Source organism: Chryseobacterium defluvii, assembly GCF_014204415.1.
GTDB classification, from domain to species: domain Bacteria; phylum Bacteroidota; class Bacteroidia; order Flavobacteriales; family Weeksellaceae; genus Chryseobacterium; species Chryseobacterium defluvii_A.
Genome location: NZ_JACHLE010000001.1, coordinates 1,038,086 through 1,095,756 on the forward strand (window position 1 = coordinate 1,038,086; position 57,671 = coordinate 1,095,756).

At 37.4% G+C, this 57,671-nt stretch carries 52 protein-coding genes, 3 tRNA genes and 1 riboswitch (2 of these 56 running past the window's edge); of the genes, 25 read left to right on the top strand and 30 right to left on the bottom strand.

The genetic code is table 11. From position 1 onward, the window contains the following. Nucleotides 1-96, top strand: the 3' end of a protein-coding gene (locus HNP38_RS04685) for a YtxH domain-containing protein (RefSeq protein WP_184185197.1). Its footprint begins 141 nt before the window's first position; only the last 96 of its 237 coding nucleotides appear in the window; its start codon lies beyond the left edge, outside the window; it ends in the stop codon at nucleotides 94-96. Nucleotides 97-143: 47 nt separating this feature from the next. On the opposite strand, the gene HNP38_RS04690 is transcribed toward HNP38_RS04685, so the two are convergent. From HNP38_RS04690 to HNP38_RS04715, 6 genes are all read right to left on the bottom strand, one after another. Next, nucleotides 144-941, bottom strand: a complete 798-nt coding sequence (locus HNP38_RS04690; RefSeq protein ID WP_184185200.1) for a class I SAM-dependent methyltransferase — start codon at nucleotides 939-941, stop codon at nucleotides 144-146. Nucleotides 942-981: 40 nt separating this feature from the next. After that, nucleotides 982-1,560, bottom strand: coding sequence for a hypothetical protein (locus tag HNP38_RS04695; RefSeq protein ID WP_184185203.1), 579 nt, complete (start codon nucleotides 1,558-1,560; stop codon nucleotides 982-984). Between the two features lie 147 nt (nucleotides 1,561-1,707). After that, nucleotides 1,708-2,244 (bottom strand): PH domain-containing protein, encoded by a 537-nt coding sequence (locus HNP38_RS04700; protein ID WP_184185206.1) that lies wholly within the window; start codon nucleotides 2,242-2,244, stop codon nucleotides 1,708-1,710. A gap of 18 nt (nucleotides 2,245-2,262) precedes the next feature. After that, a complete protein-coding gene (gene hisS, locus HNP38_RS04705) occupies nucleotides 2,263-3,612 on the bottom strand; it encodes a histidine--tRNA ligase (protein WP_184185209.1) in 1,350 nt (449 codons plus the stop codon). Between the two features lie 144 nt (nucleotides 3,613-3,756). Further along, nucleotides 3,757-4,206 (bottom strand): HRDC domain-containing protein, encoded by a 450-nt coding sequence (locus tag HNP38_RS04710; RefSeq protein ID WP_184187580.1) that lies wholly within the window; start codon nucleotides 4,204-4,206, stop codon nucleotides 3,757-3,759. A 25-nt stretch (nucleotides 4,207-4,231) separates the two neighbouring features. Then, entirely contained in the window at nucleotides 4,232-4,564 is a 333-nt protein-coding gene (locus HNP38_RS04715; protein WP_184185212.1) for a single-stranded DNA-binding protein, read from the bottom strand. 259 nt (nucleotides 4,565-4,823) lie between these two features. Here HNP38_RS04715 and HNP38_RS04720 point away from each other — a divergent pair, with 259 nt between their 5' ends. From HNP38_RS04720 to HNP38_RS04760, 9 genes are all read left to right on the top strand, one after another. Beyond that, nucleotides 4,824-5,420, top strand: coding sequence for an HPP family protein (locus HNP38_RS04720; RefSeq protein WP_184185215.1), 597 nt, complete (start codon nucleotides 4,824-4,826; stop codon nucleotides 5,418-5,420). A 5-nt stretch (nucleotides 5,421-5,425) separates the two neighbouring features. Then, nucleotides 5,426-5,770: a hypothetical protein gene (locus HNP38_RS04725; RefSeq protein WP_184185218.1), complete on the top strand. Its 345-nt coding sequence runs from the start codon at nucleotides 5,426-5,428 to the stop codon at nucleotides 5,768-5,770. A 20-nt stretch (nucleotides 5,771-5,790) separates the two neighbouring features. After that, nucleotides 5,791-6,705: a TIGR01777 family oxidoreductase gene (locus tag HNP38_RS04730; RefSeq protein WP_184185221.1), complete on the top strand. Its 915-nt coding sequence runs from the start codon at nucleotides 5,791-5,793 to the stop codon at nucleotides 6,703-6,705. A 12-nt stretch (nucleotides 6,706-6,717) separates the two neighbouring features. Then, nucleotides 6,718-7,296, top strand: a complete 579-nt coding sequence (locus HNP38_RS04735; protein WP_184185224.1) for a hypothetical protein — start codon at nucleotides 6,718-6,720, stop codon at nucleotides 7,294-7,296. A 141-nt stretch (nucleotides 7,297-7,437) separates the two neighbouring features. Continuing rightward, a riboswitch (cobalamin riboswitch) is annotated at nucleotides 7,438-7,624 on the top strand. A 483-nt stretch (nucleotides 7,625-8,107) separates the two neighbouring features. Continuing rightward, entirely contained in the window at nucleotides 8,108-10,447 is a 2,340-nt protein-coding gene (gene metE, locus HNP38_RS04740) for a 5-methyltetrahydropteroyltriglutamate--homocysteine S-methyltransferase (RefSeq protein ID WP_184185226.1), read from the top strand. A 100-nt stretch (nucleotides 10,448-10,547) separates the two neighbouring features. Further along, nucleotides 10,548-11,039 carry a hypothetical protein gene (locus tag HNP38_RS04745; protein WP_184185229.1) on the top strand — a complete coding sequence of 164 codons (492 nt, stop codon included), beginning with the start codon at nucleotides 10,548-10,550 and terminating at the stop codon, nucleotides 11,037-11,039. Nucleotides 11,040-11,111: 72 nt separating this feature from the next. After that, the gene (locus HNP38_RS04750; protein WP_184185232.1) at nucleotides 11,112-11,666 is read left to right on the top strand and encodes a hypothetical protein; all 555 of its coding nucleotides are present in this window, start codon (nucleotides 11,112-11,114) and stop codon (nucleotides 11,664-11,666) included. A 142-nt stretch (nucleotides 11,667-11,808) separates the two neighbouring features. Continuing rightward, entirely contained in the window at nucleotides 11,809-12,579 is a 771-nt protein-coding gene (locus HNP38_RS04755; RefSeq protein WP_184185235.1) for an HNH endonuclease, read from the top strand. 9 nt (nucleotides 12,580-12,588) lie between these two features. After that, nucleotides 12,589-12,825, top strand: a complete 237-nt coding sequence (locus tag HNP38_RS04760; protein ID WP_184185238.1) for a hypothetical protein — start codon at nucleotides 12,589-12,591, stop codon at nucleotides 12,823-12,825. 143 nt (nucleotides 12,826-12,968) lie between these two features. Here HNP38_RS04760 and HNP38_RS04765 read toward each other — a convergent pair whose 3' ends face one another. From HNP38_RS04765 to HNP38_RS04805, 9 genes are all read right to left on the bottom strand, one after another. After that, nucleotides 12,969-16,535 (bottom strand): efflux RND transporter permease subunit, encoded by a 3,567-nt coding sequence (locus HNP38_RS04765; protein ID WP_184185241.1) that lies wholly within the window; start codon nucleotides 16,533-16,535, stop codon nucleotides 12,969-12,971. Between the two features lie 19 nt (nucleotides 16,536-16,554). Further along, nucleotides 16,555-17,811 carry an efflux RND transporter periplasmic adaptor subunit gene (locus HNP38_RS04770; RefSeq protein WP_184185244.1) on the bottom strand — a complete coding sequence of 419 codons (1,257 nt, stop codon included), beginning with the start codon at nucleotides 17,809-17,811 and terminating at the stop codon, nucleotides 16,555-16,557. Nucleotides 17,812-17,886: 75 nt separating this feature from the next. Beyond that, nucleotides 17,887-19,239: a TolC family protein gene (locus HNP38_RS04775; protein ID WP_184185247.1), complete on the bottom strand. Its 1,353-nt coding sequence runs from the start codon at nucleotides 19,237-19,239 to the stop codon at nucleotides 17,887-17,889. 95 nt (nucleotides 19,240-19,334) lie between these two features. Then, on the bottom strand, nucleotides 19,335-19,928 hold the full coding sequence (locus HNP38_RS04780) for a TetR/AcrR family transcriptional regulator (RefSeq protein WP_184185250.1): 594 nt from the start codon (nucleotides 19,926-19,928) through the stop codon (nucleotides 19,335-19,337). Nucleotides 19,929-20,292: 364 nt separating this feature from the next. Beyond that, nucleotides 20,293-21,117 (bottom strand): S1 RNA-binding domain-containing protein, encoded by an 825-nt coding sequence (locus HNP38_RS04785; RefSeq protein ID WP_184185253.1) that lies wholly within the window; start codon nucleotides 21,115-21,117, stop codon nucleotides 20,293-20,295. A 333-nt stretch (nucleotides 21,118-21,450) separates the two neighbouring features. Beyond that, the gene (locus HNP38_RS04790; protein WP_184185256.1) at nucleotides 21,451-22,578 is read right to left on the bottom strand and encodes a cytochrome-c peroxidase; all 1,128 of its coding nucleotides are present in this window, start codon (nucleotides 22,576-22,578) and stop codon (nucleotides 21,451-21,453) included. Between the two features lie 6 nt (nucleotides 22,579-22,584). Then, nucleotides 22,585-24,138 carry a DUF6850 family outer membrane beta-barrel protein gene (locus tag HNP38_RS04795; RefSeq protein WP_184185259.1) on the bottom strand — a complete coding sequence of 518 codons (1,554 nt, stop codon included), beginning with the start codon at nucleotides 24,136-24,138 and terminating at the stop codon, nucleotides 22,585-22,587. 6 nt (nucleotides 24,139-24,144) lie between these two features. Further along, complete coding sequence (locus HNP38_RS04800; protein WP_184185262.1) at nucleotides 24,145-25,509, bottom strand: DUF4876 domain-containing protein; 1,365 nt, start codon at nucleotides 25,507-25,509, stop codon at nucleotides 24,145-24,147. A gap of 26 nt (nucleotides 25,510-25,535) precedes the next feature. Then, a complete protein-coding gene (locus HNP38_RS04805) occupies nucleotides 25,536-28,265 on the bottom strand; it encodes a TonB-dependent receptor plug domain-containing protein (RefSeq protein ID WP_184185265.1) in 2,730 nt (909 codons plus the stop codon). A 161-nt stretch (nucleotides 28,266-28,426) separates the two neighbouring features. Here HNP38_RS04805 and HNP38_RS04810 point away from each other — a divergent pair, with 161 nt between their 5' ends. After that, a complete protein-coding gene (locus tag HNP38_RS04810) occupies nucleotides 28,427-29,068 on the top strand; it encodes a hypothetical protein (protein ID WP_184185268.1) in 642 nt (213 codons plus the stop codon). A gap of 47 nt (nucleotides 29,069-29,115) precedes the next feature. Here the strand turns inward: HNP38_RS04810 and HNP38_RS04815 are convergent, their stop codons facing one another. The 4 genes from HNP38_RS04815 to recQ all read right to left on the bottom strand — a co-directional run bounded on the left by HNP38_RS04815 (nucleotide 29,116) and on the right by recQ (nucleotide 35,481). After that, nucleotides 29,116-30,012: a DUF4476 domain-containing protein gene (locus tag HNP38_RS04815; RefSeq protein WP_184185271.1), complete on the bottom strand. Its 897-nt coding sequence runs from the start codon at nucleotides 30,010-30,012 to the stop codon at nucleotides 29,116-29,118. Nucleotides 30,013-30,215: 203 nt separating this feature from the next. Then, nucleotides 30,216-31,619, bottom strand: a complete 1,404-nt coding sequence (lpdA, locus tag HNP38_RS04820; protein WP_184185274.1) for a dihydrolipoyl dehydrogenase — start codon at nucleotides 31,617-31,619, stop codon at nucleotides 30,216-30,218. A 407-nt stretch (nucleotides 31,620-32,026) separates the two neighbouring features. Continuing rightward, complete coding sequence (locus tag HNP38_RS04825) at nucleotides 32,027-33,124, bottom strand: glycosyltransferase (RefSeq protein ID WP_184185277.1); 1,098 nt, start codon at nucleotides 33,122-33,124, stop codon at nucleotides 32,027-32,029. A 152-nt stretch (nucleotides 33,125-33,276) separates the two neighbouring features. Then, nucleotides 33,277-35,481 (bottom strand): DNA helicase RecQ, encoded by a 2,205-nt coding sequence (gene recQ / locus HNP38_RS04830; protein WP_184185281.1) that lies wholly within the window; start codon nucleotides 35,479-35,481, stop codon nucleotides 33,277-33,279. 157 nt (nucleotides 35,482-35,638) lie between these two features. On the opposite strand from recQ, the gene HNP38_RS04835 reads away from it, so the two are divergent. From HNP38_RS04835 to HNP38_RS04870, 8 genes are all read left to right on the top strand, one after another. Further along, nucleotides 35,639-36,598 carry an SIS domain-containing protein gene (locus tag HNP38_RS04835; protein ID WP_184185284.1) on the top strand — a complete coding sequence of 320 codons (960 nt, stop codon included), beginning with the start codon at nucleotides 35,639-35,641 and terminating at the stop codon, nucleotides 36,596-36,598. Between the two features lie 166 nt (nucleotides 36,599-36,764). Further along, nucleotides 36,765-37,589 (top strand): twin-arginine translocase subunit TatC, encoded by an 825-nt coding sequence (tatC, locus tag HNP38_RS04840; RefSeq protein ID WP_184185287.1) that lies wholly within the window; start codon nucleotides 36,765-36,767, stop codon nucleotides 37,587-37,589. A gap of 241 nt (nucleotides 37,590-37,830) precedes the next feature. Continuing rightward, complete coding sequence (locus tag HNP38_RS04845; protein WP_184185290.1) at nucleotides 37,831-38,217, top strand: DoxX-like family protein; 387 nt, start codon at nucleotides 37,831-37,833, stop codon at nucleotides 38,215-38,217. Then, nucleotides 38,210-38,947: a DUF2071 domain-containing protein gene (locus HNP38_RS04850; RefSeq protein WP_184185293.1), complete on the top strand. Its 738-nt coding sequence runs from the start codon at nucleotides 38,210-38,212 to the stop codon at nucleotides 38,945-38,947. Before HNP38_RS04845 ends, HNP38_RS04850 begins: the two co-directional genes overlap by 8 nt. Next, a complete protein-coding gene (locus tag HNP38_RS04855) occupies nucleotides 38,938-39,690 on the top strand; it encodes a class I SAM-dependent methyltransferase (protein WP_184185296.1) in 753 nt (250 codons plus the stop codon). Before HNP38_RS04850 ends, HNP38_RS04855 begins: the two co-directional genes overlap by 10 nt. A gap of 11 nt (nucleotides 39,691-39,701) precedes the next feature. Beyond that, nucleotides 39,702-40,097, top strand: coding sequence for a hypothetical protein (locus HNP38_RS04860; protein ID WP_184185299.1), 396 nt, complete (start codon nucleotides 39,702-39,704; stop codon nucleotides 40,095-40,097). 378 nt (nucleotides 40,098-40,475) lie between these two features. After that, a complete protein-coding gene (locus HNP38_RS04865; RefSeq protein ID WP_184185302.1) occupies nucleotides 40,476-42,104 on the top strand; it encodes a M1 family metallopeptidase in 1,629 nt (542 codons plus the stop codon). A 413-nt stretch (nucleotides 42,105-42,517) separates the two neighbouring features. Continuing rightward, nucleotides 42,518-44,374 carry a peptidase M61 gene (locus tag HNP38_RS04870; protein WP_184185305.1) on the top strand — a complete coding sequence of 619 codons (1,857 nt, stop codon included), beginning with the start codon at nucleotides 42,518-42,520 and terminating at the stop codon, nucleotides 44,372-44,374. Between the two features lie 33 nt (nucleotides 44,375-44,407). Here the strand turns inward: HNP38_RS04870 and HNP38_RS04875 are convergent, their stop codons facing one another. The 5 genes from HNP38_RS04875 to HNP38_RS04895 all read right to left on the bottom strand — a co-directional run bounded on the left by HNP38_RS04875 (nucleotide 44,408) and on the right by HNP38_RS04895 (nucleotide 49,306). Next, entirely contained in the window at nucleotides 44,408-45,295 is an 888-nt protein-coding gene (locus HNP38_RS04875) for a hypothetical protein (protein ID WP_228460935.1), read from the bottom strand. 43 nt (nucleotides 45,296-45,338) lie between these two features. Beyond that, nucleotides 45,339-46,490: a sensor histidine kinase gene (locus HNP38_RS04880; protein ID WP_228460937.1), complete on the bottom strand. Its 1,152-nt coding sequence runs from the start codon at nucleotides 46,488-46,490 to the stop codon at nucleotides 45,339-45,341. Nucleotides 46,491-46,496: 6 nt separating this feature from the next. Next, nucleotides 46,497-47,870: a D-alanyl-D-alanine carboxypeptidase/D-alanyl-D-alanine-endopeptidase gene (gene dacB, locus HNP38_RS04885; protein ID WP_184185311.1), complete on the bottom strand. Its 1,374-nt coding sequence runs from the start codon at nucleotides 47,868-47,870 to the stop codon at nucleotides 46,497-46,499. Between the two features lie 50 nt (nucleotides 47,871-47,920). Beyond that, complete coding sequence (gene pepE / locus HNP38_RS04890; RefSeq protein ID WP_184185314.1) at nucleotides 47,921-48,613, bottom strand: dipeptidase PepE; 693 nt, start codon at nucleotides 48,611-48,613, stop codon at nucleotides 47,921-47,923. 204 nt (nucleotides 48,614-48,817) lie between these two features. After that, entirely contained in the window at nucleotides 48,818-49,306 is a 489-nt protein-coding gene (locus HNP38_RS04895) for a YdeI/OmpD-associated family protein (RefSeq protein WP_184185317.1), read from the bottom strand. A 392-nt stretch (nucleotides 49,307-49,698) separates the two neighbouring features. Here HNP38_RS04895 and fsa point away from each other — a divergent pair, with 392 nt between their 5' ends. Then, nucleotides 49,699-50,352: a fructose-6-phosphate aldolase gene (gene fsa, locus HNP38_RS04900; RefSeq protein WP_184185320.1), complete on the top strand. Its 654-nt coding sequence runs from the start codon at nucleotides 49,699-49,701 to the stop codon at nucleotides 50,350-50,352. A gap of 131 nt (nucleotides 50,353-50,483) precedes the next feature. Here fsa and HNP38_RS04905 read toward each other — a convergent pair whose 3' ends face one another. From HNP38_RS04905 to HNP38_RS04915, 3 genes are all read right to left on the bottom strand, one after another. Beyond that, nucleotides 50,484-51,392, bottom strand: a complete 909-nt coding sequence (locus tag HNP38_RS04905; RefSeq protein WP_184185323.1) for a GLPGLI family protein — start codon at nucleotides 51,390-51,392, stop codon at nucleotides 50,484-50,486. Between the two features lie 61 nt (nucleotides 51,393-51,453). Then, nucleotides 51,454-53,352 carry a M56 family metallopeptidase gene (locus HNP38_RS04910; RefSeq protein ID WP_184185326.1) on the bottom strand — a complete coding sequence of 633 codons (1,899 nt, stop codon included), beginning with the start codon at nucleotides 53,350-53,352 and terminating at the stop codon, nucleotides 51,454-51,456. 2 nt (nucleotides 53,353-53,354) lie between these two features. Next, the gene (locus HNP38_RS04915) at nucleotides 53,355-53,720 is read right to left on the bottom strand and encodes a BlaI/MecI/CopY family transcriptional regulator (protein ID WP_184185329.1); all 366 of its coding nucleotides are present in this window, start codon (nucleotides 53,718-53,720) and stop codon (nucleotides 53,355-53,357) included. Between the two features lie 335 nt (nucleotides 53,721-54,055). Here HNP38_RS04915 and HNP38_RS04920 point away from each other — a divergent pair, with 335 nt between their 5' ends. Then, nucleotides 54,056-54,637, top strand: coding sequence for a hypothetical protein (locus tag HNP38_RS04920; RefSeq protein ID WP_184185332.1), 582 nt, complete (start codon nucleotides 54,056-54,058; stop codon nucleotides 54,635-54,637). 143 nt (nucleotides 54,638-54,780) lie between these two features. After that, nucleotides 54,781-55,410 (top strand): intradiol ring-cleavage dioxygenase, encoded by a 630-nt coding sequence (locus tag HNP38_RS04925; protein ID WP_184185335.1) that lies wholly within the window; start codon nucleotides 54,781-54,783, stop codon nucleotides 55,408-55,410. Nucleotides 55,411-55,527: 117 nt separating this feature from the next. Here the strand turns inward: HNP38_RS04925 and HNP38_RS04930 are convergent. The 3 genes from HNP38_RS04930 to HNP38_RS04940 form a co-directional block, all read right to left on the bottom strand. Then, nucleotides 55,528-55,600: transfer RNA gene (locus HNP38_RS04930), tRNA-Met, on the bottom strand. A gap of 38 nt (nucleotides 55,601-55,638) precedes the next feature. Continuing rightward, nucleotides 55,639-55,711 (bottom strand) — tRNA-Met (locus HNP38_RS04935). A 38-nt stretch (nucleotides 55,712-55,749) separates the two neighbouring features. Continuing rightward, nucleotides 55,750-55,822: transfer RNA gene (locus HNP38_RS04940), tRNA-Met, on the bottom strand. 100 nt (nucleotides 55,823-55,922) lie between these two features. Between HNP38_RS04940 and HNP38_RS04945 the strand changes: the two genes are divergently transcribed. The 3 genes in view from HNP38_RS04945 to prmC are tightly spaced (at most 35 nt apart) and all read left to right on the top strand, a layout consistent with a single transcriptional unit that may run on beyond the window. Beyond that, nucleotides 55,923-56,534 carry an L-threonylcarbamoyladenylate synthase gene (locus HNP38_RS04945; RefSeq protein ID WP_184185338.1) on the top strand — a complete coding sequence of 204 codons (612 nt, stop codon included), beginning with the start codon at nucleotides 55,923-55,925 and terminating at the stop codon, nucleotides 56,532-56,534. A gap of 35 nt (nucleotides 56,535-56,569) precedes the next feature. Further along, nucleotides 56,570-57,328: a peroxide stress protein YaaA gene (yaaA, locus tag HNP38_RS04950; RefSeq protein ID WP_184185341.1), complete on the top strand. Its 759-nt coding sequence runs from the start codon at nucleotides 56,570-56,572 to the stop codon at nucleotides 57,326-57,328. Further along, nucleotides 57,328-57,671: the 5' portion of a peptide chain release factor N(5)-glutamine methyltransferase gene (prmC, locus tag HNP38_RS04955; protein ID WP_184185344.1), read on the top strand. The gene runs 523 nt beyond the window's last position; only the first 344 of its 867 coding nucleotides appear in the window; it begins with the start codon at nucleotides 57,328-57,330; the stop codon falls past the right edge of the window. Before yaaA ends, prmC begins: the two co-directional genes overlap by 1 nt.

The following is a 57,671-nucleotide window of genomic DNA, read 5'->3' on the forward strand; positions in this document are numbered from 1 at the left end:
GGAAATGATCTTAAAAACAAGGCTAATGAAGTAGCTTCTCAGGTTCAGAATAAAGTAGACGAAGCTAAAACAAAAGCTGAAGATTCTTTGAATTAAGACTTAGTTTTTTAACATTCATATATAAAAGTCATCATAACTGCACACTATGATGACTTTTTTTGTGCTTTCAATGCATATACCATAGGTATTTTATTGCCAAACTGAGGGATCCTCCATTTTCCTTTTTCAAACTCATCTACATATTTAAAACACGGATATGGCGACCAGTCGAATTCCTGAAAATTCTCAAGTTCCATCTCTTTATCAATCAAGTTTTGCAGGACTTCTGACAAAGAATGGTTCCACATGACGTATTCCTGAACAATATCTGCCGAAAAGTCAGCATATGTTCCTTCATATGTTTCCATGATCGGCTTTTCATTGAAATAATTATAATGAATTCCTTTAAAATCATCATCGAACATCCAGATTACCGGATGAAATTCTGCCATAACAAATCTTCCTCCGGGTTTTAAGAAATGATCAATCACTCCGGCCCATTTTTCCAGATCAGGAAGCCAGCCAACGGTTCCGTAACTGGTAAAAACAATATCAAACTTCTGATCTAAAACAGTAGGAAGATCATATATATCTGAGCAGATAAATTCAGTATCTGTACCGCATTGTTGAGCCAGATATTTTGCCGCATCAACAGCCTTATCAGACAAATCTATTCCAGTAGCTTTTGCTCCAAGCCTTGACAATGAGATCGTATCCTGTCCAAAATGGCATTGTAGATGCAGAATACTTTTTCCTTTTACATCTCCTAAAAGTTCCAGTTCAATTGAATTTAAAGATGTTCTTCCTTTCAGGAATTCATCCACAAAATAGAAATCCGATTTCAAATGCGGTTCTACTTTGGCATTCCATGAGTTTTTGTTGATCTCTAAATAGTTTTTCATAGTTAAATAAATTAAATCTGGTGATTATATAATTTAAACTTTATCTCATCCAGCCCTGGACAATATAGTTTTTAGTAAATAATTTCCTTTCCGGTTTATTCAATTGATCCGGTTTAAACCAAACCTCAATCCTGCTTCCATAAAAATCACCCCAATCTCCTTCATATATGGTGAAATCATTTTTAAGCTCAAACCTTTTCAATGTATCTGCGGGATTAAAAACGAACATTTCAGTACGGTTTTTTACACTTTTTTCAGAAAGAAGCTTATTTTTAGTTACTTCAAATACTTTTAAATAAATCTTGCCTTTTTCAATGTTATTTAAATATACGTCATACTTATATATCCCAGGTTGAGAATAATCATATAGAACCAAATCCTGTTTATCCACTTTAGGTGTTGGCTTATTTTCTTCATATGGGATTTCCAAAGGCTTTTCAAATTTTATATTTTCCGGGATGTCCAGGTTATTGGCAAAAAAATCATACGGATAAAAAATTAAAGCAAAAGAGTACCAACAATAAACTACTGCTCCCAAAACTATAGTAAAGAAGGTTTGCAATATTCCGTTCAGATATTCTTTTCTAAGAATACGAATAATTCCTCCAATACCTACCATCAGAAAAAAAATAAACGGCAGAAAAAAAGAGAGATAAAGTATGTATTGGCTGGGAATTGAAAGCCCATAAAAACAAAGAATACTTATAAGTACACCTATAACAATTAAGTGATACCATTTTTTATTAAGTATTTTCCACATTTTATGCTACAATTTTTCAAGCAGCTTTTTCTTCTGCTCAATAAATTCTTCTTCTGTTATCACTCCATTTTCTTTAAGTCTGCCTAATTGTTCCAGTTGATCTAAAACAGTTGGCTCGGATTTAGCCTGAAAATATTCTTTGGGGCGGGACATGAAATCCCTCACTTTTTCACAGAATAATTCCGCTTCGTATTTTCCTACCCCGTCGATCTCAACAATATTTCCGGAAATGTAAACATCTATGGAAGCGAGCATAAATTCCGTTTCGTATTGTATGGAGGTTACTTTATCATAAGAAAAGTCTTCTACTTTTAATCCGTACAGGAATTCCTTATCGATGAAGATCAATCGTCGGTCTGTAGCCACCAAAAGGATATGATGATTGGATGGCTTATTTCTTCCTTCCACCAGATAGACGATCTTTTCATCTGCTGAAAGAACATTCGGCAGTTCACGGATCTCTTTTCTGGCAAAGAAGGTAGGATTTATATCTAATTTTTCAAGTTCTTCTCTTATTTCGTCAAGTCTTGATTTTTCACTCATTATTTAGTTTTTAGCGTTTTATTTTAAAAATTCCTCCAAAGAAATCGTTTTCTGTGCTCCGGCCTCAAGGTCTTTATAGGTAACCGTTCTGTTTCTGATCTCTTCTTCGCCTAAGAAAACAAGATTCTTTATACCTTTCTTTTCCGCATAGCTGAATTGTTTCCCCAGTTTGGCATTTTCAGGATACAGTTCTGCTGAAATCCCTTTTTCTCTTAATTGAAGGATCAGTTTTAAAGCTTCCAAAGTTTCTTCCCCACCGAAATTGGCAAATAAATACTCTACTTTTGACGCAGCTTCTTCAGGGAAAAGACCTAATTCTTCTACCACCAGGTAGATCCTGTCTAATCCAAACGAAATCCCGATCCCCGGAATATTTTTCACTCCAAAAACCTCTGTAAGGTTATCATACCTTCCACCACCTCCAATGGAACCCATCTGAACTTCATCTGCTTTCACCTCAAAGATCGCTCCCGTATAATAATCCAGACCTCTTGCCAGGGTAATATCAAAAACAAGATTCTGAATATCCACACCAAGGCTCAAAGATTGGGTAAGCACAAATTCCAGTTCCTCCACTCCTTTTAAACCGATCTCATTTCCTCCAAATTTTTCCTTGAGTTGGAGAAGGTTTTCCAATGCATCATCAGATTGGCTGAACAAGAACTCAAGTTTGTCAATGGATTCCTGAGCAATCCCCCTTTCCAGCAATTCTTTTACAACTCCATCTTTTCCTATTTTATCAAGTTTATCAAGAGCTACCGTAAAATCAATCAGCTTATTAGTAATTCCTGCATATTCAGCTAGACCTGAAAGGATCTTTCTATTGTTTAAATGAATGGTAACCGGGACTTTAAGATCCGAAAATGATTTAAGGTATAACTGTATGAGATCTACTTCCTGCAGCAGGCTTTCGCTTCCTACCACATCGGCATCACACTGATAAAACTCCCTAAATCGGCCTTTCTGGGGACGATCTGCCCTCCAAACCGGTTGAATCTGATATCTTTTGTAAGGAAATGTTAACTGCCCGTGGTTCATGGCCACAAACCTTGCAAAAGGTACGGTAAGATCATATCTAAGAGCCTTGTCTGAAATTTGAGAAGTAAGTTTTTGATGGTTTTTATTTTCCCAGTCTTCCTGATTCACTTTAGAAGTATAATCCCCTGAATTTAAAATTTTAAAGATCAGGCGGTCTCCTTCTTCTCCATATTTCCCCGTCAGTGTCGAAAGATTTTCAAAGCTTGGGGTTTCCAACGGCTGGAATCCGAATAACTCGAAGTTTTTCTGCAAAGTATTGATAATATATCTTCTCCTTGAAACTTCTAGTGCTGTAAAATCTCTTGTCCCTTTTGCTAAGCTTGGCTTCATTTATAATTGATAAATAATATGATTAATATTTGATAAGTATTGCAAAAATAAGGAATTGAAAAGACTTTTGGTACATTAAAAAAGCCAAAGAAGTAATCTTCTCCGGCTTCCTTTTTTAATCATTTGTGTTATGAATAGGTCTTTTCAGACATTTTCCAGAATTTCAAGGATCTCTTCTCCATAATTTTCTATCTTATGCTTGCCAAAACCTTTAATATCCAACAATTCTTCTTTTCTGGCTGGTTTATACTTAGCTACAGATATCAATTCTTTATTACTGGCTATAAAATATGAAGGAAGATTTTGTTCTTTGGCTTTTTCTGATCTCCAGTATTTCAAGGCATCCAGTATTTTCTCTTCATCACTATTCAACGGGTCATTATCGGCTGAATACTTTACACTTTTGGTCTCTCTGACACTGGCTACCGGCTTAATTTCTTCAAAATAAAGCATAACCGACCAATAATTTTCACTGCCTACAAAAGCCGTTTCCACTTTTATGATCTCATGGCTTTCCAGAAAATCATCCAAAGATCTCTGATCCATACGCAGGAAGTCCTCAGATAATCTTATTTTAAAAACTTTTGTTTTCATCATCTGTGTTTTTAATTGTTAAAATTTATTTACCGCCCAAAAGCAGGATCTCATCTACTCTTATCTCTGTAATATACCTTTTTACTCCGTCCTTATCATCATAAGAACGATAGGTAAGTTTTCCTTCTATGGCAATTTCTTTTCCTTTAGGAACATATTTCTGGAAGATCTCTGCTGCCTTTCCGAAAGCTACCAGATTATGCCATTGTGTTTCTTCCACTTTTTCACCTTTTGCGTTAGTGTAGTGATCGCTGGTTGCCAGAGATACGCTTGCTTTTATATTTCCGTTATCGAAGTTTACTATTTCAACTTCTTTACCTGTGTGCCCTATAAGGGTTACTTTGTTTCTTAGTGACATAGCATTTAAATTTTTAAGATTAATATTCAGATAAGAGACGTTCACTGATTTCTCAAATCTCTGCAACAAAGATGCGGGAACAGGAAAATCAGAGTCGGTATAAAACTATTTAAATTCATTTGTAGTCGTTTGCAAACGGATATTTTCTTATCTTTGAGATCATGTGTTTCGGAATAGATCAACAGATTATGATGAAAATGGCATTTACACCCACCCTTTTTTAGAAAATTTAATTCAAATAATAGTTAAAAAAGACTAAATGAAGAAGACCATAAAAAGAACATTCAGGGTTTCAAAGTATGTGATTTACAAAGAAACTCTTGTTGATTACAAAGAACATTTCTGGTCATTTCTGGGAGCGTTTTTCGGAATAGGGATCATTGCTTTTATTCAATCTCATTCCTTATCTGCAACAGAAAATATATTTCTGATCGGTTCTTTCGGAGCCTCCAGTGTTTTGATCTATGGTGCGATCCAGAGTCCGTTGGCACAGCCTAGAAACCTGATAGGCGGACATGTGATCTCGGCACTCGTAGGGGTAACTGTTTTTAAGATAATCCCTGACGTTCTCTGGCTTTCCGCATCTTTGGCCGTAGCCCTTTCCATTGTTTTGATGCAATATACAAAGACTTTACATCCGCCGGGTGGGGCAACAGCTCTGATCGCAGTGAGTTCAACAGGAAAAATTCCTGAGTTGGGTTATTGGTATGTTATCTCTCCTGTTCTTTCAGGATGCATCATTCTCCTGGTCGTAGCCTTGATCTTTAATAACATGACCTCCAACCGAGACTACCCTACCCACAGCAGATTAAAAAGATTACTGAAGAAAAAACATACACACAAAATGAAAAAATAGAAATTATGAATTGTCTCGAATGTGGCGAAAAAATAATTGGCCGGTCAGATAAAAAGTTCTGTAATGATGCCTGCCGTAATGCCTATAACAATAAACAGAATAAGGATTCCAGTAATCTGATGCGGAATATCAATAATAAGCTCCGCAGGAATTACCGCATCCTAAGGGAAACCAATACAGAAGGCAAAACTAAAATTTTGAAATCCAAACTGGATGGCTTAGGTTTTGATTTTGATTATTTTACCAATCTGAAAGTATATAAAAACGGATCCGAATATAGATTCATCTATGATTATGGCTATAAACTGTTGGATGATGATTTTATATTGATTGTGAAAAATCAGGGATAATAACACACAAACTAAACATTATGAAAGAAGTGGTTTTGATTACCGGAGCCGGCGGCATGATCGCAAAGGAACTGGCAAAAAAAATTGATAAAGAATATACTGTCAGATTCTTAACGCGAAGAAAAAAACAGGATAATGAATATGAATGGGACATCAGCCAAGGAACTATTGATGAATCTGCCTTTGAAGGTGTAGCACATATCATTCATTTAGCCGGAGCCAATATTTCTGAAAAACGCTGGACGAATGAACGGAAAAAAGAATTGATCTCCAGCAGAACAGATTCCGCCAGACTGCTTTTAAATACTGTGAAAAAGAAAGGCATTAAGCTAAAATCATTTATTTCAGCTTCGGGAGTGAACGCTTACGGAACTCTGACCACTGAAAAAATTTATATTGAAGAAGACCCGTTCGGTAATGATTTTCTAAGTGAAGTGGTGGCTGTTTGGGAGCAATCCGCCGATCAGTTTTTGGAAGAAAACGGAGCCGAAAGAATTGTAAAAATACGAACAGCCGTTGTTCTCTCCGAAAAAGATGGTGCTTTGAAGAAAATGGTACCGACTATAAATAGTTACATTGGTTCCCCATTAGGAAGCGGAAAGCAGTATATGCCCTGGATCCATGTGAAAGACATCTGCTCGATCTATGAATTTGCTTTGAAAGATTCTCATATAAAAGGAGCTTATAATGCGGTTTCACCTCAGCATATCACCAATAAAGAGCTTACAAAAAGTATAGCAGAAGTCTTAAAGAAACCTTTATGGATGCCTAATGTTCCTGCTTTTGTTTTGAAACTGATCTTCGGAGAATTGGCAACAGCGTTGCTGGAAGGTTCACGGATATCTTCCCGGAAAATTCAGGATGCCGGATTCAGGTTTGAATTTCCGGATCTGAAAGGAGCTTTGGAAGATTTATTGAGAAAGAAGAAGAATTAAAAAAATAAATATATGAGACCCCGATTTTCAATCATTTTTTGTTTATTACTGTTTATCACGGCTTTTGGCCAGAAGAAAGAAACACTCAATGCAAAGGATAAAGCTATTGCCGAGCACTTTAAGAACGATTACAAAAAGAAGAATTATAAAAAATTTGCCGGAAAGATTACCGTAAAAGACAACAAGGTACAGTTTGATGACAAAGTGATGCTTTATGATCAATCTGATAAGTTAACGGCTTTACTCTTACGGGAAGGTCTAATTTACCCACAGCTTTTAACGGATTATCAGATGGACAAGTTTCTGGATGAAACGGAGGATAAAACACAGAAAAGATTCTTAAAGCTTCAGAAAGATCCCAGAACTTCCTTTGACGTTAATAATGTAAAATTAACAGAAGCCTCTGAATTAACTTTCCTGAGCTCAAACCCTCATGTTAAAAGGTTTAAAGTGCTATGTAGAGACAACAGGATTTCCAGTACTCTTACCTATTTCATCGAGCTTACCAACAAAAATGCTACGGACAAAACTTCAACGGAGGATTTTATTAAAAACTCGAAACTAACTTATATTTATCAGAGAACGGAATAAGTTTTATTAATGATTAATTTCGCAAAAGATCATGAAATAGTAAGCCTTATAATTGATTTTCTAGTTTTATAAATTTTGTCCTTAACTTCCCAACAACAAGAAATATTCCCTACATTTGTTCTGAAAACAGTTCTTTAACATCCTTCATCAAACAGAAGAGGTTTTACTTAACGTAGATTAATAGGGAATCGTGTGAAAATCACGAGCTGTCGCGCAACTGTAAGTAACGTACCAAAGGTTTTTGTCCCAGTATATCCACTGCCATAAGCGGGAAGGATGACAAACACCGTTATAAGCCAGGAGACCTGCCTGTTCTGAATTGACAATGCTTTCGCGGTCTGAAGCTTAAGGTCATACAGATGATACTTTTGAACGTATTTGGTTTAAAATTTTAGCTTGATTTAATTTTAAACGTAAAGATTTTTATAATGACTTCTTAATTTTTTAAGGAGCAAAGAAATATGATCGATCACTATGAAGCTTATCCATAAGCATTCACTCCATAAAATCAATGAAATTGATACTTCTTTGCCTTACTGAATAAAAAAGAATTTTAATTAAAACTTTGCGTCAAAAAATAAAATTAATTTTTAACTGTTAGAAATTGAGATTTTTAAGCTTTCCTTAATTAATCTCAACAACTTAAATTTTCTTTATGGTTAAATTTTAAAACTATTTTGAGCCATCTTAATATTAATTAGAAAACTACGTTACAGTATCGCCTTGTTCCTCAAAATTCTTTCCCGGCTGCATTGCGAAGCATTCTAAAGAGCTTTTAAAAATCATTGTTTAATTTAAAAGTTTAAAGAACATGCGAACGCACATTCTTGGCTATCCGCGTATTGGTAGCAACAGAGAACTCAAAAAAGCCTGCGAGCAGTATTGGTCAGGCAAAACATCATTACAGGAACTTCTAAAGGTGGGAGAAACCATCTGCCGGCAAAATTGGAAACTTCAGCAGGAAGCCGGAATCGACCTGATCCCCTGCAACGATTTTTCTTATTATGACCAGGTTCTGGATATGACACTCACAGTGGGAGCCATTCCGGAACGTTATCAGGAAATTGCCTCAAAACAGTCAGGTCCGGAGCTTGACCTGTATTTTGCTATGGCAAGAGGATATCAGAAAGAAGGTTTAGACATCACCGCAATGGAAATGACCAAATGGTTTGACACCAATTATCACTACATCGTCCCTGAATTCCGAAAAGATCAGCCATTCAGATTATTTTCGCACAAAATCATGAATGAATTCGTAAGCGCAAAGCAAACCGGCGTCAATGCAAAACCCGTAATTATAGGGCCTTTGACCTATCTTTTATTAGGAAAAGAGAAGGAAAACGGTTTTGATAAGCTGGACCTGATCCAAAATTTATTACCTGTTTATGCTGAAATTTTAAAAGAACTACAAAATTATGGAGCTCAATGGATCCAATTCGAGGAATCGTTTCTGGCGTTGGATCTCAATGAAAAAGCCAAAGAAACCTATGAATGGGCCTATAGTGAGATCAGGAAACAGTTCCCGGACCTGAAATTCATCGTTACCACCTATTTCGATGGTCTGAAAGATAATCTTTCATTAGCCGCCTCACTTCCCGTTGATGTCCTGCATATCGATCTGGTACGCTGTCCTGAACAATTGGATGAGGTTTTAAGTATCATTCCTGAGACATTAAGCCTCTCCTTAGGTATTGTAGACGGGAGGAATATCTGGAAAAATGATTTTGAAAGGTCTTTACATTTTATCGAAAAAGCAATCAGTAAAATTGGTTCCGAAAGAGTATTCATTGCCCCTTCCTGTTCATTGCTACACTCTCCTTTCGACCTTGATCTGGAGCAGAACGAAAAAATATTATCCCCGGAAGTTAAACAATGGATGGCCTTTGCCAAACAAAAAGTTTATGAGATCGTTTCCCTAAAAAAGTTAGCTTCAGGAAATGCAGATTATCCGGCATTACACCAATATGCTGAAAATAAAAAAGCGTCCTCCCTACGCAAGACCTCTGCATTGATCCATAATCAGGAGGTAAAAAATCGTGTAGATATTATAACTGAAGAAGATTCCCAAAGAAAGAGCCCGTTCAATGTAAGGAAAGAAGCACAGCAAAAAGTATTGCAGCTCCCTTTGTTTCCAACTACGACTATCGGCTCCTTTCCACAGACAAAAGAAGTGAGGAGCTGGAGATCAAAATTCAAAAAAGGGGAACTGGCCTCCGAACAGTATGACCACCTGCTTAAAAAGGAAACTGAAAGGACTATCCGCTGGCAGGAAGAAATCGGGATCGATGTGCTGGTACATGGCGAATTTGAACGTAATGATATGGTGGAATACTTCGGGGAGCAGCTTGAAGGATTCTCATTCACTCAAAACGGGTGGGTACAGAGCTACGGAAGCCGTTGCGTAAAGCCACCGGTAATCTTTGGAGATGTTCACAGGCCGTACCCGATGACTGTTTACTGGTCTCAATACGCCCAGTCCTTAACAAAAAAATGGGTAAAAGGCATGCTAACCGGACCTGTTACGATCCTTCAATGGTCTTTTGTCCGTAACGATCAGCCCCGTTCAGTAACCTGTAAGCAGATCGCACTGGCCATTCGCGATGAGGTGAATGACCTGGAAAAAGCAGGCATCAGGATTATCCAGATAGATGAACCGGCAATACGGGAAGGCCTTCCGTTAAGAAAAGCGGACTGGCAGAATTACCTGAAATGGGCGGTTGAAGCCTTCAGGATCTCAGCGGGAGGTGTTGAGGATGCTACGCAGATCCATACTCATATGTGTTATTCTGAATTCAATGATATTATTCAGAATATTGCAGAAATGGATGCTGATGTCATCACAATAGAATGCTCGAGAAGCCAGATGGAACTATTGAACGCTTTTGCAGACTTCAAATACCCGAATGAAATTGGCCCCGGAGTTTATGATATACATTCACCAAGGGTTCCTTCAAAAGAAGAAATGCTGGAACTGCTGAAGAAAGCCCAAACCGTAATTCCTGCTCAACAGCTTTGGGTAAACCCCGACTGTGGATTAAAAACACGGCATTGGGACGAAACCGAAAAAGCTTTGACTGCAATGGTAGAAGCTTCAAAGGAAGCTGGTGCAGCTTATGTCACACGGGAGAAATTAAAAGATCACTGGTCTTAATTCTTAATAGGGAAGCAGGAGTATTTTCTCCTGCTTTTTGTTTTTAAGCTTCAAAAACATTAGTTTTACGTTATTAATAACACAAATACAGGTGACCACAATGTTTAAGAAAACCGAAGTACTCATTATCCTTTTTCTTTGGTTGAACATTATTTTTTCCTTTATTACCGTTCCTTATTCAAATCTGTTTTTAAACATAGGAATAGCCGGATTAGCAATTGTTTCTGTTTTATATAAATTCCGTCCCAGACTGAGTACAATCATTTTAATTTTTTTGTTAGGTATAGGAGTTTTTAACATAGCCAGTTTCAACAATGCATTTCAGATTAATTTTGCTCATATAAATATTATTAACCTGCTATTATTATCAATCTTAGCTTATAAAAAACGCGACATCATTTCCGGTCTGAAAGAGAAGTGGTTCGGAACAACAAAAGAGGAAATCTCAGAAAGAAGAAACAGCCAGATCGACTTTTTCAGAACCCGTTTCAAAGATCTTAATGATGATGAGCTAAAAAGAAAGCTGCAGGAAAATATATCCGATAAAGCCAAAAATGCCATCCGAAAAATATTGATTGAACGGAAGTTGTAAAACTCTTGTTTTAATAATGAATTTCAACTGAACACTTACTCAAATGTACATCTTTATTAAGTTTAAATTTTTATGCTAAAAATCTTCAAACTATCAAAACTCCAGATAATTATTATATCCTTTTTAATATTTATTTTTTGTATAAACGACTTCTTTCTGAAACCTATCATTAAGGAAAAATATCTGGATACTGATCTCAAAAGTTTTGAACACATTTCCTGGCGATATTTACTTATCATTTCTGTATTTATTGCAGTAATTACAATAGCTGTAATCCAGCTCAGATTAAAAAAAGTACATATCCTCCAAGTATTTATGGTCATTGTTTTTTCGGGATTACTTACATTTTTTGGATTTTACAGATTTATCAGCAATGCTTTACTTTATATAAATTTTAAAACTGAAAAAGAAGAAATTATACGAGAATATCAAGTGATTAACCATAAGGAACAGAAGGTTTTTTGGTTGGACGCAGGTGAAAACAGCCTACATGATAAAGATGAAATGCTTAAATTAAGTAAAAACATTACTCAAAAAAATTCCAGATTTATTTTTGAATATAAGAATAATGACACTGTAAAAGTTAGTTTTAAAAAAGGAATACTCAATGTAAATTATCTAGACTGATCATTATGAATTTATAACTCGTCTAATCATCTGAAATTAAAGATACTAATTAAATTATATATTTTTCTAACCCATATTATAAAGAAGCAAAATAGGAGTATATTTAATAACTTTCTTTCAAAGTTTAATTCAAACAACATTCATGAAACAAGGACAGCGTTTATGGACAAGAGAAGAACTAATTTTAGCAATTAATCTTTATTGCAAACTGCCTTTTGGTCGTTTGCATCGTTTAAACCCTGAAATTATAAGCTTTTCCAATCTAATTAATAGAACTCCAAGTTCAGTTGCATATAAATTAGTAAATTTTGCAAGTCTTGACCCTAGTTTAAAAGCAAGAGGAATAAAAGGTGCTACCAATACTAGCAAATTGGATAAAGAAATCTGGAATGAATTTTATAATCATTGGGATATACTTCCATATGAAAGCGAAAAACTATTAGCACAATTCAAGCATATAACCATTGAACAGCTAAATCATATACAGGAAAGTGAATTACCAAAAGAAGGCAAAGTAAAAGAACAAATTGTAAAAATTAGAGTTAATCAATCTTTTTTTAGAAGTTCAGTTTTAGCAGCCTATAATAACACTTGCTGTATAACTGGAATTAGCCAATCTGAATTTTTAATAGCAGGACATATTCGACCTTGGGGAATTGATGAAAAGAATAGATTAAATCCGAGGAATGGAATTGCCATAAATGCCTTGCATGATAAAGCTTTTGAAATAGGATATATAACTATAACACCTGAATACAACATTAGAATCTCTCCTTTGATTTTAAAACAAACTAATCAACAATCATTCGATTTTTTTGGCAGGTTTGAAAATCAAAAAATTATTTTGCCCTCAAGATTTTTACCTGATATAGAATTTTTGAAATACCATAACGAAGAACGTTTTAAACATTAAGATTATAATATGGATTATAAACTTTTAGAAACAATAGCAGACATTGCTTATCACGCAGGTCAAAAAGGATTTTATTCAGGAAATTCACGAGCAGATATTATAAACTTTATATGGTGGGCAAAAGAATTTGAAAAGCTTCATAAATATACTGACTGGTATTCTATAGATTATATTTTAACTATTGAGCAATATACGGAAGATAAACTACTATATTATCAAAAAATAAACCAGAACCCTACTTACTAAACTTCTCACTTGAATTTAAAGATTGAATATCAATACTTAAAAGTAAGATTGACCCCAGATTAATTAAACAAAATTCTCATCAAAAGTGTGAGATGGATTTTTTGATTCATAAAAAAGCGCTCCCAAATGGGAGCGCTTTTCTATTATTCAGATTCCGAACCAGAATCCTTTTTCTTATGATATTCCTCATACTCTTCAGGATACAATTGCTTCAATCTTTCCTGTTCCTCAGCATCTTTCTCCGCATCATGAGCATGTTTTTCCACATACTTTCTTCTCGCTTTGATCTTTCTCTTGGAGATAATGTAGAACATTACCGGAACAATGATCAACGTTAAGAATGTTGCAAATGATAATCCGAAGATGATCGTCCATGCCAATGGTCCCCAGAACATTACATTGTCCCCTCCTACCGAGAAATGCGGATTAAGGGTCGTAAGGAAGGAGAAGACGTCGAAGTTCAGACCTACCGCTAACGGGATCAATCCCAGGATCGCTGTAGTTGCCGTTAATAATACCGGTCTCAGACGTTCTTTTCCGGATTCTATGATGATCTCTTTTACTTCTTCCAGCTCAAGGTCATCATGAGTTTCCACACCTTTTTGCGATACTTTTTCATCCAGCTTGAGGACGAAGAAGTCCATCAGTACGATACCGTTCTTCACTACAACCCCTGCGAGGGAAATGATGCCCATCATCGTCATCAGGATCACAAAGTCCATTCCGAAGATCGATAATCCTAAGAAAACCCCTGCAAAACTCAGGAAGATGGTAGTCATGATGATCAATGTCTTAGAGATAGAGTTGAACTGGAATACAATGATCGAGGTTACCAGCGCCATCGCAAGGAATAGAGCAAATAATAGGAAATTCATGTTTTTCCCCTGCTCTTCCTGCTCTCCACCAAAGCTATAGGTGATTCCTTCAGGAGTTTTATAGCCTTTCAGGGAAGCCTGTATTTCCTGAACAATTTCATTGGCATTGGCATCTTTTAATACGTTGGAATACACCATGATCGTCCTCGTATTGTCTTTTCTCTTGATCTTATTGAACGTATTTTCCTCCTTCATCGTAGAGAATGTGGACATAGGAACCAAAACCGGTCCGTTAGGCCCTTGAAGCGTAATCGGCTGGTTAAAGAGTACACTTGTATTTCTTCTCTGATCCTGCTGTAACCTTACAGAGATATCATAATCTTCCTTCACATCCTTAAAGGTAGAAATATCCTGCCCGAATAAAGCCCTACGAAGGGTAATTCCGGTGTAGGCAGTAGAAACACCCATATTTCCGGCAGTTTCCCTGTTAATATCTATAATAAGCTCCGGGCTTTCCTTGTTGATATCAGACTGCAGTTTTTCGATACCACTGATGCCCTGTTTGTTAATGAAAGAGATCATATTATGAGCTTCTGCCAACAGTTCGTCATAGTTATCTCCTTTCAGCTCTATGGAAATAGGATAACCAACCGGCGGCCCCGCTGCATCTTTTTCCACTGTAAAGGTAAACCCTGGAATATTAGGAATAGCTTTCCTGATGTCTTCCATCACATCACCCGTATCTATACCGTGACGTTTTGCAAACTCCACGAAAGTGATCGTAATTTTTGACTTGAACGGTGTATCAGCCTCAGAACCGGCATCTACCTGCGGGTTAATTGCTCCTTTTCCTATCTGCGTCACCATAGACTCTACCAGGAAGTTTTTACCGCTCTTATCATTGTATTTTCTAAGGACATTCAAAACTTTAGCCTCCACCTGCTTGGTAGCAGTATTGGTTTTGGCAATATCTGTCCCTTGAGGATATTCCATGTAAATGATCACCTGCTTAGGGATGTTTTCCGGGAAGAACAATACTTTGGAACGTCCCATTCCCATCATTGCTCCGTAAAGGATGAATGAAAATATAAGTACCCCTACAACACCTAAGAACGCATTTCTTGGTTTTTTCCCCTGTAAAAGGTTTCTTAAGAATTTCTGATACTTCTTCGCCAGATTAGGGAAAAAAGTATACTGGAAATGTTCAATCCTGTCATGGAAGAAATTTTTATATAACCATATGGCCGCAATAGCCAATATAGACAGCGTCACTACCGCAAGGAAATACTCTACTCCTGTAAATAATCTTAAAGCTCCGAAAACAACAGCCAGAATAGCAAAAATCATGGTATATCTTATAGCCTGTCGTTTTGTAATATTCTTGTTGTCCAAGGTCATTCCACCACCTGTCATCGAAGCATTGATGATTAATGCAACAAATAAGGAAGCCAAAAGGGTAACGGTAATCGTGATCGGGAAATACCTCATGAATTTACCCATAATTCCCGGCCACATCAGCATGGGTAAGAATGCGCAAACTGTGGTTAATGTAGAAGTAATTACCGGGAAAGCAATCTCCCCGATCCCAAACTTGGAAGCTTCCCTGCGTTTATAACCCTTTTCCATATTGGCATATACGTTGTCCACGACCACAATTCCGTCGTCCACCAGCATCCCCAGTCCCATTACCATCGCAAAAAGTACCATCGTATTTAAGGTAACCCCGAAAGCACTTAAGACCGCAAAGGCTATTAACATGGAGAGCGGGATCGCCGTACCCACAAATAGTGCATTCTTAAGCCCCATTGAGAAACTCAGCACACACATTACCAAAAGGATACCGATCAAAATGTGGTTGGCCAGTTCGTTTACCTGGTGCTCAACGTCCGTAGACTGGTCAGAGGTAAGGGAAATATCAAGATCTTTCGGCAAATAGGTTTCTTTTGCTTTTTCGATCTTCTCTTTGGCCTGTTCTATGGCAGCGATCATGTTGGTCCCCGATCTTTTTCTCAGGTTGATCATGACCACATCCTTTCCGGACTCCCTTGCATAAGTAGTTTTTTCTTTTTCTTTGAAGGCTACCGTTGCAATATCCATAATTTTTACTCCCGGCTTGACAATGAAGTTATTGAGATCCGACGGATTGGAAATCTGCCCTTTGATCCTTACATTTTCACGGTTACCTTCGGAGATAAGGTTACCTCCGGAGATGGTAATATTTTCATTCCGTATAGCATTGATCACCTGGTCAAAGCTTACTCCCGAAGCATTCATTTTATAAATATCAAGCGCTACTTCCACCTCATTATCATCAACTCCTAAAACCACCGCATCTTTTACTTCCGGAATGTCTTCAAGATCATCTTTGATATCATCAGCATATTGTCTTAACGTAAATTTCGGATAATTTCCTTTCAGATTGATATTTAAAATAGGGATTTCTTCTGAAATATTAAGATCGAAAACACTTGGCTCTACCTTAGACCCTGAGTCTACCGTAGGCCAGTCCTGATCTCCCTTTGCTTCGTCTACCTTATCTTTTATTCTCTGCTTTGCTTCAGGTAATTCTACATTTTCATCAAATTCTACCGTGATCAGACAGTAGTCCTGAAAGGAATTTGAGGTCACCTTATTTACTCCTGAAACATTCTTGAACTTATCTTCAAGCTCTTTGGTTATCAGTTTTTCAACATCTTCTGCGGAGTTCCCCGGATATACAGAAGATATATATATCTTGTTTTCTACCACTTCCGGAAAGCTTTCCCTTGGCATGGACATGTAAGCAAAGATCCCCATAATGACTATAATGAAAGTAAGTACATATACTGTGGTTCTGTTGTCTACCGCCCAGCTGGAAAAGAACGATTCTTTTTCGTGGTGTTTATTTTCGCCCATAATTTTAATTTATTTCAAATTATTTTGAGATTTTTACCTTCTGTCCTTCCGTAAGGTTTTTGGAACCGTCTGTAATGATCACATCGTCTGCTTTCAGCCCTCTTGTAATCTCCACACTGTTCTCAGATTTTTGTCCTGTTTCCACAAACACTTTTTTAGCCACTCCGTTCTCTCCGTTGATGTTGGTAGCTATAAATACATAGCTTTTGTGGGCAGCATCTTCATAGATGTACTGTGCAGGGATCTGTATTGCAGACGGATTCAGGTAATCCTGGATCTTGATCTGTGCCAGTAGGTTCGGTTTTATATACCCGCCTTCATTAGAAACAGGAACCTGAATGGTAAATGTTCTTGTAGCCGGATCTATATAGTTCCCTACCAACCTCACACTGGATTTTATTGTTTTGTTCAAGGCCGGGAAGAAAACTTCTACGCTGGTTCCCGGTTTTATATTTGCCAAATAGGTTTCCGGAACGTTTGCTTCTACACGCATGATTCCAAGACTGATCAGCTTAACGATGTCTGAAGCCGGAGCAGCAGATACCGCCTGCCCGTTTTGGGTGATCACCTTATCAATCACACCACTAAATGGTGCAACCACTGTTGTTTTCACCAGATTAGCCCTCACTGCATCAGCCGCTTTTTGGGTGGCAGCCACCTGGCTTTGGGCTGCAGCAATTTGTTTTTGGGCAGATTCGTAATTGGTTTTCGCCTGAAGGTACTGGTATTCTGAACCGATCTTTTGTTTCCAAAGCGCCGATTGCTTTTCATAGGTTATCCTTGCCAGATTAGCCTGTGATTTTACCTGCTGAAGCTGTGCATTCATTGCAGAAACCTGTATCAATGCCTGTTTATGCTGGTCATTCAGCCCGCCGTCTGCAATTCTTCCGATTACCTGTCCTCTGTTAACTCTCTGGCCTTCTCTTACATAAAGGGTTAAAGTTCCGTTGAACTGGGATTGTACATTAACATCCTGATCGGTCGTTACATTTCCCTGGATCTCTACATTATGGGCAAATGAGGTCTGCTGCAGTTTTTGTACGGATACATATCCTGTAGTCTGGCTTACCCCCCATGCTGTAAGATTTTTATCTACTTCAGCCATCACGCTGTTCAGGCTGTCCATTTTCGCTTTCTGACGGTCTTTGTACGCCTGAAGTCCTTTTACATCTTTGGTTTTTATAAGGGCCTCCAGGGTTTTATCCTGTACATCACCTTCTTTCTTGCAGGCCGCAAGACTAAGTATTAATGCTAATGGGAGAAATATTTTTTTCATGTGGAAATTTTTTATTTTAAGTTGTCCCATGAACCTTTCGGTTTCATATATAGTTTATTATTTTCGTTTGTTTTATTACAGATCGCCTTTTGCTTTATCAAGGGCTACTTTAGCCTGAATTAAGCCAATTGCGGATTCATAAAGCTGCGCTTGAGAAGTGTACAGCTGGGTTTCACTGTTCTGAAGATCAAAGCTGCTTCCCAAACCTTCTTTAAACTTAATCTGCTCTTTACGGTAGATATTGGAAGACAGTTTGATCAGATCCTGTGCGGTTTTGTAACTTTCAAAGGCATTATTATAATCTACTGCTTTAGCGTAGTAATCACTTTTCAGGTTTCTTTCTGTATCTTCCTTATCCAATTGGGCTTTCTGAAGGTCCAGCTTTGCCTGTTGGGTCTGCCAATGTCTCTGGAAACCGCTGAATATCGGAATGTCCAGCTGCAATCCCGCAACCGATGTATTAAACCATTGCTGATCTCTGTCAAAGAATGTAAAGCTATTGCTGTTTCCGTTATAAGTAGAGCTTATAAAGCCTGACAATGACGGCAATGACTTGGATTTCTGATATTTCAGCTGTAATTCGGAAACTTTTACCGCATTATTTTTCAGTTTTATATCGATATGACTGCTAAGATCTACGTCTGAACTCTGATCTACTAAAGCCTGGTTTTTCTGTACCATCTCTTCCAGTGTGGTACTCAGTTCCATATTCTGATCCAAAGGATATCCCATAAGGTATTTAAGAGCCATAAGAAGCTTTGTTCTCGTCCTTTTCAGGTTTTCCATATTGACAAGAAGGTTTTTATAGCTGTATTCCAACTGCTCTACATTCTGCTCTTCTGCCAAGCCTACTTTGTAAGTTTCTCTGGTATCATTCAGGGTCTTTTCGGCAACTTTTCTGTTTTCTTCCAGAGTCTGGATATTTTCATCAGTCACAATCACTGCCGCATAGGACATCATGATACCCTCTTTCACACTGATCTCCGTTTTTTCCTCTGCTAATGCAGCTGTTTCCCTGTAAGCTTTTGCGGATTGCAGTCCCACAAGGTAAGAACCATTGAAAAGCAATTGCTTGAGAGTAATTCCCGCAGTTGCGGTTTGCTTTAATCCGAACTGAACGGGAATATACGTGCCCGGGGCCCCACCTACAATTTCAGCAGGCAAAAGCTGTACAGGAATCTTTAAAAAGTAGTTGTAAGTACCCTGAGCATCGATCTGAGGCAATCCGATACCGGTAGTTTCTTTTACCTTTTGGGATGCTTTTTCCTGGTCTATCCTGGCTTTCTTTACGTTTACATTGTTTGCAACAGCATAATCCAGACTCTGCTCTACGGTAAAGCTTTGCTGAGCCTGTAAAAACCCGGAAATCATAAATGCAGCAGCTATTCCTATTTTAAGCTTCGTTGCAGTTATACGTTTTCTTTCCATAATTTATTACTTCTTTATTTTTTTAATAGAATATTTTCCCCAAATGTTTTTATTTCTAAAAGACGGATCATTTCTTAAAATACTTTAACATTCTTTTAATTTTTAAACAGCATATTCAGGATAATGCCTTTTCTTTCAGAAATAATTTTATCAAATTCCGCATCGCTGATCATCAGATTCTCCATCAGTAACGGCCTTACCGCGCTTGGGAAAACCAATAGTGAAACCATATTCAAAAGGAATTGAATAGGAGCCATTTTCTCAATATTACCCAATTCCATTTCCTTCTCTATATCTTTATAGAGTTTTTTCAGGTCATTTTCCTCAATGTCTTTTTTGTGGCAGTTTCCTTTATTAATCTGTGAGACAATATAGGTTTCCAGATAGGGATACTGCAGGCTTGTAGAGAGGCTACCCTCAATAAACTGGCTTATTTTCTCCTTAAATGGCAAATCTGAATCCTGAATAATCTTCGATTTTTCCTGTTCCACCTTTTGAGCTTCATCAAAAATGATCTGGATCAGATTATCTCTTGAGCGGAAATAATAATTAATAAGGGTTCTGTTAACACCTGCGGCATCGGCGATCTCCTGCGTAGTGGCGTCAAACTTCCCCTTCACAAAGAATAAATTCTTCGCGGTCTCTTTAATTAATTCCTGTGTTTGGTCCTTTTTTGATTGATTTGACATTTTTGTTAAACAAATTTGTGCAAATATAAATCAATCATTCGTTTTGACAAAATTGTTAAACAAAAAAATTAATAAAATTATTATGATTTACATCACGTTTTTTTACGAGGATCTTAGATTAAAACCATATAATTTTTATTTTTTGAACCATTAAGGTATACTGAATCGTCAAGAATATTAAGAAAGTCCATGCGAACCTTAAACAATTAGCCTGATTTATCTTAATTAGCCTTTACTTCTTAATGGTATAGAATTATCCGATATTTGAGTATCTCTTGTTGTTAAAATAAAAAGTTTAAATGAGTTTTTGAATAAACTCCGCATGTTTAGAAATAAAAAGAGCGGAAATTTCCGCTCTTTCATTTTATAATAACCTGATCTTATCTTCCGAAATATCAATGACCTTATCTTTATAAAGCCCGCCGATCGCTTTTTTGAAGTTTTTTTTACTCATCTGGAGCTTCTCTTTAATCTCTTCAGGAGTGGATTGATCCGAAAGGTAAAGAAGACCGTAATTCTCTTCCAGTTTATCCAGAACTTTTTGCCTGAATTCATCAATATTCTCAAAACCTTCCCGCTGTAAAGAGACATCTATTTTCCCGTCTTCACGCATTGCCTTGATATATCCTGTTTCTTCAGATAAAGGATATAGCTTTTTGTAGACATCGGAAGCATAAACCAGCCCGATGTATTTTTTATCAATCACCACATTCCAGCCCAGCTCACTTTCATTCATTAAGATCAGTTCAACTTTGTCTCCTTTCTTAAATGTCAGATCCTGATACTGTGGGTTTCTTTTGAATTTGGTAGTACCGGTGATCAGACCGGTTGCTTCGTCTATATAGAGATAAACCAGATATCTTTTTCCTTCAATGATCTTGGATTTCTGCTGTTTGTAGGGAATAAACAAGTCCTTAATAATTCCCCAGTCCATAAAAGCTCCGCTTGGCAGGCTCTGCACGCAACTCATCACAGCAAACTCTCCTATTTCAGCTAGTGGAATCTCTGTAGTAGCTTTTAATTTACCATCATCCTGATACACAAAAGCCTCCACTTCTTCATCAATTTCCTTTTCTTCCCTAATAAAGATCTTAGGCAGAAAAGCCTTTTCACCGGATTCATCAGTAAGGATCCATCCTGAACTGTTTTTTTCTGAAATTTTTAAAGTCTGGGTTCTTCCGAGTAGCATGAATGATAAATTAGGCTTCAAAGGTACGGAATGCCTTGTTGATGCCAAAATTAAAGTGTAAGTATTAATTTTAAATGAAATAATCCCGAAGGCGGAGTCTTGAAGTATTCATTCTCTCAAACTAAGCAACTTATATATTATCCTGACCATAGCATACGGTTTGTCATGCTGTAAGCATTTCAACTTTGTATAGATTCCTCCGGAATGACAGTACTGCGTAATTTAAATAAGTTCACTATTTATTTTCATAGAATTTCAATTCTTCTTCAACTCTTTGTTTTTTTCAGTAATCCTATAACTTCTTACAAAAAAAGAGAAGCAATTGCTTCTCTTTTATTTCGGTAACAGCGGTGCTCTCATTTTATACTTGTAACTGTGTAAAGTATTTAAGAAGTTTTCCAAATCAGTTAGTTCATTATCTGTAAGATCCAGTTTTTCCAGCATTTTAGATTTATGTGGGGCCAGCGGGCTGTCCCTGTTTCTTTTTTCGTTCGGCATTCCTGCGTTGTACATATTTAAAACTCCCCGAATATTCGGAAACAAGCCGTTATGCATATAAGGAGCCGTTTGCGAAATCTCTCTTAACGTCGGCGTTTTAAACTTCCCAACATCTTCATTTTTCTTCGAGATATTATATAGCCCGAGGTCTTCATACTCCCTTCCGAAATACGTCAGGCCTATATTATGGAATTTCTGATCTGAAAAATATGGGGTATTATGACAATTGATACAATTCGCTTTTGTTCTGAACAAATGCAATCCGTTAATTTCAGAATCAGTTAATTCATCTTTTTTTCCTTCAATAAATTTATCAAACTTCGATTTCGGGCTTATGATGTTCCTCTCAAAAGTAGCAATAGCTTTAGTGATCTTCTCTTCCGTTACTTTATCATCTCCAAATGCTTTTTTAAAGTGTTCTTTATATCCTTTAATTCTTGCAATGGTTTTTACGGCAAGTCTTGAATGGAAATTCATTTCCACAGGGTTTTCTATAGGTGCTTTGGCCTGCTCTTCCAATGTGGCCGCCCTGCCATCCCAGAAATACTCTTTAGCGTAGTTAATATTAAGAATGGTAGGCGTATTCCTTGTTCCTAACTGCCTGTCATGGCCATAAGCCACTCTCCTTCCGTCTGCCCAGGAAAGTTCCGGATCATGGCAATTGGCACAGGAGATCTGCCCGGATTTTGAAAGCCTCGGATCAAAAAACAACATTTTACCCAATTCTTCCTTTTCCTGAGAATAGGGATTGTCTTTAGGAAATTCGGGTTTCGATAAAACTCCGATATCCTGAAAGCCTTCTCTAGCTTCATCAAATAAATGAGGCTTAGGCCACAAATCATGATCGCCACTGCCGTAAAGTTCCCTTAATTCCTGTACGGTATACCCTTTTTGAGTTCTATTGAAATCGGAAAAGGAATATATTAAAAACAAAACCGCCGAAAGCGATAAAAAATACTTCATTATTTTCTAATAAAACAAGGATATTCCCGCATTGAAATACAGATTAGGATTTCCGTTGTAGTCCGTATTCTGCTCTAAACTGCTGTTAAGCGGAAATAACGTTGCAAAATTAGTAAATATTTTCAAATCTGCCTTAGCGGTAACTTTCTGATAGAACTGCAACCCGAAGTGAGGCCCCAACTGTGAAGTACTGTCGAACTCATGATCATTTTTAATTACGTTATCAAACAGCAGTGTATTGGAAGACGCAGCATTGTAAGTCAGGCTTTCGCTTAAAGGGAAATAAGAAACTGCTCCCAATTCTAAGTTGACTTTCTGACTATCTCTGTAGAAAATATCTTTATTGAATTTTAAGTTTAGATTCATTCCTTTTACATATTTATAGGTAACCCCTAACAGATCAATAGCAGAAAAATCATTATAAATCCCCTCAAGAGTTACTCCTAATTTTATTTTCTGCTGATCTCTTAAAAGAAAATGATTAGCGAACGCCAGCCTGTCCAAAGTCATCCTGTAATTCTGCCCGAACTCGGAGATATTGTAGTTGTCTCCTGTTATACTCTGAAAGTTAACATTGGACATGAAATCCATTTTCTCTCCTTTATACCAGTAATTGGCATCGGTTTTATAGTTTACCAGCCTGTATTTCATTTTCTCCAGGCTTTCTTCAAAATAGGTTACAGAGTTTGCATCCTTTCCGAAAAGGGTTTGCATAGCTTTGCTGTAAGAGAAATTGATATTAAAAAAATTCCTGTTACTCTCAAAAGCATATCCCCCGCCGAAGTTCCTGTCTATTGTTCTGTAACTAAAGTCCGAATAAGATGGAAAATACACAAGCCTTCCGTAGCCATTGGAAAATCGTACGAAGTATTCCGGATTGGCAGGTGCGTTGACAGCTTCATTGACCGCCATAATATCATTGGTCTCTGTTTTTCTTCCCAAACCTCCAAAAACAGACAATTGGTGTTTCCCGACATGGTATCCGGCAAAAATTTTTCCGGAATAATCTGCTGTTGAGATCTCCGGCCTCGGATCGGATTTCCTGTAAGAACTCTGATTCCTGTAATCTACCACCGCACCCAGATCCAGTCCTTTCCAGATATTATAGGACACACCTCCTTTTACGTGGTAATTCTGGGTTTCCCAATTCGCTTTTTTAGGAACAAATAAATAATTCGGATTCAGTACAAACTGGTCTTCCGTTCTGCCTGTGGTGAGATTATACCCCATATTTTTTTCGGTTACAAACTGGTAGTCGAAACTTCCTAATAACCTTAGTTTCTCGGAAATATTAAAAATACCCTGAGTATTAAAGGCAAATTCATTGGAGCTTTCGGCTGTTTGTACTCTTTTCATATTCAGGTCTTTTACAACGGCACTAAGCTCTGTTTCCGTAAAGTCTGAAAATTTCTGATGGGAAAATTGTATCGGGTTATCCCATATCCTGTTCAGCTGCTGATAATAGATCTGGTTGGCAGGAATAAAAATACTGTCATTAAGCTGTGCCGAAACACAACCAAATGACAGGAAACTAACTATGTGAAAAATCTTAAATTTCATGTTCTGTTATAGTGCAAAACCTCTCGGGTTAGCTGCTTGTTTTACAAAATCGTTCGCTGAATTATTGGTGTCTTCCAGAATTTTTCTTTTAGAACCGTTAGGAAGTGTAATCTCTATTTTTGTTTTTCTGATGACCGCCTGTGAATTGAATGAGGCATCACAGGATATAGATGAAGCATCCAGAGAAGCACTCAGCATTTTAGGCCTTTGAGAGTTAGGGTTATAATGCTGAAGATCAACTCCGTCAATAATAGCCGTATTCGGGATCTGCTTAAAGAATCTTGTATTGGAAGAAATAGTCGTAACCGAAGGATCTGAATAATTAGGCAAAGTATCAAAATTATCTGTCCTGAAGATCACAAAGCTGTCTCTTCCAAGGTTATCCAGAATAAGATCATTGTTTGGGCTCCAATATCCCGGTTTTCCCCAATAAGCAATTTCAATATCTTTTACAGCCGGATTCTGAATATCATATTTGTAAACCGGCTCCCCGATGGATAAATTGAAGTTTCCTAAATAAGCTTCAAAATCCGCCTGGCTTAAATCTACGGTCAATGATGGATTCTGTACGGTAACGGGAGCCCCAGTGTTGTCTACTAGCGGCGCTTTGTGGTTTACACCATTCTGAGCAATGATGATACTTTGTCCCGGGAAAATAGGATACTGGGTACCTGTTCCCGGAATCCTCAATACATAATCTGCATACACATAATCCGTATTGGCGGCACTGCCGATTGTCATTCCGATCGATTTGCTCCAGTCGAACTGCCCGTTAGCCTGGGAATAATTATTATTAACCGCGGTGTTGGTTTTGCCATAAAGCTGCCCGATATATAAACCGTCTGCATACATCACCTCATTGGAGTTATTGTAAATCTCAATGAACTGATCTCTGAATGCCGCGCCCTGCGTAGCGTGTGATCCTGCATAATAAACCTGTTTAATCAGAAGGTCTCCTACCCTTGCTCCTTTTAGCTCAATAAAGGTACTTTGCACGTTTACATTCACCGTTGCATTTTCCTGTACCCCGTTAAAATTCATTTCCGAAACCGTTATAGGGTATCCGAATGTTGTATTGAATTCATCGGCAAGCATTTTTTTAGTTACCGTCACTTTATAGGTTCCCGGGATTACACTTCCGAAATTGGCAAACCCATTGGCATCGGTAGTCTGTGTATAAGTATCTCCTGAATTATTATTCGTTAAAACTACCGTCGCATTTTTTGCATGCAGAGAACCGTAATTGGAGTCGTATTTTACTTCTACTCTGAAAGCGGTAGGCTGTAATGTATTGTTATCGCTTCCGAAATCATCATCCCTGCAGGAGAAAAGAAGCGTTAAGATGGCCAGAAAACTAAATAATTGTTTCATAGTGTTTATTTTTTATAAAGTAATTTTTAAAATTGATATTCTATTTTAGCCCCGAATGAAAGCTGAAGCAAGTCTGCTTTTAACGTATTGATGTAGCTTCCGTTCGAGTATTTCACCTGGGTCTGTTTAAGGTCCAGGAAATTATTGGCATAGAACGAGAATTTAAATCCGTTCTGAAAATCTTTGGAGATCTTGAGATTGAAGTTATGGAAAACCTTATCCAGCTTTTCATTGGTCTCATCCACATTGTTGTCTTTAATGCTGGCAAACTGGGCAGGATCATTGATCTGTTCCTGGGTAAGCGTTACTTTTTCCAGATCTCTGTTGATGTAAGCATATAATATCTTCGGATTAAACCTGATCTTATCATCTATAATAAAGTGCTGGGATCTCAGGGAAATCACAAGGCCAGCTTTTGGAAGGTGATAATTTAAAGTTCCGCCCAGATTTAGCTGTCTGTATTTAGGTTCATAAGATCTGTACAAACCGTAAATTGCACCGTCATTATAGTTTTTAGCTTCATAATAGCGATCTGTATGGGAATTGTTCTTTGTTTCCACATAGCTTCCGTTAATGTCTAAACTAATATTTTTCAAAGGAAGCTTATTAAGGTTCAACATAAGTTCTAGCCCCTTATCCTCAGATTTCAGACTGTTGACAATCTTATTCTGTATATAGAAATGATCAGTATACCCAATAATATCATAAGTAGGTATATTGTTCCCGTTATAGTTGATCTGAAGTTCGGCCATCCCTCTCTTGGCTGCGAAATATTCATTGGTAAAACCGTCATATAGTTTATTGTAATAAGCCGTCAATCCCACATTACCAAAAGGGAACCTGTAATCCAGCCCGATCTCGGAACGCATGCTTTTGGATGGTTTTAAACCCTTATTATCTGAATAATCTACAAAGGTCTGCACAATCCCCAGGTTATAATACCCGGGAAGACGAACATCTGCCAGAATTTCATCATAATATCTTGGTCCTGTATAGATCATATTCATAGACGGAGCTTTGGAAGCAATCCCGAATCCTCCCCTGAATTTGAAATCCTTATAAATCAGGTAGGCATTAATTCTCGGCTGCAATACGGAAGCACCGAACTGGTTGTCAAATCTTACCCCCGCATTCAGGTTAAAAACATAGCTTCCGAATTTTTTAAATATATTATCCTCCGCATATACAGAATACTGATATTCAGCTCTTACATTTTCTCCAAAATTATAAGGCCTGAAAGCTTGTCCTCCGCCTGCTAAAGCAACGATCAGGGTTTCGGGGCTTCCTAACCTTCCTGCCCCTTTATTATCACTGCTTCTGAAAGATGTTCCGATCAAAAAGTTATGGACCCAGTTGCTTTTGGTTTTTACATTCTTCTTCAGGTCGGCGGATAAAAACATAGAAATAGGTTTTCCTTCCACTTCCTGAACCTGTCTGTAACTGATCGGGGTATAAGCTCCCACATAAACACCTTCGCTGGTGCTTGTTCCTACTACATCACCACCATTGTTAACAATTCTTGACTCATAGCTGTTCTGATATCCCTGGGTATAGTTCGCGTTGATATTCAGGTTATCAAAAAACGAGTTTTTAAACCTCCAGTTGAAACGGTTAGAGATGCGGAAATCCCTTTTTTTATTTTTGGTCACTGTTTCATAGATATCTTCTTCTTCAAAATTAGCATTGTCAAGATTATTGCCGTAATCTATTGAGAAAGAGTTACTGATATTTTTATTCTTATTATAAATGGTCCACATCAAGCTTGTGGCCACTCTTTGATACCTATTGAACTTGGTTCGTGCATCGGAATTGGAACTTAGATAATTAAGGTTTACGTTTAAAAAGCCTAATTTCTCATTAAGCTGGAAACCTTTATTGATGTTATATTCCTGCGTTCCTTCTCTTAAAGCCACATAAGCCCTGTAAGGTGTTTTTCCACTTTTCTGCTGGATATTCACCAACCCCGAAGTCAGGTCCCCATATTTAGCAGACGGAATCCCCTGCACCACTTCTACACTTTCAATATTTTCTACAGGAATTTCCCTTAGATCCGCACCAAAATTGGCGTTGGAAAAGTATCCCCCTTCTGCACCGAAACCTAAAAGATGAGGTGAAAACAAAGCTCCTTCGTGGTTCAAACTTCTTGAAAATGAAGCATAATTCCCGGTATAGCCCTGCATATTTTCGTTATTGGAGATCGGAATCCCATCCACAACGATTGCCGTACCAAAAGATTTATTACCAAAGCCCTCATTCCCGTTGGCCGCAATATTGTCTGTAGTTACAGAACGGAAAACAACAGGCTTAAACTCATTAAGGTCGAGATTTCTTAATTTTTGCCCAGGAATCTGTTCCAGAACTTCATTCAGGGAAAATGCCTGGATGTTTTTCAAAGCTTCTTCTTTGATCTCTATCTCAGAGTAGTTCTTCTTTTTGGCAGAAAGCATTATCTCTTTGATACGGATGGAGGCAATCTGCATCTCAACAGTTATTCTGTCTGACGGGACAATAGCATAAGTTTTTTTCTCTTCCACCAATCCTGCTCTTGAGAAAATGAGCGTTTCATTAGAATTATAACTGATGTGAAATACACCTGATGGGTCGGTTACCGTCCAGATCCCGGTATTCTCGATACCTACCCTGACGCCCGAAATTGGCTTCCTGTTATCAGCTTCTACCACAATCCCGGTCAATGACTGCCCACTCACGGAAAGGATAACAAACTGAAAAGCAAGAAGGAAAACATTTTTCTTCAACTTTAACAATTTTTTGCAAAACTATTTATAATTTTTCTAAATAAAAATAAAAATGAATGATTTATTATTGATTTTTATCATGAAACTATCAAAAAATAAATTTTTCATAGTTATGGGAAATAAATTACTTTTTATATTTTTGCTCTTAATAAAATTTTAAAATGAAAAAAACACTAACTATTATTACAGCTTTATCATTAGTCTCTATTTTAAATTCATGTGATGATGAAAGAATTGTTCCTGAAGAAATTTCTTTAGAACAAACTATGCAAACTTCCCACATTGGTAAGCTAGATGATAAACTATCTACAAAAGAAAAGAAAAAGCTATACAAAGTTCTATTTGCTAATCCTGAAAAGTTTGGTTTCAAAAAAACTAGTAATGATTTGCGCTTTGACTATTTTAATAGAAAAGGATATGCTGTATATTTACGAACATTACCATATAATAATGAAGAAAATATTGTAATTTCTAAAAATAGTTCCCAACAAAAAGCTACTCCCACTAATGGTTATTTTGTATTTTCTTACAATTGTATATGTAGCGGTATGGCTAGTTTGGCAGATATTACAAATAATACCGCAGATGATCTTTGCACAGATATAGATGCAGGTATAGTTAATCTGGATGAATTAGGAAGTTCAAATATAGAAGGCTATGGAATACAGGGCGTACCGCCAAAAACCAATGGACAATGGGTAGCTATAGAAGCTGGATATTTTTTTGGAAATGTTCCTGAATACGATATTATTTCGCAAATTGCCGAAGACCTTGTAGATGGATGGATTTCATTAGACTATTAAATATATTATAAAAAATAAAGAGAGACAAAATTGTCTCTCTTTATTTTTTATGATTTTGAAATGTAATCCCTCAATTCTCTTTTATTGCTTTCAAAATCAAATGACTCATAGATCACAAAGAAGTTTTCCCGGTCAACACATTTCTTATAAATAGATTTTGCAAGCTGCAGCCTGTTTTTATCAAAATCCAGAGATTCAAGCAGGGTCTTCATCTGCTGTGCTGTAAACATAGTTGCCTGAGACTGCTGGATAATCATGGCCGTTTTGTCTTTATCAAAACTTGTCGTTCTTTTCAGGCTGTCCATAAAGCGGAAAAAAGAATTATCATTCATCACATTCCCATAGTACATTCCGTTTCCCTGATTATTCCAGGTGTTCCCGGAATTTGAGTAGGGGTTATTCCAAACATCATTCCAGTCATTGAAACCGTAGGCCTGATTTCTCACAGGATAAGTATCTAATAAATATAATCCGTAATCTGAGAAGAAATCCAGCACCATCCTGCTGTTATTTTTTACGGTAAGCCCTGTACGATAGATCAGGTATCCGTTTTCATAAATAGAGACAGGTACTCTTCCTGAAGGCAGATCAAAGAAACGATATTTTCCGGAAGCATTGCTTACCATCTGATCTCCCACTTCTACCGTGAAATACCCTTGTTCCGGAATTCTTAAAAAGACTTCAGAATTTCCGTAATTCTGGTTCCATCTGTACCCTGAAGCATTCTGATTCCTGTTAACAGAAATATCTGTCCCGCCTCTGGTTTGATTTCTGTATCCGGAATTATTCAAGCCTTCATTTTTTTTACCTGAAGGATCTGCTTTTCTGGTTTGCATTTCAGTTTTTCCAGCTTCATTTTTCAGAAGCTCACCTGCTTTTCCTGCCTCTTGTGCATAGATTGAAAAACTTAGTAAAAAAACACAAGTAGTAAATATTTTTCTCATAATGACTTGTTTTATACTAAATCATTGTTCTATTTCTATGCCAAAAAATGATATTTTTAAATAAAATAAATTATTATATAAATCCTTTTAACCTTTACCAAATTATCTTATCAAAGTGAAAATTCAAAATAAAAAGAGAGACAAAGTTTATTCTGTCTCTCTTAATTTTTCAATATTTAATTTCTTAAATCTTTCAATACATATTACATATGAATTGGTCTTTTCGCCGTAGCATCCAATGCAGCTTCTTTAATGGCTTCCGCATATGTCGGGTGAGCGTGGGAACTTCTTGCAATATCCTCTGCACTTGCACGGAATTCCATAGCAATTACACCTTCTGCTATTAAGTCTGCTGCTCTTGCGCCTACAATGTGCATCCCCAGAACTTCGTCAGTCTTCTCATCTGCAATGATTTTAACTAATCCGTCAACATCGCCACTTGCGCGGCTTCTTCCCAAAGCTCTCATCGGGAAAGACCCTACTTTGTAAGCTACTCCTTCTTCTTTCAGCTGTTCTTCAGTTTTACCTACTCCGGCAACTTCAGGCCACGTATATACTACACCAGGAATTAGGTTATAATTGATGTGAGGTTTTTGTCCTGCTAAAGTCTCTGCAACAAATACTCCTTCTTCTTCAGCTTTGTGTGCTAACATTGCTCCTTTGATCACATCTCCAATTGCATAAATATTGGCTACATTGGTCTGTAAATGATCATTTACCTTTACTCTTCCTCTTTCGTCAAGCTCTACCCCTGCTTTTTCAAGGGCAAGACCATCTGTATAAGGCTTTCTTCCTACTGAAACCAGGCAGTAATCTCCTTCTACCACTACTTCTTCCCCTTTTTTATCTTTAGCGGTGATCTTTACAGTATCTCCGTTTCTTTCAACAGCAGAAACTGCCGTGGAAAGCATAAATTTCATTCCCTGCTTCTTAAGAACTTTCGTTAATTCTTTGCTTAATGCACCATCCATTCCCGGAATGATCTTATCCATAAATTCAACAACGGTTACTTGGGCGCCTAATCTCAGGTAAACAGAACCCAGTTCAAGCCCGATAACTCCGCCCCCGATCACTACCAAGTGCTTAGGGATCTCTTTTAGGTTTAAAGCTTCCGTAGAAGTGATCACTCTTTCTTTATCAAGGGTGATGAAAGGCAGTGAAGAAGGTTTAGAACCTGTTGCGATAATGGTATATTTAGATTCAATTGTTTCTGATGCACCGTCATTTTTAGTGACCTTGATCTGGGTAGCAGATTCAAAACTGCCTATTCCTTCAAAAACAGTGATCTGGTTTTTGTTCATCAGATAACTGATCCCGTCTGTATTCTGCTTGATCACTTCATTTTTACGCTCGATCATTCTTGCAATATCTGCCTGCGGCTCATTGATAATGATCCCGTGACCTGCAAAATTATGTTTTGCATTTTCAAAATGCTCTGAGCTGTCTAAAAGGGCTTTGGAAGGAATACATCCAACGTTAAGACAGGTTCCGCCTAATGTTGAATATTTTTCAATAATTGCTGTTTTGAAGCCTAATTGTGCCGCACGGATTGCAGCAACATAACCACCGGGACCGGAACCTATTACGGTAACATCGAATTGACTCATGCTATTGTATGAATTTGTTTATTATTATCTTTCTTAATGCTCACAAATTTACTGATAAATTGCCAAGTGCCCAAGTGAGTTTTATCAATTTTAGTTTGAAGCTGTTTTTAATATAAAGTTTATTTTGGTGAGGTTAAATTTTAAGGAGTACAAGACTAATCAATCCGTCAATTTTAGTAAGCTAAATGTTATTTTATAATGCAAATTTATTTGCTTCAATTTATCTTAGACCATTCAGATGCTTCGTGAACTACGTTCGTAGACCTTCAGTTTATGCTCAGCATGACAGCCCGCAATAACTCCACATAAAACCATCTGCAATGTCATACTGAACGCAAACTGAAAGTTTACGAAGCATTTTATGATTATCTCCCAGCCCCAAAGTTCCCGCTTCCTGCTTCTAACTTCTAGCTCCCTGCCTGTTTATTCATTAAATCCAGTAAAACCTTTTCGTATTTATCCAGAATAATATTCTTTGAAAACCTGGACTTAATAGAGTTCCTGATGGAATCCCTGTCATAAGTCTGGTGCAGGATACTCATTAATTTCTGCGAAAAGTCTTCATGGTTCTCAATATCGAAAACCTCACCATTGATGCGGTTCTGGATAATTTCATTAATTCCTCCGGGACAGTTGTTGGCCAGGGAATAGATGCCACAGGCCCCTGCTTCCAGCAGAACATTGGGAAACCCTTCATATCTGGAAGAAAGTACAAATAGATCTGCATATTTCAGAAACTGATAGGGATTTTCCTGTCTCCCGTGGAAAACAACATTCTTCAGTCCCAAAAATTCTTTCATCTGGTGAAGTATTTCCCTATCTTTTCCATCACCTAAAATGTGGAGCAGAATATTTTCATTCTTAAGCCTTGAAAATACTTTCAGTAAATTATCGAATCCTTTCCTGGAAGATAAATTCCCTATAGCAACCACATTCTTATAATTATATTTAAAGCTTTCAGGTTTATGAGATATCGCCAGCTTTTCGTCAATAAAATCAAAATCCACAGGGTTATTGATTTTGATGATCTTACCGGATCTTATGTTGAAATTCCTCATCAGGTCATTCATCATATCATCACTTTGTGCGATGATCCTTTGATAGTTATTGTAAAATTTATAGAAAAATTTGATTTCTTTTCTGGTCACATGCTCACTGACCACATTGGTTTCCCGTGCGATAAATTTTGTTTTGGGAAAAAGCTTTATAAATAAAGACAGGTATGCATTCACTTCGCCATAACCTGAAAATACAATATCCGGCCTTCTCCTGTAAATTTCCGATAAAATGGGTTTTAACGAGTGCCTGATCCTTTCCGTATTAATATCAATAATCTCTACATCTTTTTTCAAAAAATTAAGATAGCCTCCTTGTTTCCGTAACAGCAAAATTTTAGGTTCAAACCGATCCCTGGACAGGTGATTTGCAATGGTGGTAATAATTCTTTCTGCACCTCCGGTCTCCAGATCCGGCAGAATAAACATAACAGAAATTTTCTTCGTCATGATAAAAATGCTAAAATCTAACCTTTAGCAGTCTGAAATTTATTTATTTTCTTCCTTAGTTAAGAACTACTCAATTAAAAGCCTCAAAATTATTATTGCTAAGTAACAAATAATAAAAGGTTAAAAGTATAATTTAAATACGTCTTCATATTTTAATTAGCTACGTCACTAATAAATTTTATCCTCAGCATTCTCACTTCCTCATCAGAAAGCTCATCCCCGAATTCATCCAGCAACACTTTCATGCTGTCACTTTCAGATTCGTTCATGAATTCCATGAAGCCATCTACGATATCTTCATCAAAATTATCTTCAATATAATAGTCTATATTAAGTTTTGTTCCCTGATACACTATACTTTCCATCTCTTTCAGCAGCTCGTTCATGCTCAGGTTTTTGGCTCTGGCTATATCTTCAAGGTCAATTTTTTTATCTGTACTCTGAATAATGAAAACTTTATGGCTGGACTTATTCGCCACCTGCTTCAGTACCATATCCTGAGTGCGTTCTATATTGTTATCTTCAACGTATGTTTTGATAAAATCGGCGAATTCTTTTCCATATTTCTTCGCTTTTCCTTCACCAACGCCGTAAATTTTGGTTATCTCCTCTACCGTGATCGGGTACTGAACCGTCATATCTTCGAGGCTAGGGTCCATGAATACGGTATAAGGAGGAATTCCATGTTTTTTAGCAACTTTTTTTCTTAATTCCTTTAGCTGACCGAACAGATTTTGATCCAGCCCTCCTCCGGACTGCATTTGGATCTGGTCGCTCTCTGCCTTAGCCTGGGTAAGATCAAACTCCCTGTCTTCTGCAATCAGAAAGGCTCCTTTGAATTTACCGTTTAAAAGAAGTCTGCCGTTTTCAGCAATTTTAAGGACTCCATAGGTTTCTATATCTTTCTGAAGAAAATTCTGGACAGTAGCCTGTCTCAAGATAGTTTTCCAGTAATTGTCTTTTTCTTCTTTTCCAAAACCGAAAAAGGAACTTTGTTCCAGTTTATAGGATTTGGTAACTGCCGTTTCTTTGCCGGTGATCACAGAAATAAGATCTTTAGCTTTAAATTTTTCTCCGGTATCTTTGATCAGTTCAAGGGCTTTCTTCAGATCAGTGGTCGTATCCTTTAGTTTCGGAGGATCAGATGCATTATCACACATCCTTGCTCCATCCCCATTCACCGGGTCAAAACACTCTCCGAAATAGTACAGGATATACTGTCTCCTGCTCATTGATGTTTCGGCATAGCCTACTACTTCATTTAAAAGCTGTAAGCCGATCTCTCTTTCGGAAACGGGCTTCTGAGCAAGGAATTTTTCCAGTTTTTCAATATCCTTCGGATCATAAAAAGCCAGGCAGTGGCCTTCACCTCCATCACGGCCTGCACGCCCGGTTTCCTGATAATAGCTTTCCAGGGATTTGGGAAAATCATAATGGATCACAAAGCGTACATCCGGCTTATCGATCCCCATTCCAAATGCAATGGTAGCCACGATCACATCTACCTCCTCCATCAGGAATTTATCCTGATTGGCTACTCTCACTTTCTGGTCCAGTCCGGCATGATAAGGAAGTGCATTGATCCCGTTCACCTGTAAAAGCTGGGCAAATTCCTCTACTTTTCTACGGCTCAGGCAATAGACAATTCCGGATTTTCCTTTATGCTGATTGATAAATTTAACAATCTCTTTATCTACATTGATCTTCGGACGTACTTCGTAGTATAAATTCGGACGGTTAAAGCTTTCCTTAAATACCAAAGCACCCGTCATACCCAAAGTTTTCTGGATATCATCCTGTACCTTAGGAGTTGCGGTAGCCGTTAATGCAATGACAGGGACATCCGCTATTTTATCAATAATAAGTTTCAGGTTTCTGTATTCAGGCCTGAAATCATGTCCCCACTCTGAGATACAGTGAGCCTCGTCAATAGCAAAGAAAGAAATTTTCACTTCTTTCAGAAAATCAAGGTAATCTTCCTTGATCAGTGATTCGGGAGCCACATACAACAGTTTTGTCTTACCGCTTTTAATGTCGTCAAAAACCTGTTTTGTCTGTGTTTTATTTAATGATGAATTTAAAACATGGGCAACTCCGTCATCAGATGAAAGGCCGTTTACCGCATCTACCTGATTCTTCATTAAAGCTATTAAGGGCGAAACTACTATTGCCGTTCCTTCGGAAATGAGAGCCGGAAGTTGGTAGCATAAAGATTTACCCCCTCCTGTCGGCATCAAAACGAATATATCTTTCCCATCTAACAGGTTTTCTATGATCTGCTCCTGCTGGCCTTTGAATGTAGAAAACCCAAAATATTTTCTCAACTCGCCTGATAAATTGGCTTTTTTTGCGCTCATCTAATTTTGTATTGCTAAATTTGCATCCAACTCAAAGTTATAAAATTTTTGCTTAAAATAAAAGCGAACGAATTTATAAAAAATAAAATTTATATTAAATATTCTTTTTAAAGTATAACAGTTTTTAAGAGATTTTTTGTATACCCCAAAAAGTAAAATGGAAAGGCTTAATATTATTTCAATAGCAAAAAGTACGCTGGAGATCGAAATTTCAGAACTCGAAAAGTTAAAAAACAGAATTGACGATGATTTTGCAAAAGCTGTAGAGATCATTCATTCGGCAAAAGGAAAGCTGATCGTTGTGGGGATCGGAAAGTCTGCCCACGTAGGAAACAAGATCGTAGCAACTTTGAATTCTACAGGTACCCCTTCTCAATTCCTTCATGCTTCGGAAGCCATCCACGGTGACCTGGGCGTAATCCAGAAACAGGATGTGGTGCTCTGTATCTCAAATTCCGGAAATTCTCCTGAAATTGTAAATCTTGTTCCTTACCTGAAAGACTATTCTTCCGCCCTGATCGGGATGACAGGGAATAAAAAAAGTAAGCTAGCGGAATTTTCCGAGGTTATTTTGGACACCCACGTAGATATGGAAGCCTGCCCGAACAAACTGGCCCCCACAAGCTCAACTACCCTTCAAATGGCTTTAGGAGACGCTTTAGCCATTGCCTTAATGGAGCTGAATGATTTCAGAGAAAATGATTTTGCCAAATTCCATCCGGGCGGAAGCCTGGGGAAAAACCTGACTTCCAAAGTGGAACAGTTCCTTTCTTCTCAGAAACCTCAGGTAACTGAAAATGCTTCTATCAGGGATGTTATCATATCCATCAGTGCATCCAGCCACGGAATTACCGTAGTAACGGATGATAATAAGATCATTGGGGTAATTACCGACGGAGATTTAAGGAGAATGCTGATGAAAGGCGAAAATGTGTCTAAAATCCTGGCTAAAGATATTATGTCTGCCTACCCGAAAACCATAGAAAAGGATGCTTTGGCAAAAGAAGCAATGAAAGTACTGAAAAACAATAATATCGGACAACTTATCGTTACGGAAAACGGGGAATATTTCGGGATCATTGATCTGCATAAGCTTTTGGATGAAGGGATCAATTGATTAGTAATTCAGAAGTTAGTAACCAGAAATTAGAAGATGCAATAATGTTTCAAGATAGTAAAGCATCTGATTTTAAGAATAAACTTTAAACCTTGAACTTTAAACTTCTATCTTCCTGCTTTACTAAAACTTTTTTCATAAATTTGGGGCTTTAAAATTGTATTCTGTGAGTGATGATAAAGAAATGTCCTTTCTTGGGCATATTGGAGAATTAAGAGGCCACCTCATCCGCTCAATTATTGCTATTGTGATTGCCGCCTTTATTGTGGGCTTCAATATCAACTGGATCATGGACCATATCTTTTTTGGCCCTACAAGAAATGATTTTCCTACATTTAAGATCGTCAACCACTTTTCCAGAATGATCCTGGGAGAAGACAGCATTAAGCTTCCCAAAGATTTTCCGGTTCGTGTACAAAGGCTTTACCAGCAGTTCAATGTTATGATGGCTGTTTCTATCTTTGGAGGAATGGTATTGGCATTCCCTTATATCGTATGGGAATTGTGGAGATTCATCAGCCCTGCTTTACATCCGAGAGAAAAGAAAAACTCTATTTTTATCATTAATTCTGTATGGATTCTTTTCATGAGCGGAGTTTTATGCGGATATTTTTTAATTCTTCCTTTTGCAGTCAACTTCGGGGTAATTTTTAAGATTTCGGATATCATTGTCCCGCTTTATGATTTAAGTGATTACACTACCCTGTTCTTACAGGTGGTTTTGGGAATGGGTGTTATTTTTCTTTTCCCGGTCCTTATTTATTTCCTTACCAATATCGGGATTCTGACACCGATGTTCATGAAAACATACCGTCGTCATGCTATTGTCCTTATTATGGTAGTTGCCGCGATCATTACTCCGGCAGATGTTCTAAGTATGCTGATGGCTGCTTTCCCGCTCATTATTCTGTATGAATTTAGTATCATGATGTGTTCTTATACCTATAAGAAGGTACAGAAACGCGAGGCTAATCTTCCTGCGATTCAATAACACATTTCTTTCTTTTAAACTATAGAAAAATCAGTATGAACTGTCATTCTGAACAAAGTGAAAGGTCTAAAATAATCAGGAGAGATTTTTCCTGATGTCAGAGTGGCCAGACAAAACACTTGGACTCAAATGGAAATAAATCGATTATAAAAGACTCGTATTTTTTAAATTTTATTTTCAATAATTACTGAAAGTTCAAAAATATTTTTATCTTTGTATGGAATTAAGCAGATTTATTCAAATGAAAAAGATCCACAACCTACTGAATTATTGCATTGCTGGCGTCTGGATCATCAACGGACTGTTTTGTAAGATGTTGAATCTTGTTCCGCGCCACGAGGAGATCGTTGCTAGAATTTTAGGAAATAATTATTCAGGAATATTAACTGTTCTGATTGGGCTTTCAGAAATTGTTATGGCATTATGGATCTTAACAGGGTTCAAATCCGGACTGAATGCAATCATACAAATCACAGTCATTACAGCAATGAATATCCTTGAATTCATTTTAGTGCCCGATCTGTTGTTATGGGGCCATTTTAATTCAGTATTTGCTTTTCTATTTGTCCTATTTATTTATTTTAACGAGTTTTATGTAAACCCAAAACCTCAGAATCACCATGCTTGACTTTTTAAAAAATCATCCGTTTGCCGTTGAAGCTTTTTTTGAGAGTTCATTAGTTTTGACATTCACAGTTCCTAAGGAACAACTGCAGGATCTCATCCCGGAGTGCCTGGAACTGGATACTTTCCAGGATAAATGGGCCTTTGTGGCAGTAGCAATGGTACAGACCAAAGATCTGCGCCCGAAAGGGTTTCCGAAGTTTATGGGAAATGATTTTTTCCTGATCGGTTACCGTGTCTTTGTGCGGTACACTACCCAAGCAGGAAAAAGGCTTCGCGGCCTGTACATCCTTAAATCTGAAACGGATAAAAAGAAAATGGAATTCCGGGGCAATCTGTTTACCCATTATAATTATTCTACAACAGATATAAAGCAGACGGAAGAAGAGAGTACAAAAGAAATACAATCCGTTAAATCAAAATTTAAAGTTATTATAGACAAAAACGAAGAAAATATTTCTCTTCCTCAAAATTCCCCTTTTGCAGACTGGAAAGAGGCAAGAAGATTTGCAGGCCCGCTTCCCTTTACTTTCACCTACAATAAGGAAACAAGAGAAGTTCTTATCATTGAAGGAGTAAGGCAGAACTGGACCCCCCAACCGGTAAAAGTTATTGATTATCATTTTGATTTTTTAGATGTATTGAAGCTGAAAAATCCCGTTTTAGCGAATGCTTTTGTTATTAAAAATATTCCATATTATTGGAAAAAAGGAAAAATTGAGTCATGGAAATAAAAAGAAGGCCATTTCAGGGTGTTTTAAATATTTTAAGCTTTAACCGGCATTTCTATATTATAGGAATAGGGATTCTTGCTTTAATTATATTCAGCCGTCAACTTATTGAGTGGCCGGGGACTTTATATTGGATAATTATTGCAGCATTTCTTTATGGGCTTATCATGCCGCTATTAGTTTCTGCTTATGTCTACGACTTTTCGGGGTATTACCATTTTCGATGGCTGAAAGACTGCTCGATCGACCCAAACCAAGTAAAGCAAATTTTAAACATTAACGCGGGCTTTGATGAAACAAGCTTTATCATTAAAAATAATTTTCCGCAAGCTGATTTAAAAGTATTTGATTTTTATGACGCGGAACGGCATACCGAACCGGCCATCATACGGGCCCGTAAAGTGAGCCTCGTTTATCCTGATACGAAGCAAATGACATCAGGTTCAATCCCCTTACCTGATCAGTCTACTGACGTTATTTTCCTGCTTTCGGCGGTGCATGAAATAAGGAAAAATGAAGAAAAAGTGCAGTTCTTAAAGGAGTGCCACCGGGTATGCAAAACCGGCGGAAAGGTAATTATGGTAGAACATTTACGGGATTTTCCTAATTTCTTAGCCTTTTCGGTAGGGTTTACTCATTTTTTTTCAAAAAAAGTATGGAAAAATGCCTTTAAAGACTCCGGATTTGCATCATGTCAGGAAGTAAAGTTTACGCCTTTTATGTCTATCTTCATTTGTACTCCTTAATGATCACTAAAATGGAACTTCATTTAAAAATAACCGGTATACTCCTTATTATCTTAGCATTGATCCATATTGCTTTCCCTAAATATTTTAACTGGGAAAAGGAGTTCCGACCTTTGAGCCTTATGAACCGGCAGATGATGAGGGTTCATACTATTTTCATTGCATTAATTATTTTTCTTATGGGCCTGCTTTGTCTTACTTCTTTCAATGAATTGACTGAACCCGGCCTTGGCAAAAAAATCATCTTAGGGTTGGGAGTATTCTGGACTACCCGGCTGATCATCCAGTTTTTCGGGTATTCATCAGAATTATGGAAAGGAAAAACGTTTGAAACCATTATCCATATAATTTTTTCTTTACTCTGGATATATATCAGCTCTTTGTTCTGGATCATATATTTTAGCTGATCATTTATATTATAAGCTTGCTTAAACTTTTATTTTTAACCACAAAAGCTATTGTAAACACTTAAGTTTAATGAAAAGCTCATTACGAAGTATATTAAAGAGCACATAAGTTTTTTGAAAATCTTTGATTTTTCTCTTTAATGGGCCTTTTAAGGCCTTATTTTACAGATTCATCTAAAAACTTTTGCTTCTTTTGTGGTTAAAAATAAAAATCCAATAAGTTTTATTTATAAGAAAATTTCTAAGCTGAAGTGCCCTGAAGTGTATCTAAATAAGAAACTTTTATGGTTAAAAATAAAAGTTTAAACAAACTTATATTGAAAATAAAATATTGGTATTAAATTTTCTATTTTTGGTAGATTAATAATTTGATTTCAAATGAAAAAGTTGACTTATACACTTTTGTTTGCATCAGGGCTTGTTTTCGGACAATTCTTTGAGAAGCCTGAGTCCTTTACAAAACAAGACACTTTAAAAGGCTCTAATACAAAATTCCGTAACTTCTGGGATGTCAAAAAATATGAGCTTTCCGTAGAGCCTGATTTTGAACAGAAAAGCATCAAAGGAAGTAATAAGATCAGCTTTGAGATCATAAAGGATATCTCCAATCCTGTTTTCCAGATAGACCTGCAGCAGCCTATGAAAGCTGATAAAATAGCTTCAAACTTCCCTATAGCTGATTATAAGCAGGATGGTGATTTTATTTTCATCAACACTAAAAAGAACTTTAAAAAAGGAGAAAAATATACTATTGACATCCTATATTCCGGGAAACCTACGATTGCAAAAATGCCACCGTGGGACGGAGGATGGGTTTTCGAAAAGGATGAGAACGGAAACCCCTGGATGAGTGTAGCCGATGAGGGAATAGGGGCTTCTGTGTGGCTGCCGACCAAAGATATCTGGAGCGATGAGCCGGAGAATGGCGTTATTATGAAGATTATTACGCCAAAAGATCTGGTAGGAGTAGGAAACGGAAGGCTGATCGATAAGAAAACAGATAAGGATAAAAACATTTTCACATGGGAAGTTAAAAATTCCATCAATGCTTATTCTATCATTCCGAATATCGGTAAATATGTGAATTTTAAAGATACCTATAAAGGAGAGAAAGGAACCCTTGATCTGGATTACTGGGTTTTGGATTATAACCTGGAAAAGGCAAAGAAGCAGTTCCAGCAGGTAAAACCTATGCTTTCTGCTTTTGAATACTGGTTTGGCCCGTATCCTTTCTACGAGGATTCTTATAAGCTTGTAGATTCTCCCTATCTGGGAATGGAGCACCAAAGCAATGTGGCCTATGGAAATCGCTATATGAACGGATACCTTGGCAATGACCTTTCGGGGACCGGCGTAGGATTAAACTGGGATTATATCATTATCCACGAAAGCGGCCATGAGTGGTATGCCAATAACATTACGGCAAAGGATCAGGCGGATATGTGGGTGCATGAAGGCTTTACCATGTATTCCGAGGTTCTTTTCACTGAAAAGTATATGGATAAAAAGTCTGCGGATATGTATGCCCAGGGAATCCGGAAAAGCATCAGCAATGATGCTCCTATCATTGGTAAATACGGAGTAAGAAATGAAGGAAGCGGAGATATGTATACGAAAGGGGCAAGTATGCTGCATACCATCAGGCAGGTTATGAATGACGATGATAAGTTCAGGCAGATCTTAAGAGGCATGAATAAAGATTTTTATCATCAGACGGTAACGACACAGCAGATCGAAAATTATATTTCGTCTCATTCAGGGGTCGATTTTTCCAGCGTATTTGACCAATACCTGAGAACAGTAAAAATCCCTACCCTTGAGTATTCCCAAAATGGCAGTGAGCTGAAATTCAGGTATACAGATGTTGTAAAAAATTTAAAACTTCCGATCCGTATTGATGGAGAGCAGACGATAAGCCCGACAGAAGAATGGCAGACCGTAAAACTTAAAAAGAGTACTCCGGTAGATTTTAATAAGAACTATTATATTTATTATAAGAAAGTGTAATAAAAAGGTGAAAGGGCAAAATAGCTGTTTTGCCTTTTATTTTTTATTCTTGAACTTGTTTAGACTTTTATTTTTATCCACAAAAGAAGCAAAAGTTTCAGATGAATCTGAAAAATAAGGCCTTAAAAAGCTCATCAAAGAAGAAAATCAAAGATTTTCAAAACCTTATGTACTCTTCAATATCCTTCGTAGGGCGTTTTTCTTTAAACTTAATTGTTTAATAGCTGTTGCGGCTTTGGTGGTTTATTTTTTTGAGAAGTTTAAATAAGTACTCTATAAGCAATTTTACAATTTCGCGATTTTGCCTTTTTACTACTTCCCATTTTGCTTTTTCATTTTTTAAGAAAAGTTTATCATCCCTATCCGTAACAAAATCAGTTTTCCGACTACTATTTATCTATAAATTAAACTCAATGAAAAAAATAGCACTTACTTTAGGAGTTTTAGCTGCCGTTCTGGTGAATGCGCAGTCCATTAAAACCACTATAGACCTTGTGAATGTAAAAGATGATAAGGTAGCCGTAACCATGGAATTCCCGAAAATGAAGTCCGGTGATGTGAAGTTCCATTTTCCTAAAACGGTTCCCGGAACTTATTCTGTAGACGATTACGGAAGATTTGTGGAAGGCATTAAATTTTTTGATAATAAAGGAAAAGAACTGACCTATACAAAGGTGAATGATAATACGTATGCTCTTAAAAATGCACAGAATCTGAGCAAGATTTCTTACCTTGTGAATGACAGCTTTGATGAGGAAATGGATGCTTCAAAGCATAAGGCAGTATTTTCTCCTTCGGGAACGGATATCGAGCAGGGAAAAGTATATCTGATCAACACTCACGGTTTCATCGGATATATAGATAATATGCAGGATGTGCCTTATCAGCTGGTTGTTCAGAAACCTTCCGATTTTTATGGTACAACAGCTCTGGTAGACCAGGATAAATCAGACGCTACAGATACTTATACATTGGCTAATTATGCCAAATTAACGGATTCTCCTCTGATGTATACGAAGCCTGATTATATCACCTTCAATGCGGGAGGTATGGATCTTGTTCTGGGAGTTTATTCTCCGACAGGAAAGTATAAGGCTTCGGATTTCAAAGATAACCTGGAAAAGATGGTTATTGCTCAGAAAAAATTCCTGGGTGATATGAATACGAATAAGAAGTATGCAATCATGCTTTATCTTTCCGGGACGGGAGAACCTCAGATCAAAGGTTTCGGGGCTTTGGAACATCATGAATCCACCAGTGTGGTTTTACCGGAAATGATGCCGAAAGAAGCTATTGATCAAACGATTACCGATGTGGTTTCTCATGAGTTTTTCCATACGGTGAATCCTTTGAAAACGCATTCTGAAGAGATCCATTATTTTGATTATGCAGATCCTAAAATGTCTCAGCATCTTTGGATGTATGAGGGCGGAACCGAATATTTTGCCAATCTGTTCCAGATCCAGGAAGGACTGATCAATAAAAATGAATTCCTGCAAAGAATCAGTGAAAAAATTGCCAATTCTAAAAATTACAATGATACGATGCCGTTTACGGTAATGAGTAAAAATGTACTTCTGGATCAATATAAGGATCAATACAGGAATGTTTACGAAAAAGGTGCTCTTCTGGCCATGTGTCTGGATATTGAATTAAGAAAGTTATCAAATGGTGAAATGGGTTACCGTGATATGATCAGAAAACTGTCTCAGAGATTCGGAGAGAACAAGCCTTTTAAAGATGACAAATTAATTGATGAGCTGGTAACTGTTACCGGGTATCCGCAGGTAAAAGATTTTTACAAAAAATACATCGCCGGAGATCAGCCAACTCCTTACACAGAGTATTTAAATATGGTAGGTGTAGAAATAAATAAAAAAGAATCATCTCCTATTTTCTGGTTCATCAAAGACCCGAACCAGACAGGATATGATGATAAAAACAATGCTTTCGCCTTCGATGAGAGCTCTGCTTTATCTCCTTTTTCAAAAAGCATAGGATTCAAAATCACAGATCAGGTTTTTGCATTGGACGGAAAAACCATTAACATTCAAAACGCCCAGGAGTTTGTGGGCTACGCACAAAGCATTAAAGAAGGGCAAAATGTTACGGTTACCGTTTTAAGAAAAAATGGAGACAAAACCGAGAAAATAGACCTTAAAGGAAAAGCTATCTTAGATAAAATATCTATAGAAACACTTCAGTTCAAGGCCAACCCGACTCCGGCAGAACAAAAACTGCAGGATCAGTGGCTGACCGGTAAAAAATAAACAATAAAAAGCAGGGAAAATTTCCCTGCTTTTTTATTCAATCTCTGAATTTTCAGATTCTATTTTACTTTTCCACTTTTCAAGTTCAAGGGAAGGCAATCCATACATTTTCCTTCTTTTCTTTACGGTATCATAGGGAACATCGTCCTGAAGTTTATCTACATATAAAGAGGTCCCATCGTCTCCAAAATAATAGCTCCTGGTATTTTCAATATTTTTAAGAGCGAGAAAATTCTTCATTTCTATGGGTTCCGCAGCACCCTTTTTTACATTTTCATACAATATTTTATAAATGATTTCATACTGCTGCTCATTTTTATTGAAATGAATAAAAAGCGGGATAAGAAACACTTTTGATCCCATATGAATGTTCTGAACGGTAGGATATCCGTATTTTGCATAAATTTCAAAATTTTCTGCATTAACCTCTTTTTCGGCTTCCATTCTTTTCGGGCTTTGGTCTAAGCTCCTTATTTTATTGATCCCATCTATATATTCCTGCTTTAAATTATTTTTATGGAACTGTTCTGTCTCTTTAATTTTCTGATCATTAAAACCATTTTCAGCATAAACTTTTTTAAGGATATCATCTGTACCAATGGTTGAGGAATTATACCCCCAAAGCATGATCAGATCGTTCAAATAAGGCCTGTAGTCCCGTTTCACACCCAGTTTTTCACCCAACACAATGTAAGTTTTCATTTCATAGTAGAACATTGTATTTCTGGGTTTATATATTTTGAACAGGTCATCTAACTTATCAAAGGACTCTTTCTCTTTACCAATCATCTTGAGGCTGTCCGCTTTGTACATTTCCTGATAATACGGAAGGTAATCGACTTCTTTTTCTAAATATTTATCAGGTTGCTGGCCTTTAAGGAAAGCCATAGGAAGTAGAGAAAAAGTTATGAATACATTCAAAGATCTCACCATCTTTAGTTTTATAGTGTTGAATAAGTATAATTTACATTTTCTTGATCATGATCCTGAAAGTAGTCCCTTTTCCTGGTTCGGTCTGGGAGATCCTGATATCACCGTTATGGTATTCCTGTACTACTCTTTTTGCCAGAGACAATCCCAGTCCCCAGCCTCTTTTTTTCGTAGAATACCCCGGTTTAAAGGCATTGACAGCCTGCCGTTTCGTCATCCCGCCTCCGGTATCTTTTACCTCGATCAGGATATTTTTGTTTCTTTCAAAAACAGACATCAGTATTGATCCCTCCCCTTTCATTGCATCCACGGCATTTTTTACTAAATTTTCAATAACCCAACTCATCAGGATCCTGTTATGCGGAACCAGTATATTATAAGTTGGAAGATGTAAAGTAAAGTTGATCTTCTTTGAGATCCTGGATTTTAAGTAATCATAATTTTCCCGTATCGTTTCATTGAAGTTAAGGTCGTTCAGCTCAGGTACGGAACCTATTTTTGAAAATCTTTCAGAAATGGTTTTCAGTCTTTCAATATCCTTTTCAATTTCACTCACTCCTTCTGATTCCGGATTTTCCAGCTTCATAATCTCCATCCATCCGATCATGGAAGACAAAGGAGTTCCTATTTGGTGGGCTGTTTCCTTGGCCAAACCTGCCCAGAGATACCCTTCGTCCGTTTTCTTTACGGTCTTTAAAAACCAGAATGTAAATAATAAATAGGAAAGTATAAATAATCCCAGAAAATAGGGATAATACTGTAAAGTATTAAGCAATTTTGAATTGTCATAGTACACAAACTGATTGTTGCCATCAGGAACTTTAATCTCGATAGGAGGATAGCTTTTAGCCATTTTTTTAGCTAAAGCAGTTATTTTAGCGGTATCATTTTCAATTTCTTTAGAGATATTCCTGTGAACCATTGGCCTGTCCTGTTTATCCAGTACGATCATAGGAATTGTAGTATTAGAACTATAGATTTTAAGAATCAGCTCCTGTACCTCTAAGCTGGGAGTAACTTCCTGCTGAAATTTCAGTGCGCTGACCAAAATATCAACCCTTTTTATTTCTTCTTTTTTAAGATAATTAATAAATAAGGTAGAAGCAACCACAATAACTGCCACGACAAGGGTCATTAATACAAAAATAAACCAGTTATTGAATCTTGCAAGTATGGATTTTCTCAAAGCAACTTATTTTAAAACATTCAGGATCTTCTGCAGCTCCGCACTTCCGCTTCCCTGATAATTATTAATGATAACGGAAAATATATATTTTTTACCGTCTTTGGAAGTATGATAGCCCGCGTAGGACTTGGTATCCCGCATGGTCCCGCTTTTCATTTTCATGCCGTTATCCTGAATGGGAAAGCCATCGTAATAAGACTCAAACCAAGGCTGTTTTTTAGCATATGCCAATGCCTGCACCTCTGCCCTTGCCGAAGCATAATTTTGAGGGGAAAGCCCGCTGCCGTCTGCAAAGTTGATCATATTTGCATTAATGCCTTTTGACTTCCAGAATTCTTTAAGGTAGGCAACACCGCTTTTAAAGCTCGAATTTCCTTTTTTCTCCTTTCCCAGTGTTTTGATCAGGGTTTCCCCGTACAGGTTTACACTTTTCCTCAAAAACCAGTAGATGATCTTATCCAGTGTCGGGGACTGATAGGTCAGAATAATATTATTTTTCGGAGTTTCCAAAGGTTGTTTTCCCTCTATTTCAAGCTGTGAATTTGTAATAATTTTTCCTGAAAGCTCAATTCCGGATTCTTTCAGCCATTGCTTAACCTCAGCTCCCAATTGCAAAGGAGGATTAGGAGTAGATCCTGAAACTGTCACCGTTTTTCCTGCCGGCAGAGTTCCGTTGATCAAAGCTACCTCCGAATGGGGTGCCGTAAAGATCAGGCTTTGATCCGAACTTCCGCCTGCCTTAAGGTCGTTCAGCCATTTTATTCCTTCCAGAGGATAAGAAAAGCTTTTGAAATCTGTTCCGTTAATATTAATGTCAAACTGATTTTCTCTCCAGTTCACGCCCCAAACTCCTGCTCCATAGTAATTACCCAAATCATCCCACGGCCAGCCTCCCGGAATCGTCTGATGGTCAAAATAGGAATCATCGATCACCAGATCTCCTGATATTTTTGTAATTCCGGATTTTTTTACAGCATCCATTAGCTTTTGCTTAAAGCTTTCCGGTTTATATGCCTCATAACGCCAGCTTCCTAAAGTAGGGTCTCCGTTTGAGCTGATGAAAAGATTTCCGTTCAGAACACCACCCGAGATATTCCCAGAATAGGCTGATGTTGTTTTATAGGTATAATTTTTCCCTAGGGTCTCCAAAGCAGCGGCAGCCGTGAATATTTTCTGTGTAGAAGCCGTAGAAAGCCCTTTATTTCCCTGATATTCATAGATAAAATTTCCGTTATCATCTGCTACATATAATGATAAGCTGGAAGCAATAGCCCCGGAAGAATCCATCAGATCTTTGGCAGCCTTGTCCAGTTTTTGGGTTATATTTTGAGCAAAAACAGCCTGCGTCGATAAAGCCAGAACAGCAAATGCTTTTTTCATTATCCTGTTGTTTATTCAAATATAGTAAAATAAGAGATGCTGATGCTCAGTTACAGCTTACTTCCGGCTTCTACCTCGTACGGTTCTTTTCCTTTTTCAAAAATTCTTGTCAGTTCGCTTCCTTCTACAGTGATCGTATCTCCTATCTTTCTGATCCAGTTTCCTTCCCGTAATCCCACTACTTTAAGGTCATTTTGGGTCAGGAATTCCCTGATCCGGGTCTCACGGGTTTCTCCGTTGTGCTTCAGATCCGGATTGGGATCTAAATAGTGCGGATTAATATTAAAAGGAACCAGTCCCATACAGTCAAAACTTGGCGGATACACAATAGGCATATCATTCGTGGTTCTCATATTCTGTCCCCCGATATTACTTCCGGCACTGCATCCGAGATAGGGTTTTCCGCCCTCAGCATTTCGCTTTAAAACAGACATCAACCCTTCCTCATGAAGGGTTTTTACCAATAAAAAAGTGTTTCCTCCGCCTGTAAAATACCCTTTGGCATTATTCAACGCTTCGGCCTTATTTTCAAATTCGTGCAATCCTTTCACCCTGACATTGAGAGTTTCGAAAAAAGAGCGTGCTTTTTGAGTATAATCATCATGGGAAATTCCTCCCGGTCTTGCGAACGGAATGAAAATAATTTCATCTATTCCTTCATATAGTTTTACTAATTCCTCTCTTAAATATTCCAGATATTCTCCTCCGAAAAGTGTGGATGTGGATGCCAGTATGATGTTCATTATTTTTAGTTATAAGTTATGAATTATAAGTTATGAGTTATGAATGGTTGATATTTTATTTGGAGATGCCCAAAGGAATAAATGATAATTGATGAATGATAGATCATTTCTCATATAAAATTAAAATTCATAATTTTCCTTTGTCATATGAAAGTTTACGAATGTAGTTCACGAAGCATCCTGGTAACGGTTTAAATTAGGTTTTTATTTTATGGTCTTTCCAAAGAAATCTGTTTCACCATTCAGGTACCTGAGAATCTTATCTACGTTTCTCTGAATACTTTCTTCTGTTTTAAGGTGATTGATATAACGGATCAGTTCATGTCTTCTTGACGGGATCAGATTTTCAAAGTTCTTCTGTGCAACCGGGCTTTCCCTGATCGCCTGTTCCAGTTTTGGATGTATGGGAATGCTCCGGTCTGTATCATCATATTCTACTGAAACTTCTATCGTTTCCCCTATCCTTTTCGGTGAATCCTTCAGCATCGTTAGATTAATATAAAGCCTCCATTCCCCCAGGTATTTCATCAGGTTTTGTCTGAATTCCTTCCCGTTTACGGTTCCTCTCACCGGGATCGGACTTTTATTTTTCCCGGAAGCACTGAAGATGGTATCCAGTATTTCTTCAGGAACAAAAACAAAGGGATTGATCCCGATAATTTCAAGCTTTGCTATAAAATGGTCACCTTTCATAGTTAACAAATTTACATTTTTTATGTAGAGTTTGTCTAAGCTTTTATTTCTCACCACAAAAGTCACAAAAGATTATAAACACTTTAGTTATTCAAGTTAAAATAATTGTGCGTATTAAAGTCCATATAAGGTACCTCTTCCGATTGAGCTCAAAAGTATTTTTCCAAAAAAGCATGAGCGTTCCTTTTTAACTTTATAAATAGACTTGTAAAATTAGCTTAAGTGTTCAAAAAGCATTTGAGATCTAGTTCTCCTAATAAGTTTAAACAGATTTGTAATAAACGAAAAACCCAACTCATAATTCATGACTTATAACTCATAACTTTTAACTCTATTAAAATTTTCCACTCACAAAGTAATCGTTATCTTTGCCAATAAATCTATTTAACAAAATGAAATTTTTTATTGACACTGCTAATCTTGATCAGATTAAAGAAGCGAAAGACCTTGGGATCCTTGATGGGGTAACGACCAACCCGTCATTAATGGCCAAAGAAGGAATTCAGGGAGCTGAAGCGATCAAAAACCATTACAAAACGATCTGCGAGATCGTAGACGGAGATATTTCTGCGGAAGTACTTTCCACTACATATGAAGAAATGATCAAAGAGGGTGAAGAGCTGGCTGCCATCCATCCTAATATTGTGGTAAAGATCCCGATGATCAAAGACGGTATAAAAGCATTAAAGTATTTTTCCGATAAAGGGATCAAAACCAACTGTACACTGATCTTCTCTGCAGGCCAGGCTCTTTTGGCTGCAAAAGCAGGTGCTACTTATGTTTCCCCCTTCCTGGGAAGACTGGATGATATTTCCACTGACGGATTAAATCTTATCCAGGAGATTCGTCTGATCTTTGATAACTATATGTATGAAACTGAAATTCTGGCAGCTTCCATCCGTCATTCCATGCATATTATCGATTGTGCGAAGATCGGGGCTGATGTTATTACTTCTCCGCTTCCTCCGATCCTGAGCCTATTAAAGCATCCTTTAACGGATAACGGCCTGGCACAGTTTATTGCAGATTCTAAAAAATTAGCTTAATTGCTGAATTACGATACTAAAAAAATCCCGAAACTGAGTTTCGGGATTTTTATGTTTATTTCAACAGGTCATAAAAAAGCAGGGTGGCCAGCTTGTACCCCCCTGCCTCTGTATTAGAAAAATTATGTTTATCAGTTGACCAGATCCGGCTCTATCGGATTGTTGTTCTTCTTTAAAGTTTCTCTGGTACTTTTTTCTATTTGCTTGAAGACCTGATTAGGATCTGAAATTTCTTTCCCGTCAGAGGTCTTTACTTTGAATGCCACTCTTGTATTATCACTTCCGCCGTTTCTCATCATCATTTCCCTCATGTTTTTAGTGGGATCATTCACATAGGCTTTCCATACTTTCCGGAACTGGTCTTTGGTCACTTCAATTTCTTTTCCTCCCATTCCTATGATCCTTACATTATTAGGCAGCTCGGCTTCTGTTTCGGCAGCGGGGGCCTGAACGGTTTTATTTCCTATCATTGTCATGATGTGTGACCCGGTAGAGTCTTCGATCTTTACGATCAGTCCCGGCAGTCCATAGAATTTATACGGTCCGTCCTGAAAAGGAAGGTCTGTACTGAACCATGCCGTCCATTCCCTTCCCCCAAAGGTTGTGGTAGCTTTCTGAGCATTATACTCTCCTATTTTTTCTTTTTCGGGGAGGATCTTCCATTCCGGTTTTTTGTCTTCCTGAATTTTATACTGGTCTGTAGAAACACTTCTGAAAAGATAGGTTTTAAAATCCGGATATTGCTTGGTAACTTTGAAGGCAACCTGCCCCGGTCTTTCTCTCCGGTTAATGCTGATATTTCCAGCCATGCCTCCTTTCAACTGCTTTTCCAGATCTGCTTTGGATGTTGAGTCTGCGACATATTTATCATGGCTGTAATAGTTGGAGCCATTCTTATCAATATCCAGAAGCATCATTTCTTTCTTCACATCCGCTTTATCATTAGAATCCGGGATGTATTTGTATTCATAAAAGAATCTGTTGACCTGAGCATTAGCCAGAACGCTTAAAAGCAAAAAGAGTAAAAAATTATTTTTCATATGCATTTAATAAAGCTTTGTCAATATAATATTTGCTATATTGACAAAGCATGTTGGAACTTTATTTCTTGGTCTCGATCCTTACTTCTCCCGAGGATCTGCCGTTATTCGTATTCTTATTAATACTTATATTTTTGATATCATTAGGGTTCAAAGCATTCATTTCCTGTTTAGTAACTTCCTTACCGTTAACGTAGATTTTCATATCTCCTGTACCTTCAGCATTTTTTAGCCCGGAAACAATGATCTTATTCTTCTTATCTCCTACTTTAATATAATCGGTATCAATCTTCATGACTTTGCCGGGTGACGTATTATAGCTTACATCATTATTAAAGAAAAACATTCTTCTGTCATTTCCTTCCAGAGCTCTTCTTTCTGCTTCCAATTTTGCTCTTTCCCCTTCAAGTTTGGCTCGTTTTTCATTAAGTTTAGCTCTTTTTCTGTCAAGCTCAGCTCTTTTTTTAGCCGTGCCTGCAGATTCTTTTGCTCTTTCTGCTTTAGCTCGTACAATCACTTCAGATTCCGGGCTCCACTTCATGTCTTTCATGTCCTTGAATTTGTAAACTTTTACTCTTGGGGCATTGGGTGGTGATGGCGGCGATGGCGGTCCGTCTGGTGCATCAGGCGGGAATGGCGGTTCTTCCGGGAAATCAAAATCCATATCCGGGATTTCCACTCTCATTTTTTTAAGTTCCTTTACATTATCCTTCCATTCATCCGAATTGAAAAACTCATTCATTTTTTTCATATCGGCTCCATCAAGATTGAATGCCATCGCTTCTCCACCAAAAGGGACTACAAAACCGCGAACAGATTTTTTAAAATCTTCTGAATTGGTTATTTTTCCTATTTCTTCTGAAAGTGAGCCTATCTCATCAATGCTTTTCTTAAATTCTTCACTTTCGGGTTTTAAGGATTTTAATGCTTTGCTTTTTTCTTCAATTCTCTTACCCAGGTCTGCTATTTTTTTCTGACTTTCGGATTTTCTGAAAAGCCTTAGCTCAACAGGCTCTACATCTAATTTCCCAGGCTTAGTCGTATCTTTCTTTATTTGGGCAACCGCCTCTTGGATCGCTATATTGGTTTCTTTAATTTCTTTATTCCTGGCATCTACCATATAGGCAAAAGCCACTGAAAATAAAACCGGCAATGCAAAAATCCTTCGCGCATATCCGAATTTGGTTTTGGGTTTCTGTAACATTTTTAGTCTTTTTTTAAGGTTTGAACTGAGGAACGGACTGGTCGCAGGCAACTGTGTTCCGGAAAAGTGGCTTGCTAAAAGCATCTGCGCAAATGCTTTGGTGTCCGATTGTTTTACGGCTTTTTTATCAGCCAGGTATTCATGGATTAAGTTAAGTTCTCTTTTAATGATATGAAAGAACGGATTGAACCAGAAAACAGAGGTAATAATCTCAATAAAGATCTTATCGAAGGTATGTTTCTGTTCAATATGCACCATTTCATGCTTCAAAATCTGTTTTCCGAGATCGGAGTTCAATACAATGGTATTCTTCCAGAACAGGTTTTTAAAGTAAGAGAAAGGAGCATCGGTCAGGTCTGTATGGTAAAAATTGATGCCATCAAAACTTTCTTTTCGAAATTGGCTTTTAAGCTGCTGGATCTTAAAGATCCCGTAGATAAATTTCCCTAAAAAACAGAGAGAAACCAATCCCAAAGCTGAATAAATAATTCCAAGATAAATGTGGTCATTGCTTATGTTTTTAGTTGTGTTAAAATTCTGAAATCTGTCTATCACTTCATATAAATTGCTGTTTACCTCAATGGTAAAGTCATCTACTTTTATCAGCGGCAGCAGCAACGATATCAATATGGCAGACAACAAATAAAATCTGTTATAATGATGAAACGTCTTGTCTTTTAAAGACAACCGGTAATACAGAAACATTACACCGGAACATATAATTACTTTTCCAAAGTACAAAAATACGGCTTCCATGGCTAGTTTTTCTTTTTGAGTTCGTCTAATAGCATTTCAAGATCTTCTACGGTCATTTCATTCTTTTCTACAAGGAAAGAAACGGCACTTTTATAAGAACCTTTAAAATAGTTTTTCACAAGGCTTTTCATGGTTTTCCCGGAGTACTGCTCTTTCGAAATCAGCGGGAAATACTCATGCTGTCTTCCATATACATGATAGTCTACGAATTCTTTGTCTTTCAATACTTTTAAAATAGTAGAAACGGTATTGGTATGCGGCTTCGGTTCGGGAAAGAGATCAAGGACATCTTTAAGGAATCCTTTTTCTATTTTCCAAAGATACTGCATCACCTGTTCTTCCGCTTTTGTTAAAGTCTGAATTTTCATGTCCTGTTTCATTTATCACTATCGGATATAAAATCATATATAATTTCATATCACTAAGAAATTAGTTATACAAATGTAGAAATAAATCCGAACCAAACAACTAATTATTTAGTGATAAATCAACAATTAATGTAACTATCTGAAAATCAGAACAATATTTTTTATTAAAATATGTTAAATTTTTAAGAGAGTCCGATTATCATCTTATTTATCTGCATGGAAAACCCGGATTAAAGCATAAATTCTTAAAACTTGTTAATTTTTATTAAATAAAATTAAAATGTATTTGTCTAAAGTGAGAAAATATATTTATTTTAGTGCTTTAAAAATTTCTCATGAAAAGATATAATTTATTGATTGTACTATTACTTCTTATTTTTAATGCAGCCACTGCGCAAAAAAAGGACTCTCCTGCGGCAGATTTCAGCTCGGTAAGGGAAACCAAAGCCAAGATTGAAAACACAATCCCACTGGTAATCAAACATTTGCAAGACATCAGCACTAAAGAGGGTGACAATAATATCCTTACCAACGGGAAAACAGCCTTAAAAAGGGAATACGGCATCCTGGAGTCCGAATGGTACTTATACAGGGGAAATATGAATAACTGTATCCTGAATAAATCTTCAAAAAAAGCTAAAAAGTGTATGGAGTATCATACTCAGTACCTTAGAAGCACTCTGATCAATTACAACAACTATATTACAAATCTGACCAGAAAGAACGGATATCTGGGAGTAGAAGGTGATACTAAATTTGATTTTAATCCTTCTGAGATCAGCACTAAACTAAGTGAAGCCTATTTTAATGCAGGCGATGCTGCCGGCAGAATGAAAGGAAACCAAAAGAAAGAATTTATGAGCCAGACCATGGCTGAAGATTATAAACTCAGACCATATGCTGAAATGGCACAATAATATATGATCCCGCTTTTGAAGCGGGATTTTTTATAATATATTGAAGGTAAAATTGTATAGAAAAAGGCATACGGAAAACATTGTCCATCCACTTTTTATATCTTTAATCTTGCCGATACGCTCACTTCAAAAATATGACAACCATGAATTATAAAAACAGAATCCTCCTCTTATCGTTTTTACTAATGATGTCAACTTTAACATCATGCCAGGAGCGAAGTATAAAAAAAGTAGGCGGACCCTGCGAAGGATGTGAAGCCATTTTTGAATATAAGAATAAAGTATTGAATCCCGTGGATACTCTCCCCGGATTTCAACAAAACGAGCCTAAATTGAAAATCACAGGCACAGTTTTCGAAAAGGACGGAAAAACACCTGCAGAAAATGTTATTATCTATATCTACCATACCAACAGGCAGGGGATCTATGAAACCAAAGGCAATGAAACCGGCTGGGACAGACGACACGGATTTATCCGGGGCTGGATCAGAACAGGGAAAAACGGGCAGTACACTTTCTATACGTTCAGGCCTGCCGCTTATCCCAATGCCGACGAGCCCGAACACATCCACATCACTATAAAAGAACCCCATAAAAATGAATATTATATGGATGACTACCTCTTTAATGATGACCCATTACTGACGCAAAGCAGAAGAAACAGGCTGGAAAACCGGGGCGGTTCCGGAATAGTAAGCCCGAAAATGGAAGACGGGATTCTGACCATTAAACGAAATATCATCCTGGGGAAAAATATTCCGGATTATGATTAATACACACCTGGTATTCTAAAAGTAATAACAAATCCGGCAATTCTTTCAGATTCATAACAACAGATCAGCAGAAAAAGAAAAGAGAAATGATTAAAGCAATCATTTCTCTTGTATTAGTAGCGGGAACCGGACTCGAACCGATGACCTTCGGGTTATGAGCCCGACGAGCTACCTACTGCTCCATCCCGCGGTATATTTTTAGAACGCTTACCGAAAGCGTTGGCTTAGTAGCGGGAACCGGACTCGAACCGATGACCTTCGGGTTATGAGCCCGACGAGCTACCTACTGCTCCATCCCGCGGTATATTTTTAGAACGCTTACCGAAAGCGTTGGCTTAGTAGCGGGAACCGGACTCGAACCGATGACCTTCGGGTTATGAGCCCGACGAGCTACCTACTGCTCCATCCCGCGATATTGGACTGCAAATATACGATTTTTTTTCAAAACCGCAATTTTTTCTCATGAATAAAGCATTTTACAAAAGCTGCCCAATTATTTGTATCTTTGTTTTATGGCAAAAATTTTAAAAATATACCCTGAAAACCCACAGGAAAATCTTATCAATGAGGTCATTAGATCATTAAATAATGGCGGGCTGATCATCTATCCTTCAGATACCGTGTATGCTTTAGGCTGTAATATTTTTGATATCAGGGCAATGGAAAAGCTGGCACAGCTTAAAAAAGTGAAGCTTGAAAAGTCAAAATTCTCTATTATCTGTAATGATTTAAGCCATCTTTCCGATTTTACGCGGCCTATTGAAACCTCTGTTTTCAGATTTCTGAAAGCTCATCTTCCAGGACCTTTTACCTTTATTTTAGATGCCAACAAAAATCTGCCTTTAGCATATAAAAATCATAAAACCATAGGGATCCGGGTTCCCGATCATCCGATCCCGCAGCTTATCGTTGAAAAACTGGGCCATCCCATAGCTTCTACTTCCATAAAAGATGATGACGAGATCATTGAATACTCTACTGATCCGGAACTGATCGCCGAGAAGTACGATCATCTGGTGGATATTGTCATCGACTCGGGATACGGGGATAATATGGCTTCCACCATTATTGACCTCACTTCCGGAGAACCTGAGATCATCAGACAGGGAAAAGGACTGCTGTAGTTTTGAGTTATATGTTATAGTTACTTCTTACATTTATGAAAATAATAACATCACCTGCCAAATTAATGAACATCGAAAACTCAACGGACCTGTTGAGATCCTCCACTCCGAAATTCATAGAAGAGGCAGCCTTTATACAGTCTTATTTAAGGCATAAATCTCCGAAATACCTTTCTGAGCTGATGGAAATATCGCCCAAACTGGCAGATGAAAACTGGGAAAGGAATCAAAAATGGAAATCTGATCCTAAGCCGAAAGAATCTGCCCCTGCACTGTTTGCATTTACAGGAGAAGTGTACAGGGGTCTGGATGCCAAAACCCTGGATAAAAAAGCCATAGATTACCTGCAGAAAAACTACAGGATGCTTTCAGGATTGTACGGGCTTTTAAAACCCTCCGATAAAATCATGCTGTACAGGCTGGAAATGGGCAGAAATTTTGAATTTGACCAATATAAAAACCTGTATGAATTCTGGAGTGAAAAAGTGACCGAACAGCTGAATTCCGAAATGAAAAAAAACGAGATCCTTCTGCATCTGGCCAGTACCGAATACGGAAAAGTGATCAACCGGAAAAAACTGAATCACAAGGTCATCGATTTTGATTTTTATGAATTAAAGGACGGAAAACTGAAAACCATAGTGGTCTACACCAAGCACGCCAGAGGACTGGTCGTAAGGTTCTGTGCCGAAACCAATGCAAAAACACTGAATGATGTAAAGGCTTTCAACTATGAAGGTTACAGGATAGATGAAGAAAAGTCTACGGATACAAAACTGGTGTTCACAAGGTAATGACGATCCAGGAATTTAAAAGATATTTCAAAACAGAGCTTTCCGAAATTTACAGTGAATCGGAAAGTGCCTTTTTATTTTCTGTTTTTGTACAGAAAATTGTGGGCTTTGACCGCCATCTTCAAAGGAGATTTTCTCATCAGGAACTATTGAAAGAGGATGAGAAACAGCTTCAGGAAGTAGTATCGGAGCTCAAAACCCAAAAACCTTACCAGCATATCTTAGGAGAGACGGAGTTTTTCGGGATGAAATTTTTCGTGGATGAAAATGTCCTGATCCCCCGTCCTGAAACCGAAGAACTGCTGGAAATGGCTATTTACAGGATCAGGAAGCACTTTCATAC

Coding starts and splice junctions, on each gene's coding strand:
- HNP38_RS04765 (WP_184185241.1), bottom strand. CDS start 16,535: ATGGGCGAAAATAAACACCACGAAAAAGAATCGTTCTTTTCCAGCTGG.
- HNP38_RS04785 (WP_184185253.1), bottom strand. CDS start 21,117: ATGCTACTCGGAAGAACCCAGACTTTAAAAATTTCAGAAAAAAACAGT.
- HNP38_RS04695 (WP_184185203.1), bottom strand. CDS start 1,560: ATGGTAGGTATTGGAGGAATTATTCGTATTCTTAGAAAAGAATATCTG.
- dacB (WP_184185311.1), bottom strand. CDS start 47,870: ATGAAAAAAGCATTTGCTGTTCTGGCTTTATCGACGCAGGCTGTTTTT.
- HNP38_RS04870 (WP_184185305.1), top strand. CDS start 42,518: ATGAAAAAAATAGCACTTACTTTAGGAGTTTTAGCTGCCGTTCTGGTG.
- HNP38_RS04860 (WP_184185299.1), top strand. CDS start 39,702: ATGGAACTTCATTTAAAAATAACCGGTATACTCCTTATTATCTTAGCA.
- HNP38_RS04865 (WP_184185302.1), top strand. CDS start 40,476: ATGAAAAAGTTGACTTATACACTTTTGTTTGCATCAGGGCTTGTTTTC.
- HNP38_RS04725 (WP_184185218.1), top strand. CDS start 5,426: ATGAATTGTCTCGAATGTGGCGAAAAAATAATTGGCCGGTCAGATAAA.
- HNP38_RS04750 (WP_184185232.1), top strand. CDS start 11,112: ATGCTAAAAATCTTCAAACTATCAAAACTCCAGATAATTATTATATCC.
- HNP38_RS04910 (WP_184185326.1), bottom strand. CDS start 53,352: ATGGAAGCCGTATTTTTGTACTTTGGAAAAGTAATTATATGTTCCGGT.
- lpdA (WP_184185274.1), bottom strand. CDS start 31,619: ATGAGTCAATTCGATGTTACCGTAATAGGTTCCGGTCCCGGTGGTTAT.
- HNP38_RS04795 (WP_184185259.1), bottom strand. CDS start 24,138: ATGAAATTTAAGATTTTTCACATAGTTAGTTTCCTGTCATTTGGTTGT.
- HNP38_RS04720 (WP_184185215.1), top strand. CDS start 4,824: ATGAAGAAGACCATAAAAAGAACATTCAGGGTTTCAAAGTATGTGATT.
- HNP38_RS04770 (WP_184185244.1), bottom strand. CDS start 17,811: ATGAAAAAAATATTTCTCCCATTAGCATTAATACTTAGTCTTGCGGCC.
- HNP38_RS04760 (WP_184185238.1), top strand. CDS start 12,589: ATGGATTATAAACTTTTAGAAACAATAGCAGACATTGCTTATCACGCA.
- yaaA (WP_184185341.1), top strand. CDS start 56,570: ATGAAAATAATAACATCACCTGCCAAATTAATGAACATCGAAAACTCA.
- HNP38_RS04775 (WP_184185247.1), bottom strand. CDS start 19,239: ATGGAAAGAAAACGTATAACTGCAACGAAGCTTAAAATAGGAATAGCT.
- HNP38_RS04710 (WP_184187580.1), bottom strand. CDS start 4,206: ATGAAAACAAAAGTTTTTAAAATAAGATTATCTGAGGACTTCCTGCGT.
- HNP38_RS04925 (WP_184185335.1), top strand. CDS start 54,781: ATGAATTATAAAAACAGAATCCTCCTCTTATCGTTTTTACTAATGATG.
- HNP38_RS04735 (WP_184185224.1), top strand. CDS start 6,718: ATGAGACCCCGATTTTCAATCATTTTTTGTTTATTACTGTTTATCACG.
- HNP38_RS04945 (WP_184185338.1), top strand. CDS start 55,923: ATGGCAAAAATTTTAAAAATATACCCTGAAAACCCACAGGAAAATCTT.
- HNP38_RS04745 (WP_184185229.1), top strand. CDS start 10,548: ATGTTTAAGAAAACCGAAGTACTCATTATCCTTTTTCTTTGGTTGAAC.
- HNP38_RS04690 (WP_184185200.1), bottom strand. CDS start 941: ATGAAAAACTATTTAGAGATCAACAAAAACTCATGGAATGCCAAAGTA.
- HNP38_RS04920 (WP_184185332.1), top strand. CDS start 54,056: ATGAAAAGATATAATTTATTGATTGTACTATTACTTCTTATTTTTAAT.
- HNP38_RS04845 (WP_184185290.1), top strand. CDS start 37,831: ATGAAAAAGATCCACAACCTACTGAATTATTGCATTGCTGGCGTCTGG.
- HNP38_RS04800 (WP_184185262.1), bottom strand. CDS start 25,509: ATGAAACAATTATTTAGTTTTCTGGCCATCTTAACGCTTCTTTTCTCC.
- HNP38_RS04835 (WP_184185284.1), top strand. CDS start 35,639: ATGGAAAGGCTTAATATTATTTCAATAGCAAAAAGTACGCTGGAGATC.
- HNP38_RS04730 (WP_184185221.1), top strand. CDS start 5,791: ATGAAAGAAGTGGTTTTGATTACCGGAGCCGGCGGCATGATCGCAAAG.
- HNP38_RS04810 (WP_184185268.1), top strand. CDS start 28,427: ATGAAAAAAACACTAACTATTATTACAGCTTTATCATTAGTCTCTATT.
- metE (WP_184185226.1), top strand. CDS start 8,108: ATGCGAACGCACATTCTTGGCTATCCGCGTATTGGTAGCAACAGAGAA.
- fsa (WP_184185320.1), top strand. CDS start 49,699: ATGAAATTTTTTATTGACACTGCTAATCTTGATCAGATTAAAGAAGCG.
- HNP38_RS04915 (WP_184185329.1), bottom strand. CDS start 53,720: ATGAAAATTCAGACTTTAACAAAAGCGGAAGAACAGGTGATGCAGTAT.
- HNP38_RS04895 (WP_184185317.1), bottom strand. CDS start 49,306: ATGAAAGGTGACCATTTTATAGCAAAGCTTGAAATTATCGGGATCAAT.
- HNP38_RS04790 (WP_184185256.1), bottom strand. CDS start 22,578: ATGAAGTATTTTTTATCGCTTTCGGCGGTTTTGTTTTTAATATATTCC.
- pepE (WP_184185314.1), bottom strand. CDS start 48,613: ATGAACATCATACTGGCATCCACATCCACACTTTTCGGAGGAGAATAT.
- HNP38_RS04780 (WP_184185250.1), bottom strand. CDS start 19,928: ATGTCAAATCAATCAAAAAAGGACCAAACACAGGAATTAATTAAAGAG.
- HNP38_RS04700 (WP_184185206.1), bottom strand. CDS start 2,244: ATGAGTGAAAAATCAAGACTTGACGAAATAAGAGAAGAACTTGAAAAA.
- HNP38_RS04855 (WP_184185296.1), top strand. CDS start 38,938: ATGGAAATAAAAAGAAGGCCATTTCAGGGTGTTTTAAATATTTTAAGC.
- HNP38_RS04755 (WP_184185235.1), top strand. CDS start 11,809: ATGAAACAAGGACAGCGTTTATGGACAAGAGAAGAACTAATTTTAGCA.
- HNP38_RS04850 (WP_184185293.1), top strand. CDS start 38,210: ATGCTTGACTTTTTAAAAAATCATCCGTTTGCCGTTGAAGCTTTTTTT.
- HNP38_RS04825 (WP_184185277.1), bottom strand. CDS start 33,124: ATGACGAAGAAAATTTCTGTTATGTTTATTCTGCCGGATCTGGAGACC.
- HNP38_RS04715 (WP_184185212.1), bottom strand. CDS start 4,564: ATGTCACTAAGAAACAAAGTAACCCTTATAGGGCACACAGGTAAAGAA.
- HNP38_RS04905 (WP_184185323.1), bottom strand. CDS start 51,392: ATGAAAAATAATTTTTTACTCTTTTTGCTTTTAAGCGTTCTGGCTAAT.
- recQ (WP_184185281.1), bottom strand. CDS start 35,481: ATGAGCGCAAAAAAAGCCAATTTATCAGGCGAGTTGAGAAAATATTTT.
- HNP38_RS04815 (WP_184185271.1), bottom strand. CDS start 30,012: ATGAGAAAAATATTTACTACTTGTGTTTTTTTACTAAGTTTTTCAATC.
- hisS (WP_184185209.1), bottom strand. CDS start 3,612: ATGAAGCCAAGCTTAGCAAAAGGGACAAGAGATTTTACAGCACTAGAA.